The sequence below is a fragment of the Shewanella glacialipiscicola genome (genome assembly GCF_023283485.1).
GTDB classification, from domain to species: domain Bacteria; phylum Pseudomonadota; class Gammaproteobacteria; order Enterobacterales; family Shewanellaceae; genus Shewanella; species Shewanella glacialipiscicola.
The window spans coordinates 1-57,671 of sequence record NZ_JAKILU010000019.1; the positions used below are offsets into that span (position 1 = coordinate 1).

Here is a 57,671-nt window from a genome sequence, read left to right on the forward strand (position 1 = left end):
TCTATCAAGGCGCACTCTCTGTTATATCAAGACTGCCAGTAGAGGCAAAAACCTATAAACAGCAATGGCTTATCAATTTAGTCAGGCGAGTGGGTATAAAACGTGCTTGTGTCGCGTTAATCAATAAAACCGTTCGAACCGCATGGGCATTGCTCAATTACAGAACCGAATATAACAGCCAGGCCATATAGGACATTGTTTTAGAAAGAGTTTTATAAATATTTTTAGGAAATGTTCAGCAAAATGCATTAACAAATAGGTAAGACCAACCTTCTGAAAACCTGTTTATCCCGACAGCGTTGATAACGCTACAATCTCGATAAGGACAGAAGGTGCGAATAGATCATGGGTTAGAAGATAGCTTCTTCAATAAAAAACCGTATATACGTGCGCATCTAATCTTTTTGTCAAAGCAATTGCTAAACAGGTGGAGTCCATATACGGAATAAGCTCTGCGTCTCTACAGGTTATTTTCCCCTTTATCTGCGTTAACTTTGCGACTAATAGCCCGCTATTAGGTACGCAAACTTGCCTTGATAACGGTAAAACTACCTCTGTAGAGTTAATTTTACGAATAAGGTAATAAGATTAATCAGTTACCACAGCCAATATCCCGAGTTCAGGTTAAATAGATTCATTTTTATTGACCCAGCCATGTTTGCTCGATAGCTTTTTACCACTACAACAATAACTTGTTAGCCTTTAAAGTATTATTCAGGATGTGGTGATGTTTACGGACGCGCTTTTTTGGTTAATCGCGATACCCGCCGTATTAATTACGGGTATTTCTAAATCGGGTTTTCGGGTGGAGTCGGCGGGTTAACTGTCCCACTATTGGCGTTAACGATTAGCCCAACTACAGCAGTCGCTATTATGTTGCCGTTACTAATCTATATGGATTTTTTAAGTGTACGTTCATGGTGGGGACAACATAATCCGCATCATTTACGGATATTACTGCCAGCTGCAATTGCGGGTATTCTGATTGGCTATTTACTGTTTGATCGGCTGAATGAAGCCTATTTGCGGGCTATTTTGGGTTGCGTGTCATTGGGGTTTGGTTTGTATGGTTTGATTCTTGGGGATAAAGCTCAAGCGTCACCTTCGCCATTGGTTGGACGGCTTTGTGGTTTAATGGCGGGATTTACCAGCTTTGTTGCCCATGCGGGCGGCCCACCACTTAACGCGTATTTATTGCCATTACGCTTAGCTAAACCTGAGTTTTTAGCTACAGCGATGGTGTTTTTTGCAGTAGTCAATTTAGTTAAACTTATTCCCTACAGCTTACTTGGGCAGATAAACCAAGAGAATATTATCGTCTCATTATTACTGGTGCCGCTTGCGTGGCTAGGTGTAAAACTCGGTTTATTTATCCAGAATAAAATTTCCGATAGGCTATTTAAACGCATTATTTTGATTTTAATGGTATTGGTGGGCGTGCGTTTATTATGGACGGCATTATAGATTTAAGCTTTAGGTTATCTAAATCTGCTAAAGTGCAGTGATATTTGAGTGTAGAGTGCTGCGGTATTAGGTTACTTTAGTGTTTGAGCGACTCTTAAGCTGAATTTTCTGATAGAAACTAAATGACTTTACTGTGAAATCTGCCTGCAATGAGTTAATGCTAATGAAACAATTACTGATAGTTATCTTAGCCTTAGGACTTGGTGCTTGTGCTAGCGCGCCAGAGCCTAAGCCTGTGGTAAAGCAAGTTGAACCTGTCTCGGTTTGGAACGATAACAACATCTCTGCATTGCATTCGGAGTGGCGCGGTGTGCCTTATCGTCTGGGCGGCGGTACTAAAAGGGGCATAGATTGCTCGGCCTTTGTTTCTGTTGCTTATCAAAAAATGTTAGGGCTAACACTGCCACGTACGGTTGAAGAACAACAAGCTCTCGGTAAACCTATATCTCGAAGCCAGTTACGCAAAGGTGATTTAGTATTTTTCAAGACGGGTTGGAGTTCGCACCATGTCGGTATTTATGTCGGTGATGATAGTTTTCTGCATGTGTCCACTAGCCAAGGGGTGAAAATTTCAAGTTTACATAACAGTTATTGGGCATCTAAGTATTGGAATGCACGGCGTATTTAATTCCACTATAGCCTTACGATAAGTAGAGAAGCATGCCACTAGAGCCTACGTTACCCCAGAGTGAGCCTTTACCCACTTCCGTTTTCCTTGCTATTTTTTCGGCGGTTTTTTTGCCTATGTTTCTGGCAGCGGTCGATCAAACCTTACTCGCCACAGCCACACCTGCGATTGTTGAAGATCTTGGCGGCCTGCGCCAAGCCTCGTGGATCACTATTGGTTATATGCTCGCGATGGCGGCTTCGGTGCCTATTTACGGTTGGTTAGGGGATAACTTTGGCCGCGCAAAAATCTTGATGATCGCCATCGTGATTTTTGCCTTGGGCTCTATCGTTTCTGCGAGCGCAGGCACGATGGACAATATGATCGCCGGACGCATCTTGCAGGGTATGGGCGGCGGCGGCTTAATGAGTTTGTCCCAGTCCTTGATTGGTGAGCTAGTACCTATTCGTCAACGGGCCCGTTTTCAAGGCTATTTTGCCGCTATGTTTACCCTCGCGAGTGTGGGCGGCCCTGTGATTGGCGGCTTAGTGGTGCACGCTTATTCATGGCACTGGCTATTTTGGGCGAATATTCCACTGTCCATATTGGCAGTATGGCGGCTCAATGGCTTACATAAACGCAGTATTAAACCCATACGCCAAGGCCAGTTTGACTTAGTGGGCGTGGTGTTATTTCCGCTCATTATCACAGCACTATTATATTGGTTATCGGTGGCGGGGCAGGAGTTTTCTTGGCTTTCAGTGACAAGTTTAGGGTTTGCCGTATTTGTCGTTTTAAGCTCTTTAGGATTGATAGTGTGGGAGCTGCGACGTGCGAGCCCATTTTTGCCGTTAGATTTACTCGCCAATAAGGCGGTATATATGCCGCTGCTGACCGCGGCACTGTTTGCGGCCTGCTTATTTGCGATGATCTTCTTTTTACCGATTTATTTGCAGGTGGGGTTAAATATCAATCCCGCCCAAACTGGTTTACTGCTATTGCCGATGACGTTCGGCATTGTAATAGGCTCGACGATGACCGGCCGCTTGTTAAGTAAAGACGTGGCACCTAAATGGTTACCGACTTTTGGTATGGGGTTAGCCTGTATTGGTTTGTTATTGATAAGTATTGTGCCGCAAAATGCCAATGTGATTGGCGGCTTAGGTGTGTTAGTTGGCATTGGTTTGGGCACAGTAATGCCGAGTGTGCAGCTTGTAGTGCAGAGCGTGTCTGGCAAGGCGCGGCTTAGCCAGATAACCGCTATGGTGTCACTGTGTCGCTCTATGGGCGCCGCCATCGGTACTGCATTGTTTAGTGTGCTGCTGTATGGTTTATTACCGCTAACGGATGCTGAATTTGGCATCGATGCCATAAAAAAATTGCCAATTGAGACAGTGCATCACGCCTTCCAATATGGTTTTATGGCCGCTGCAGGGGTGGCACTTTGTGCTGCGATAGTCGGTTTTTTATCGCCAGCGACCGCATTAAAAGATCACGATAGCGAAACGGCGCATTAAATGCGAGCAAGCTGAAGGTAAGTGCCAATACGTGACGAATGTCGACTTGCCACAGCACATTGAACCGCATATTTATGTTATTTTAGCCTCAGAGAATATAGCAGAAGCCGTTGTTATTTATACAATGGGCAAGTCATACATTGACGTTTGGGGAATGGGATTATGAGCAAAGCAAAAATCGGTATTGTGACGGTAAGTGATCGTGCTAGCGCGGGGATTTATGAAGATATCTCAGGCAAGGCGATTATCGACACGCTCAACGACTACCTCACCAGCGAGTGGGAGCCGATTTATCAAGTGATCCCCGATGAGCAGCATATAATTGAAGCGACGCTGATCAAGATGGCCGACGAGCAAGATTGCTGCTTAATTGTCACCACTGGCGGCACTGGCCCCGCTAAACGCGATGTTACCCCTGAAGCTACTGAAGCGGTATGCGATCGTATGATGCCAGGCTTTGGCGAATTGATGCGCGCTGAGTCATTAAAATTTGTGCCAACAGCAATTTTATCGCGCCAAACCGCGGGATTGCGTGGCGATTCTTTAATTGTGAACTTGCCGGGTAAACCTAAATCGATTCGCGAGTGTTTAGATGCGGTATTCCCCGCAATCCCTTATTGTATCGACTTGATGGAAGGGCCGTATTTAGAGTGTAACGAAGCGGTGATTAAACCCTTTAGACCTAAGGCAAAGTAATGTTAGGTCAATAACAAAAAGCCACTGAATATTCAGTGGCTTTTTGTTTTAATTGTTTTTTAGTCTCTATCGTTGATATGCCTCCTTTAAAGCCCAAAAATTACCTTTTCACTCTTGAGCGACCTTTCCATGCCAAAGGCGAGTAATACTGCAATGGCTAAGGTGCTGAGGGTCGAAACTAATAACTGCAACATGGGCAAGTCCTTACCTTTAATAAAGTCCATTAATGCTTGTTGCTGGCCCGATACGGGCAACCACTGCAGCATATCTGGCGCTATGTTGTAACTGGCGGCCATCGATAAAGCTAAGGGCACAAACAACACTATCGTTAGGTAGGATTGGGCCTCCTTAAAGGACTTTGCCATAAAAGACACAAACAGTTGTAAGCAAGCTGCCATCAACGCCACAGGGATACCCACCACTAACATCAGTGCCATAAATTCACTGGTGATGTTGACGCTAAAACCTAATTCTTGCCAAGGTACAAAGGTATAGGCAATTTTGGATACCAGTAAAATCAGCACTAATCCCAAGAGGGCAAACAGACTCACAGCGATGATTTTCGATAACACTAACTGGCGTGTCGTGAGCGGATGGCTTAGTAATAGCGCCAAAGAGTTACGTTCACGCTCGCCGGCACTGGTATCGATCGCGAGGTTCATGCCCGAGATAAATACCGAGTAAATCATAGTGAAAATCGCGATACCTAAGATCATTCCACCCTTAGAGTCTGTCGTCGCTTGGTCGTGGATATTGACCTTAAGTGGCTGCATTACGCGGGGATCGATACCGCGGGCAATCAAGCGTAGGCTGCCCATTTCTGTGCTGTAGGCTTGCAGTTGTCTTTCGAGTCTACGAATCGAGTTTTGCAGTTTCTCGTCTGAGTTATCGGCAACAATCGTTATCTCAGCACCTTTGCCTTGGTTCATTTGCGCGGCATAGTCGGTGCTAATAATCATTTCAATGGCTTTAAGATCTTGCGTGTCAGAGACTTTTTCCGTCAACGCTTTTGCCGTGCTGTCTTTAACGTCAGCTTCTTTAATATTGCCTTGAGTAATACCTTTATTTGATAAAAAACGCACTAGATCTGGGGCATTATCGGGATTGGTGATGGTGATTTTTAAGTCATCAGGGCTGGTAAGCTGGCCAATCAGTACCATAAATAAGCCACACATAATCAGCGGCGTGCCGATGGCGTAGTAGAGTCCTGCCATCACCGAGCGCTTATCACGGGCCGCATCAATGAGTTCCTTGCGCACCATTGTGATTATTTTATTCATGCTGCAATTCCTTCATCGGTACCGATAAGTTGGATAAAGGCTTCTTCGAGTGAATCTTTGCCCGTTTGGATACAAAGCTCGTTTGGGCTACCAATGGCCACCACTCGACCTTGCGCCATCACAATGACTTGGTCACACAGAGCGGCAACTTCTTGCATCACATGGCTAGAGAAAAGTACGCAATGTCCTTGATTTTTAAGGTCGATAAGAATATCGCGCAGCAGACGAGTGCTCATTACGTCGAGCCCACGGGTCGGCTCATCGAGGATAATATTACTTGGGCGGTGGACAATGGCCTGTGCGAGTGCGGTTTTCATCCTTTGCCCTTGGGAGAAACCTTTGCAGCGGCGATCGCTAATATCTTCAAGGCGCAATTTAGCAATCACTTGGCTGGTGGCCTCTTTAGCGTCTTTAGATGATAAGCCGCTCAGCTCGGCAAAATAGCGGATATATTCCCGTGGTGTTAAGCGCTCATACAAGCCAAAAGGATCGGGAAATAACCCGAGTTGTTGTTTCGCGCCGATAGGGTCGATGGCGACATCGATACCTTCGATTTCAGCTCTGCCGGTATCAGGTTTCAGTAAACCAAAAATAGTGCGTAAACACGTGGTTTTACCTGCGCCGTTGGGGCCGAGTAAACCGGTAATTTGGCCATTTTGTGCCTCGAAGCTTAAGTCATTGAGCGCCTGCACGTCACCGATGCGCTTGGAAAGATGGGATACTTTAATCATGGCTTATTCCTTAGCTCCAGTGCTGGCGTGATCATCTGTTGTCGTGGTTTTTGTGCTGGTCGCATTAAGCGGTTCCACCGAGCTGGCATTTAAATAAAAGCTGCGGCGCACATCTTTTTTTAAACACTCGCCGTCAAGATCGCTAACTGAGCCCGAGCGGACGAGATCGGCGATAAGCGTGTTGGCGCAGGATTGATAAGCGACGCCGTGGGTCGCGTAGGGCGCAATAAAGTGCTTGGCATTACTGAGTTTTTCCATTGCTAAATCGCCCCAACTGGGTGGTGTAGCAGGGTCTATTTCACCAGATAACAACAAGGTTGGGATATTGCTGCTGATAGGTTCGCTAAAGCTGTCATCGACCGCGGGGACTTTCCATACTGCACAAGTGGCTTCTAAGCCTTCGAGCATAGTTTTACCCATAAAGGATTGCTGGGCCTGCTCGCGCATGGCTGGTGTAATACGGTGCATATCTTCACCACAGACGACCGATGCGTGCATGCCCATCGCCATACCGCCATTTTCTAGGGTAAGGGCGTATAGACCGAGAATGGGTTGGAAATTATCTTTAGCGGCTTGGTGAATCGCATGGGGTACTAAGGCGCGCACGTTAGCCTGATACAGCGCCATGCGAATCGAGCCATAGAATTTACCGCGCGTCATCGTCAGCATGGTTTTTTCACCGCTGACAGGATCGTAAACATTTTTCATCACAGGCGCCTTAGCGAGTGATGCGGCTACTTGGTCGAATTCAGTTTTAAGCTCTGGGAATTGCGTATGACAAGCGGCGGTTTCTTGGCAATCTTTAAACAGTAAATCAAAACCACGATCAATTGCCGCGCCGATTTCTAACACACTTTGCTGCATTGGCACTATGCCGTCTAAGGTGACTGTGGCTAAGTGCTCGGGGTACAAACGCATGTAAAGTTGCGCCATACGCGTGCCGTAGGAAATGCCGTAAACATGCAATTTTTTATAGCCTAAATGTTGGCGCACCACTTCAAAGTCTTTAATCGCATTAAGGCTGCCATATTGGGTCACGTCAGCGTCGAGTTGCTCAAGGCATTTTTGTGCCTCAACTAAGGTATCAACATTGTCATCATCGAATGACAGTGGAGATTGCGCTCCTTCATCACAGGTCAGCAGATTCGAGCGGCCAGTGCCCCTTTGATCAATCAGTAAAATGTCCCGCTGTTGGCGTACTTTACTGAGCATGGCATCAAAACCAGCGGCGTTGTCGATAGCCGATTGCCCCGGGCCGCCAGCAATGGCGAGTAAGGCTTCTTCATGGTTGACATTTTTCACCGCGGGCAAGATGACGTAATGCACTTGGATCTGTTTGCCATCGGGTTTGTTAGGATTTTCTGGAACAGTAACAAAGCCGCAATTTAAACGGTCTGATACGCCCTCAACATAACAAGTGTCTGTCTTACTTGCTGTTTTTTTATCTTGGCTGATTACATCACTCGCCCAAGTGGCTGTACTGGCGATAGTCAGCAGAAGGACACTTAATATATCGCTAGGCTTTAACCTCATTGGCGCAAGACGCTGAACGGCTTGGTGGGACTTCCTATATGTCGTGCCGCGTATCATAAGCGCTTTCCTTTTTGCTGTTCAGGAGGAACTTTTGTTTAATTAGAACTATATCAATGCATTAATATAGTGTGTGAAGCTAATGTTAGCGCTTTTAAATGTCAACTTTAGTCGTGGATAATTTACCTACAAACCATTATACGAACAAAATGTACGATTAATGGTGAGTGTCTATCTTTGTTGTTTTTGTGGCGTAATGGTTCACTGAATGGCTGCTTTATATCAGATAGGCTATTGATGTTAATAGGAAGGATTGTGTTGATTTGGGGTAAGAAAAAGCATTGGAAGGAGGGCGTGATACAAACTTAACTGAATGTTTATAGCGTGATTTAGGCTGCATTTGCACAAGATTAGAGCAAAAACTCTTAGGTTTTATTTAGCCTTCAGGTAGAATGCAAAAAAAGCGGTACACTTGTAAGCTAAAAGGTGAGTCACTTATGTCTCTTGAACAATATCATGTTATTCGACTATTACAGCAGCAGAGTCAGTCTTTAAAAGACGCCATTGCGCTGCAAGGTTTCGAAATGGCCGCGCCTTGGTCTTTGGTGAGCTGGCAAGCATTCGATCATATTAGCAGTAAAATTGCACAAGTGTTGATTCAACTCGGCGTACAAGTGCAAGACCGCTGTATTATTTTGGCGCAAAACTGCCCGCAGTGGACCTGTGCCGATATTGGTACACTCAAAAGTCGTGCCGTTGTGGTGCCTATTTATCCCACCAGTACCCTTGAACAGGCGAGCTTTATCGTTAACGATGCTGCCGCTAAAGTCATCTTTGTGGATGATGCTAAGCAATATGCCATGGCCTGTGAACTACAAAAGCTATGTCCTAGTCTAGAGCATGTCATTGTATTCGATGTCAGCGTGGCGCTTGCGGCTAATAAGGTTGAGCAACACTGGCATTTAGACACTTTACTAGCCGCTAACGATGAGCAGAAGGCTGAACAAAAAACCGAACTTAATCAACGTCTACAAGCGGCTAATCTCGACGATTTACTGACCCTAATTTATACTTCTGGCACGACGGGCGACCCGAAGGGCGTGATGCTGGATTACCGCAACATGGCTTCGACTATACGCCAACATGATCAAAAACTGGCTTTTCAGAGTGGCGATGTGTCTTTGGCATTTTTACCCCTAAGCCATGTGTTTGAACGCAGTTGGAGTTTCTACGTTTTATGCCGTGGCGGTCATAACGTCTATTTGCAAAATACCCAAAGAGTAAAAGAGGCGATTAGCGCAGTACGCCCACATACTTTGTGTGTTGTGCCACGTTTCCTCGAAAAAGTTTACAGCGCTGTACAAGATAAAGTCACCAAATCACCAGCTAGCCGTAAAAAGCTGTTTGCTTGGGCAATGCGTGTCGGTCAACGGCAGTTTGAAGTTGCTCAGGGTCGTGCCAAAGGTGGATTGTGGCTATCACTACAAGGGCGTGTGGCGCATAAACTCGTATTTAGCAAGTTGCACACAGTGCTTGGCGGCCGGCTGAAGTTTATGCCCTGCGGCGGTGCGGCCTTAGATATTAATGTGGGTAATTTCTTCCACGCTATCAATATTCCAGTGCTATGTGGTTATGGCATGACAGAAACCAACGCTACAGTGACCTGCAACACTTTAGACAATCGAGTGCCAGGTTCAAATGGCCAACCTTTGCTGGAAACTGAAATCAAACTGGGTAAAGATGACGAGATCCTCGTGCGCGGCGCCGCTGTGATGCGTGGCTATTATAATCGCCCAGAAGATACCGCCGCCGCCTTTGAGGATGGTTGGTTAAAAACCGGTGATGCAGGGCGTTTAGATGCTAACGGTAACCTATTTATTACCGACCGCATTAAAGAGCTGATGAAAACCTCCAACGGTAAATACATTGCGCCACAAAGGATTGAAGGTGCTGTCGGCTGTTGTCCTTTTATCGAACAAGTGGCCATTATTGCCGATGCTCGTAACTATGTGACTGCCTTGATTGTGCCTGCGTTTGAGTCTCTGGAAGCGTGGGCAAAAGACAAGGGCCTCAAGTATGAGTCAACTCTAGAATTGCTGCGCCACAGCCACGTAGTCGCGCATTTTGAGCAACGTCTGAAGCAGTTACAGCATGAGTTAGCAGGTTTTGAGCAGATCAAAAAGTTCACTCTATTGCCCGATGCGTTTTCGATGGAAGCAGGGTTAATCACCCCAACACTTAAGTTACGGCGTAAGATGATTTACCATAAATATGCTCACGAAATTAATGCAATGTACAACAACTGATCCTTAAGCTGTTGTTACTAAAGGCCGCTATGCGGCCTTTTTGTTTTTCATTTTAAGCGCTGAGCTAGGCCTATTTTGGGTTTGTTTGGACGTTTGGGTCTGTTAGGCTATGTATAAATATGACTGTGACTACTTAATTAAAGTCGCCAATAGTTTTCACGATAGATAACATTGATACCAAACCCTGTTCAGCCATCAGGGGTCACCCGTCAAACTTAAATTACCCTGTAGTTGATTTATAAATAACAATAAAAAAGGAAGTGTGCATGTCAGTCATTGAATACAGCCTCGAAATATCTCCAAGATTCACCGAAACCGATGGGCTAGGTCATATCAACAACACTGTGATCCCCGTGTGGTGTGAGGCGGCGCGTAAACCTATCTTTGAGATATTTAATCCAGAGTTGGATTTGCAGCATTGGAATCTTATTGTCGCGGGGTTTACGGTGGCCTTTATTGCACCGACTTATTACGGTAAAGACGTTACGGTGAAAACCTACGTGAGCCGCATCGGTAACAGTAGCTTTGAGCTAACACAAACCTGTTGGCAGGCTGGACATAAGACGGCAGAGGTCAAAACGACGTTGGTGCATTACGACTATAAAATCGAAAAAAGTTGCCCTATTGCAGAGGATATCCGTGCAGTACTAGCGGGCTTACAAGGTGAAATTATTTAATGTTTCGCTAATCTTGGTTAAGCGCAATTGCAATTGCGCTTGTTTAACGTTAATTTGGCGCCCGCAAACTGTGATACAGGTATCTAATCTGTAATGCATTGATAATATTCAGCCCGGATTAACACAATGAGATTCTATTTTACCCGCATGCGCTCTAAAGATATTTGTCCGCCTAGACAACCACTTAAAAAAATAGTGTGGTCGTGGGTTGGCGCATTTTGTGGTATCTACCTGGTGGCTAGTCTTGCTTTTTATTTTAGTGAAAATCCAATCGGTACTATGTTTGTGATTGGCTCATTCGGAGCATCGGCAGTACTGGTGTACGGCGCACCACTGGCAGAGTTTTCACAGCCACGTAATTTAATCGGTGGCAGTGTGTTGTCAGCATTAATCGGGGTTGCGGTTTATCAGCTGTTTACAGATTATATGGTGCTTGCCTGTGCTTTAGCGGTATCACTATCTATCGCGTTAATGTACCTCACTCGCACTCTGCACCCACCGGGCGGTGCAACGGCATTGATTGCCGTGATTGGCGGCGAAAACGTGCATCAACTTGGCTTTCTCTACGCCATAATGCCAGTATTTTTAGGCTCTGTACTATTATTGCTGGTGGCACTGGTAGTTAATAACCTCTCCACCGATCCTAAGCGCCATTACCCTGTGTATTGGATTTAACAACGTTACTGTAAACGGGTTATTTCAAAAACTTCTGTACATACCAGCAGCTGGCTTGGATAGCCAAATCTTGGCCTTTAGCCCACTTTAAGCCGTGGCGAACTAAGCGCTCGGCAAGTCCTTTACCGCGCAGTTCGTTAGGGACAAAAGTACGGCTAAAATCGATATCTTTGCCTGATAATTGGTATTCCAACATCGCCTCATGGCCATCGACAGGGATAATAAAGCGCTGCTTATCTATTTGATGTTCAACGGCTATTTCGATATTTTCGTTATCTGACATACATACTTTCCTCAAGGTATGGCTTAAAGTGTGCTGATAATTTATCTATGGGCGTAGATAGCTTAGCGCTTAAGCAAGTTCATGCTGTTTGAGGATCGACAGCAGTTCTACGGGTAACTCGGCCTTTTTGCCTGTTCTAAAGTTGAACATCACCGCGACGGAAGTCCCTAGGGTTGTCACAGCCTGTTGCTGTTTACTAAAAGCTTGATAATGCATGGTAAATCTATCGCTGTGGATGTCGCTAATACTAACACTCACCAATAAAGTATCGGGAAAGGTTACTGGGCGTTTATAGCGTGCTTGATTTTCGCTAATCACTGGGCCAATACCGGATTGATACAAGCTATCTAACGGAAAGAGGCGATTAAAAAAGTCGATACGCGCCGTCTCAAAATAGCGGAAATACACCACATTATTCACATGTTGCAGAGCATCCATTTCGCCCCATGCCACGGGGATTTGAGTGACGATGGGATTGATTGCGAGAAACTTTTCCTGTGCCTGCTGTTGTGCACCTGCTTGTATCTGTTCCATGGTAAAAATCTCTGGTTAAAACGCTCGTTTAAGGGATCCAGACTAGCAGTATAAAATTACGGCGACAAGTATTGTCCCGTATAGCATCTATTATTAATAATGGTGTATTAAATAAATATTAATAACGTTTTTAAATGGTTATGGTAAGTTACCTGTGTTGAGTAAGTGATGGCGACAATTTTTTTGGCGATAAAAGAAACAAGGTTACTCAGTGTTAAACCTATCTAAACTGACTTGAATAGCGTCATAAAATAGTCTTGTTTATCGTGTCGTATTTGGGGCTAAATGTGAGTCGTTGTTAGCCATTTACTAGAGCCGTTGGGATGACTATTGTCACTGGTCTGGTTTATTTCAGCCGCAATTGCTGTGTGCCTTAATCATTAATGGAAGATAAATTGATAATGAATTTAAGTCCTTACACCAAAGCTGCTCGCGAATATCTGCGGCAAGTGACTTTACCTTCACCTTGTCAGCTCCGATTAGGATTGAGTAAACTATGGTGTTACATCAGCCAAGGTATTGCTCGGTTATCCTTTGCGCAAAAATTATATCTTATCGCCTTGATATTAGCTTTCAGTGGCGATCTGATGGGCGTAGTCGCTGTGATTGCCGTAATCGCTATGGCCATCGAGTTTTGGCCTGTGTTCGAGCGGGTTTGGCACAGTTTGGCGGGCAAAGCTGTGTTGTTGCTGTTTTATGCGATGATTGCCAACTTTGCTTTGGGCTGGTCTGGTGCGATAGTTAACGAAGTGGTTGGGGTCTCAGCAAGCGATCTCAATTACACCCATAACTTAGCGATTCTACTCTATATGCCCGCTTGGTTTTTGATGGTAAGCGCGATCGTGCTACTGGCATTGCAGTTGATTATCCCTGTCTATTTAGTATTGATATTTTTGCTTAAACCTTTAGGTATCAAATCGTTACGGATTACCTCGCATACTTCATTCCGTAAAACGACTTTTTTGATCCGTATCGTGCTAGCGACTGTGGTTTTGTATCACTTGAGCCTGTTAATTGATTTAGAGACTCGTATTGAAACCTCGTTTGGCAACTTTATTACCTCTCCCCAAGAAGCCGCTAAGCATGCTCCTCGCGAGCCTAAATCGGGACGGTTGCCGGATGCGACCGATGTGCTGACGGTACCGCTTGTAGAGCTAACTCAGACTGCTCTTGATTCTGAAAGCGATAAATCGAGCAAGGCTGAGAATAGTAATGATGACGGCGAGCTGGAAGAGGAAGAGCGCAAAAAGGCCTACGCTTCGGTGCGAACTCAATATCAGTACTTAGTGCGGCAATGGCTAGCTACGTTCGCATTTTCACTTGAAGCCAATGGCCGCTCGCGTTGTAAAAAGCCTGCCGAGTCGAATGTGATTGAATTAAATGATTACGAGATTTTGTTGATCACACCCGATAAGAATGCGGATTATGGTTATCGTTTTGAGGTGGAAAAATGTATCTCGGCCGCGTTTCCGCTGGCGGTGAAGGGTAATTGAGTCAATTAATAAAAAAGCGACCACAAGGTCGCTTTAGTTTTATCGGCTAAATCAGCTTGAGCTGACTGAGTCGACTATCGTGTTATTCAACCATCACGTTATTCAATAATCGCATTATTCAATCAGCAGCTCATCGAAGCTGCTGATTTTGCGGAACTCGCCAGTGCGTTGCTTGCTGTCGCGAACCATTTGGCAGGTCATCATGCCCGCAGCGTCGGCAGCCTTTAATTCTTCAATAACATCAGACACAAACAGCACTTGTTTGGGGCTTAAACTGATAGTGTTGAGGATATTGCAGTAAGCCTGCTTATCTAATTTGTTGCCCGTGCGGGTGTCGAAATGGCCGTTAAACATTTCAGTTAAATCGCCGCCGTCACTGTGGCTGAACAACAGTTTTTGCGCGTCGACAGAGCCGGATGAAAAGCTGTAAATACGCAGATTTTGTGCGCTAAAACGTTTCACCGCTTCAATAAAGTCTGGAAAGATATGGCCCTTAAATTCGCCATGGGCATAGCCTTGCTTCCAAATTAACCCTTGTAAGGTTTTAAGTGGCGTAGCTTTACGGTCTTCGTTGACCCACTGTTGCAGGATCTCAGTTACACGCGCTAAGTCAGCCTCCGGCTCTAGGGCGATATCTTTAGTGTCACAAATACAGTTTTCAACCAATACATTGTGTTGGTTCTGTTCTAAAAAGTCTGGCAAGGCTTTGACAGAATAGGGGAATAGTACATCTTGGATAAAGTTTAGGTCTGTCGTGGTGCCTGCTGTGTCTACGACTATGGCTCTGATACCCATAATGTTTTGATACTCCACAATATGTTGGCTAAAAAAGTGCTACGTCGATCCTAAGCGTTATTGGCAATATTGGCTAGTCTATTTCGCCCAAGTAGATGGGCAAATTGTGGTTGATATCACTAAGCGATAAATTTGAAATTTGATTAATCTAATAATTTTAAAAGCTTATCTACTGATCATCTGAGAAAGCCTGCGCTTGATACTGCATTTTATCTATTTTTTCGTGCACTATTCTGTGACGAACATAAGACTATAGTCTTAATAGCTAAGGGAAATTTAGGCTGCTATTGTAGTTTACACCTTGTTTCTACGTTATGTTGCATAGGCAGTCATTTTGGGGTGACGCAGGGGAATTTTATGGCCAATAAGAGAGATGTTAAATGAAATATTTACCCGCTGTTGGTTTTGGTATCTTATTAGCTTTATTGAGTTTTATCAGCTTCTCATTTGTCGCGAGTGCGGGTTATATGTTAGAGATGTTGAGCGGCGCACCTGATATTAACCAGAACAGTGTGGAGTATCTTTTGTTAGCTGCCCACGATGCAGGTTTGCTGATATTGATTGCGGGCCTAGTGCTTTATGCTTACCACAGGATATTTCCTACACTTCCCTTCGATTGGTTTGCCGCTGTGTTTATCCAAATGCCACTTGGTTTAGCAGTGCTGGTACTCGATGGCATTAACTTCAACTTACTGTCATTTAAAGGTTTTGCACTGACGTTGACGACCTTTACTGCCTCTTTTGGGGTGTTAATCATATTTTGGCTATTGCAGCGCAAAGCGAAGCGTTTGCAGACTATATGCCCAACTAAATAGTTGCCGAATTTTAGTTGTTGAATTTACAGGGCATAACGTAGACGCGACGCGGTTTGCTCAATAGATGACAGCGCCAGCCATTGTTCCCGTATTTCTACTATCTCTTTTGAATAATCGGTAATCAGTACATCAGCGCCAAGTGCTGACATGCGTAGCATTTGTCGTGGATTATTCACTGTCCATACACGCACTTGCTATGTGCACTATCGATAAATTTACAGCCTAGAGCTGAACCTCAGAGATAAAAAATCTGTCTTGCGTCACAGCGTTAGATATAAGGCGCGGATTGCAGTGTCATTATCTGAACTTTGGCTGAATTGAGTTATCACAGCATTATCCATGTGATTATTAATCTTCAAATCTACCGAGGAAGCGCTTAATGAAACAAGCCGCGTTGATTGCCTTATTGCTGTGTTCACCACTCGTGTATGCCGACATAGATAATATTGAAAAGATAAATGATATTAGTGCATTGCAGCAGAATGATAGCCAATTGCTGAGTTCTGGTTTACCAAGTGAGTCGCAATTTACTCAACTTAAACAAACCGGTGTTGATGTGGTGATTAATCTGATGCCTGATAACAATAAAGGTGCTCATCAAGATGAGGCTAAGTGGGTGACGCAAGCAGGCATGGAGTATGTATATATTCCGGTCGATTGGCAAAATCCACAACTTACCGATGTGGAAACCTTCTTTAAGGCTATGGATGCGCACGCAGGCCAAGATATTTTAGTGCATTGCTTTGCTAACTATCGCGCCTCAGCATTTGTTTATTTATATCAATTAAAACAAGGTAAGAAGCCCGATATGGTGCAGACTATGGCTCCATGGGGTGACGAGTTAGCCCGTTATCCACAGTGGCAAGTGTTGCTAAATGAAGTTCGCACTAAGTATAAATTTTGATTTATCAATATAGTCGCAGGTATAAAATATCGGTTGATAAATGAATCGGTATTTTTTATTTGAATATAACGCAGCTCTCTTTTCAGATGTTGATTTTTATATGGATGGAGTGAGTGGTTTAATTATATTGCAGTAGGTAGGTGATAATAAATGGTCAACTAGTTTTTTAAAGATCTATTATTTGGTAAAAAGGTTTGGTTTTTATTATTTTTCCTTCTTGAATTAATTCATTAATAATACGTCGATATGAGCGCGTTGTAATGCCGAGTTTTTTAGCGCCTAATGTAGAAGATAGTTTAAACTGTTCTTCATTAGCTAGGTTTCTCGCTTCTAATATTTGGTTGATAATGCTGGCTTTAGTCGGTTGTGTTAGATTACTGATGAGCTCGTGCATATTTCTATTATATCGTTTAGTAATCAAAGAAGTAATATACATAAACATATCTGAGTTTTTTTCTACAACTTTTATAAAATTGGCTTTAGATATCCGATATAATGTGCCTGATTTATTAGATCTCACACTAAATAAAGAGCTATTGTTTTCTTGGAAAAACTCCATCTCACCTAAAAAACCAGTATAGTCATCTTCCACTTTTAGAATAAACTCATTACCACTTGAGTTGATATACGATATTGTTAAACTCGCATTCTCACAAAATAATAGTTCTGACACTTGCTTAGATTGTCTAAGTAAGTAGGTATTCTTACTGTACTTAATCTCTGCAATACCCATAGCCTTAACAATAGTAGTAATGTCTTCCATAAGTATCTGTACTGTAGTCAATAGCATATAATTTAACATTTTATTATACGCTTGCGCTATTGAATAGCAATCTATACTTATATATGCAACATTGAGGCTGTGGATTGATCTTGTGAGTTTGATTTACTGTCTAGTTATAATAAATAAGTGGCTAAAAGGATTAGCCACTTATTAACGTGTAGTCTTTAGGGTGATATTAAGACCGTTATATTTTAAGTGCGGTTTCTAATGCGACTTTAACCATTTCGTGCAGATCGGTTCTGCGTTCATCAGCGGTTAAATATTCATGGCGAGTAATATGGTCTGTTACTGTGCACAGTGCGAGCGCGCGGCATTGATGTTCAGCAGCAAGTGTATAAAGCGCATTCACTTCCATCTCGACACCGAGCACGCCATATTTTGCCATTACAGCATAATCGTTTTCATTAGGACGATAAAATAGATCCGATGAAAATACATTACCGACTTTAAACGTAACTGAGGTTGTTTTTAATACCTCATAACACGCTTGTAATAGCTCAAAGTTTGCAATAGCGGCAAGGTCATGGTCTAAAAATCGAATTCGATTAGTTTTAGAGTCAGTAGAAGCGCCCATAGCCACAATTAAATCTTTTAAGTGGATGTTATCTGATATCGCACCGCAACTACCGACTCTAATAAAGTTTTTCACGCCAAAGGTTGTCATAAGTTCATGAAAGTAGATAGAGGCAGAAGGTGCACCCATACCATGGCCCATAACAGAAATAGCTTTAGACTTGTATTTGCCTGTAAAGCCTAACATTCCGCGAATATTCGTGACTTCTTTAACGTCTTCTAAATAGGTTTCTGCAATGAGTTTTGCTCGCAGTGGATCGCCTGACATGATAATGGTTTCTGCAAAATCACCTGGATTTGCATTGATATGTGGAGTCGACATGTTTCACCTCAAAATTTATATTAAAGACACTAGGCCGCCAGCAATCGTGCCGGACATTAAATTAGCTAAAATCGCTGCCAAAAGAACTTTTGGACCAATTTGAGAGATCACTTCTCTTTTATCTGGGCACATGGCAGCGATACCACCGACGACCATGGCAAGGGAGCCAATATTGGCAAATCCACACAGACTGAACACGACAATTGCCTGTGTTTTATCTGACAGGGTGCTGGAGATTTCTAAAAAATGGATATAAGCAACAAACTCATTAATGGCAATCTTTTGGCCAATGATTGAACCTGCTTGTATTGCCTCAGACCAAGGTACGCCCATCAAAAATGCCAGTGGTGCCAGTAGGTAACCAATGATCATTTCGAGCGTAAGATTATCAATACTGAACAAGTGACCAAAACCACCAATGAGTCCGTTTAATAAGGCGATAAGCGCGACAAACGACACTAATAAGGCGGTAACAGTGATGACTTGGTTCATCCCCATTAACGAACCATCGGTAATGGCTTCGAGTAAACCTTTAGGCTGCTCTGCGGCATCAATTTCGATTTCATTTTTGACTAAATGTTGTTCTGTTTGTGGACACAGTAACTTGGCAAATAACAGACCCGCTGGCGCGGTCATAAAACAGGCTGTGAGAATATATTTAGGATCAATACCTAGGTTGATATAGCCCACCATAGTACCACCGGCAACACTGGCTAATCCGCCTGTCATCACGGCAAATAACTCTGAACGTGTCATGTTCTTTACCAGCGGACGTACCATCGAAGGCGCTTCAATCGGACCGACGAAAATATTGGCCGTTGCAGAGAGTGATTCCGCTTTACTGGTACCTAATACTTTGGCAAGCGCGCCACCAATGATATTGATGACAAACTGCATTACCTTTAAATAGTAGAGAACTGAGATTAACGCAGAGATGAATATCACGACACATAGGACGTTGATCACGAAAACGAAACCCACTTTATAATTGGCTAAGTCGCCAAAAACAAAGCTTAATCCCGCATTTGAGAACGCGATAACGCTGTTGACGCCACTACTCATGGCTTCAATAATAGTGACACCTACCGGTACAAACATTACAAATGCACCCAGTAAAATTTGCAGTGTTAATGCACCTCCAATCGTTTTAAATTTTACATGGCGTTTATTCTCAGAGAATAAGTAACCAATCAAAATCAGAACAGCAACACCGATACAGCTCATTAGTGTAGACATAGGTCAATCCATCATTTTTGTAGTAGATCGTTTTTTGTTGTAGATGAATCATTGAGGATTTTTTCTTTAAAAAAACGGACATTTTTCCGATTTAACGATAAAAGTGTGGTTATTTGCAGCGCATCACAGAGGTTGAGTTCAAGCTTTGCCTTAAATGTTAAGCGGTATTTCATCACCTCGATTCTGTTAAATCACTCGATATAGTTGATATGGTCAATCAAAATCTATATTGTTGACGTTATCAACTATGTCGAGGGTCTTTTATGCCGTCATTGTCACTTAGCGAAACCTTGCACTCATTAGTCCATGCCTATAAAAAGCAATTACGTAACGATATTGCCGCACAAAAGATTGATTTACCTGTCACCCATATCCGTGCGTTAAAGGGTATTTGTCGTAATCCTGAATCTACAGCGCAGTCTATTGCCCTGCGGATGCAGCGGGATAAAGCACAAATTACGCGTGTTCTCAATGAGCTGCAGCACAGTGGCTTTATCACTAAAGTTGATAACCCTAAGGATGGTCGTAGCCAGTTACTGCGGCCAACGGCTGAGGGGGAAAAAATCATGAGGCAGGTCAATATCTCTGAGCGCAAAACAGTCGCACACATGACGCAGGCCCTCTGCCCCGATGAAGTTGCTACTTTTATTCAACTTGCCAATAGAATAAGTAAGAGTGTCGATGAGACATTTAGTGCGAATAGCGTAACGCAAAAAAGATTGTCTACTGAGCGTAAAAGCTCTGTGGAAAAAGTAAGTATTGCACCACAGCTAATGGCAGAACACGCAGCTGTAGAGCCTTCAATTGAGGATGAACACAATGAATAAGCCGCCGCCACGTGAGTTACAAGTTATCCGCCGCACTTATATTACTCCGCATATGCTACGCATCAGCTTAGGCGGCGCCGGATTTGCGGGTTTTCCGGCCTCACAAGAGAGCGCCTATATCAAATTGTTATTCTCGCAAACGGGTGAGCGTCCATTGATGCGCACCTACACTATTCGTCAGCAACGCGATAATGAAATTGATGTAGACTTTGTGCTACACGATACCGACGGACCCGCATCAGGTTGGGCAAAAACAGCGCAAGTGGGCGATATGATTCAAATTGGTGGTCCTGGGCTTAAAAAACTGATCAATTTTGAGGCGGATTGGTTTTTACTCGCCGGTGATATGACTGCGTTGCCCGCCATTAGTGTCAATTTGGCACTCTTGCCAAAAGATGCCGTCGGTTACGCCGTGATTGAAGTGCTAAGTGAAGCCGACATTCAGCCTTTAATACATCCTGAAAATGTTGAGCTGCTTTGGGTAATAAACCCAGAAGCTGATCCCGAAGGTCGCCCTTTGGTTGAGCGGATTGTCCAATTACCTTGGCTTACTGGTGAGCCAGCCGTGTGGATTGCCTGCGAATTTAACAGCATGCGTGCGCTAAGAAGACATTTTAAGCAAGCGCATGTATTGCCTAAGAGTCATTTTTACACTTCAAGCTATTGGAAAATCGGTTGTAATGAGGGTGAGCACAAGTTGGTAAAGCAAGAAGATGAGCAGCAAGAAAGTGCTATGAATTCTTAAGAAAGATAAGGTCGCTATGTTTGATTTAGCAACCTCATCTTACTTGCAGCTTATCCTGTATTTGTGGCGAGTACCTTCATGTTACTGATGTACTAATATGCCGTTTTTCACTACATCTTTGCAGGGGTTTACGCCGTAGCTGTAGGCTAACTGCGCTGGAGTGGCGATATCCCACAGACAGAAATCGGCTTGTTTGCCAACCACTAAACTGCCGACTCTATCTTCAATGCCTAAGGCTTTGGCGGCATTTAAGGTGAGACCTTTTAAGGCTTCTTCTGGGGTTAAGCTGAATAAAGTGCAGCCCATATTCAGCATTAATAGGGTTGAGCAAATAGGCGATGATCCAGGGTTAAAGTCGCTGGCGAGCACTATAGGTACACCGTATTGACGCAGTAAATCTATAGGTGGTTTTTGCGTTTCCCGTAAAAAGTAAAATGCACCCGGTAGTAGCACAGCGCAGGTGCCGCTTTCACTCAAGGCTTTAACGCCTGCTTCATCTAAATATTCAATATGATCTACAGACTTAGCGCCAAGCCGCGCTGCCAATGCTGAGCCACCCATATTGGTTAACTGCTCTGCATGGAGTTTAATCTCTAATCCTGCCGCTTTGGCTGCGCTGAGTACACGCTCAGTTTGTTCGAGATTAAAAGCAATATTTTCGCAGAATACATCTACCGCATCGGCCAGATTCTCGGCGATCACGGCTGGCAGCATCTCGTTGATAATCAAGTCAACATAGCCATCGCTATTGTCTTTATATTCTGGCGGAATAGCATGGGCGCCAAGAAAAGTCGTTTTGACATCCACATGGTGATGTTCACCTAATTCTCTGGCAACGCGGAGGATTTTTAATTCAGTTTCAGTATCTAAGCCATAGCCTGACTTAATTTCAACCGTAGTTACCCCTTCTTTAGCAAGCGCATTTAAACGCTGACGACCGAGCTCAAATAATTCTGCTTCATCGGCTTCACGGCAGGCTTTAACAGTAGAAATAATACCGCCCCCGGCGCGGGCTATGTCCTCATAACTGGCGCCCTGTAAGCGTAATTCAAATTCATTGGCGCGATTACCTGCAAAAATTAAGTGTGTGTGGGCGTCAATCAATCCAGGGGTTATCCAGCCACCTTTACCTCGGTAAACGGGGGTTGCCAATACATCAAAGGCGGGCAGTTCGCTACGCGGGCCAAGCCAAGCAATTTTGCCCTGTTTGACTGCGATAGCTGCATGGGTGATTGCACCATAAGGTGCTGATATGGAAGGGTCCATAGTGGCTAAGTTAACGTCAATCCAAACCTGATCCCAAGACATGTGTTCCCCTCGCTGCGTTGACATTTTGCCCCTGCGCAGTCGTTATCATTGAAAATTATGTGAGCTAGCTTGTATTTACTTGTATATACAAGCTAGGATTGTAGCCGCTATTTTAATCGTTTGAAAGCGTCGTTACATTCGTTAGCGTGAGCTTATTCGCTCGCATTTATTCTCTCAGTTTAAAGGAAATGTCTTGGCTATTCCTAAGTTTGCCGAAATTAAGCAATACATTATCGCGTGTATCGAGTCGGGCGAGTGGGAAGAAAATGCCCGTGTACCGTCTGAGAATCAACTCGCTGAATTGTTTACCTGTAGCCGGATGACGGCGCGACGTGCGCTGACTGAGCTAACCGATAACGGTGTACTTGAGCGCTCGCAAGGGCTTGGCACCTTTGTGGCGGGGCGTAAATCGCAATCGTCCATGCTGGCAATTCGCAATATTGCCGACGAGATCAAAGACCGCGGCCATGGCTACAGCGTGCAGCAACTTTTATTACGGCAAATGAATGCTTCAGCAGCTATCGCTATAGCGCTCGAAGTTGATTTAGATAGCCCTATTTTTCATTCAATATTAGTGCATTGCGAGCAAGGCTTACCGCTGCAAGTTGAAGAACGCTATGTGAATCCCGTATTAGTGCCGGACTATTTATTGCAAGATTTTAGCCTGCAAACACCACACGAATATTTATCACAGGTAGCGCCGCTCACCGAAGCACACCATACGATTGAGGCGGTTATTGCCAATAGCGAATTACAGCAAAGGTTGGCTATTCCAGCGACAGAACCTTGTTTACAGATTTTACGCCGCACTTGGTCACGCCAAGGCGTTGTCAGTTTTGCACGATTAGTTCACCCCGGAAGCCGCTTTAAGCTTGGCGGCCATTTAACCTTTAGCAAGTAGATTTCATATCAATAACACGCTGTACCCTTATTTAAAAATACATAATAAAAACAATACAATTATAAATAGTTCTACCGCGTTGACGGATGAACGCCACAGGTTGAAGAGGATATTTATGGACAAGCGACACGACCCTAGCCGCCGTATTATTGCGCCGCATGGAACAACATTAAGCTGTAAAAGCTGGCTAACTGAAGCGCCAATGCGCATGTTAATGAATAACTTACATCCCGATGTTGCCGAGCGGCCTGAGGACTTAGTCGTCTATGGCGGTATCGGCCGCGCTGCCCGCGATTGGGATTGTTACGATAAGATTATTGAAGTCTTACAACGCCTCGAAGATGACGAAACCTTGTTAGTGCAATCGGGTAAACCGGTAGGCGTGTTTCGCACTCATAGCGATGCGCCGCGGGTGTTAATCGCTAACTCAAACCTAGTGCCACATTGGGCGAATTGGGAGAATTTCAACGAGTTAGATAAGCTAGGTTTGGCAATGTACGGCCAGATGACGGCGGGTTCTTGGATTTACATTGGCACTCAAGGCATAGTTCAAGGCACCTACGAGACCTTTGTGTCGGTGGCAAAACAGCATTTTGACGGCATAGCGAAAGGCAAATGGATCCTCACTGGCGGGTTAGGCGGCATGGGCGGCGCACAAACGCTGGCGGGCACTATGGCTGACTTCTCGGTGTTAGCCTGTGAAGTCGACGAAACCCGCATCGATTTTCGCTTGCGCACTCGCTATGTCGATAAAAAAGCCACTACGCTTGATGAAGCATTAGCCATGATTGATGCGGCGAATGCCGCAGGCAAGCCTGTATCTGTGGGCTTGCTGGCAAACGCCGCCGATGTGTTTGCCGAGTTAGTTAAGCGCGGCGTTACGCCCGATGTCGTGACCGACCAAACCTCTGCCCACGATCCACTCAACGGTTATCTGCCGCAGGGTTGGACTATGGCGCAAGTGGCAGCCATGCGCAAAACCGACGAAGCGGGCGTTGTCAAAGCCGCTAAAGCCTCGATGGCAGTGCAAGTACAAGCGATGCTCGACTTACAAACTGCGGGCGCGGCCACGCTGGATTACGGTAACAATATTCGTCAAATGGCGTTTGAAATGGGCGTTGAAAAGGCCTTTGATTTTCCTGGTTTTGTACCCGCTTATATTCGTCCGCTGTTCTGCGAAGGTATTGGCCCATTCCGCTGGGTAGCGTTATCTGGCGATCCTGAAGATATCTACAAAACCGACGCTAAAGTTAAACAGCTCATTCCTGATAATCCACACCTACACAATTGGTTAGACATGGCGCGTGAGCGGATTGCCTTTCAAGGTTTGCCAGCGCGTATTTGTTGGGTGGGCTTAAAAGATCGTGCTCGCTTGGCATTGGCGTTTAACGAAATGGTCAAAAATGGTGAGTTGTCGGCGCCCATCGTTATTGGCCGTGATCACTTAGATTCTGGCTCTGTTGCCAGCCCTAACCGCGAAACCGAATCTATGCTCGATGGCTCAGATGCGGTATCCGATTGGCCATTACTCAATGCGCTACTTAACACCGCCAGCGGCGCAACTTGGGTGTCTTTGCATCACGGTGGCGGCGTGGGTATGGGCTTTAGCCAACATTCGGGCGTAGTGATTGTGTGTGACGGTACCGATGCGGCGGCAAAACGTGTCGGCCGCGTACTGTGGAATGACCCAGCGACAGGCGTGATGCGCCATGCCGATGCGGGTTATGAGATGGCCAAAAATTGCGCCGTTGATCAGGGCTTAGACTTACCTATGCTCACCGGAAATAATAACTAGAATAAAAACGGGAATACAAAATATGAAATCAGTGAACCACTTAGTGTTAACACCGGGCAGCTTGAGCCTAGCGCAATTACGCGAAATCAGCCGCCATAAGCTGACGCTTGAATTGGCACCAGAGGCCATTACCGACATCAATACCAGCGCGCAAATCGTGCAAAAAGTATTGGATGAAGGCCGTACTGTTTACGGTATCAATACTGGCTTTGGTTTATTAGCCAATACCAAAATTGCACCTGAAGATTTGCAACTATTACAACGCTCTATCGTGTTGTCGCACGCAGCAGGAACGGGGCAATATATGCAAGATGCTACGGTGCGCTTGATGATGGTGTTAAAAATTAACTCATTAAGCCGTGGTTTTTCAGGTATTCGCTTAGAAGTGATTAACTTTTTAATCCGTTTAGTCAACGCACAGGTCTACCCCTGCGTGCCAGAAAAAGGCTCAGTCGGCGCTTCGGGCGACCTAGCGCCACTGGCGCACATGTGTTTGCCTATGCTGGGTGAAGGCGAGATGAGCTATCAGGGCGAGTTAATTTCGGCTGCCGAAGGTTTAGCCATCGCCGGCCTTAAGCCTATCGATTTAGCGGCCAAAGAAGGACTCGCTTTGCTTAACGGCACTCAAGCCTCGACCGCGCTGGCGCTGGAAGGGTTATTCCACGCCGAAGACTTGTTTGCGGCGAGTTCAGTGATCGGTGCCATGAGTGTCGAAGCGGCTATGGGTAGCCGTAGCCCGTTTGATCCTCGCATCCATGCGGCGCGTGGTCAGAAAGGTCAAATCGATTCGGCCATGGTCTTCCGTCATCTACTGGGTGAAGAGTCAGAGATCAGCATCAGTCATGCTAATTGTGAAAAGGTGCAAGATCCCTATTCACTACGCTGCCAACCGCAAGTATTGGGTGCTTGTTTAACACAAATCCGCCACGCGGCCGATGTGTTAGGCACTGAGGCCAATGGTGTCACCGATAATCCATTAGTGTTCCAAGACACGGGCGATATTATTTCGGGCGGTAACTTCCACGCTGAACCTGTTGCTATGGCGGCGGATAACTTAGCGATTGCGATTGCTGAACTAGGCTCCATTGCCGAGCGTCGTATCGCACTATTAATCGATTCGAGCCTGTCGAAACTACCACCATTTTTAGTGAAAAATGGTGGGGTGAACTCAGGTTTTATGATTGCTCAAGTGACGGCCGCGGCATTGGCGTCAGAGAATAAAACCTACGCCCATCCCGCGTCGGTAGATAGTTTACCTACCTCGGCCAACCAAGAAGATCATGTGTCTATGGCGACCTTTGCGGCGCGCCGTTTACGTGATATGAGCGAAAATACCCGCGGCGTATTAGCGATTGAATGGTTAGCGGCAGCGCAGGGGTTGGATTTTCGTGCGCCGTTAGCGCCAAGTTCAGCCGTGGCTAAGGCCAAAGCCGAATTACGTGAAGTGGTCGCCTATTACGATAAAGACAGATACTTTGCCCCCGATATTGAGGCAGCTATTGATTTACTTTATTGCGCCAGCTTTAACCTGTATTTGCCAGCAGGAACACTACCCAGTGTTTAAATAGTTCGATACGGTAAAGTATTAACCTGTAGCAGCGCATAAAAATGCTGAAAGTGTGGGCTCAAGCAATTAGCTTGAGCCTTTTTTTATACTTTTTGTCCATTTTTAAGGATTTTTAACTTTGTACTTTGAGGGCGTTTAACACCGCGGACAGGCAATTTTTTTCACCTTTCTTTACATTGTCAGTTTTTAATTTCACTTCTGTATAAAAAAGAACCGTTGCAAGCATTCTCATATTCAGTATTTGATTGTTTTACATGTTCTTAATAACTAAATGTCACACTAGTGGGACTATTTGTACTTGTCTTGCGCGACAATATGTCCATGTGACTATTTTAGATTTTAATCTCGTATTTATTATTTTTTTTGGTTTTAAATTCTTCTTATTGGTGTTTTTTGTCTTGTTTTCGGTTTTTAGTTTTGTGGTTGGTAATTTGCGATCTAGATCTCGTGTCATTATTTGTCATCCATTTTCTATTTTAGGATAATCTCAAATTAAGTGTGGTCTTTAACGAGGCTCACTCAGTCGGTTGCAAAATTTACTATTGCAATCACCAGACTCATAACGACAAGAGTGTGAGAGGACGCTATGAACAGACGCCAGTTTTTTAAACTGTGTGCTGCCGGAGCTGCCACTTCAGCAATTTCAGCGTTGGGATTGATGTCCGAAAAGGCCTATGCGGCCGTTCGCGAGTTCAAACTCATTAGCGCGAAAGAAACCCGCAATAACTGCTGTTATTGCTCAGTGGGTTGTGGATTGTTGATGTATAGCAAGGGTAGTAATGGCAAGAATGCCGAGCAAACTATTTTCCATATCGAAGGGGATGCAGATCATCCAGTTAACCGTGGGGCATTGTGTCCTAAGGGTGCTGGCTTGGTGGATTATGTTAATAGTCCGAACCGTCTTAAATACCCAGAATATCGTGCACCAGGTAGTAATGAATGGACGCGTATTAGTTGGGATGATGCGTTTCAGCGTATTGCTCGCCTGCTAAAAAATGATCGTGATGCGAATTTAATTGAAAAGAACTCCGCTGGGACGACGGTTAACCGTTGGCTAAGCACCGGGATGATGACCTCGTCGGCGATGCCGAACGAAGGTGGCTATATCACCCAAAAATTTGCACGGGCATTGGGCCTAGTTGCAATCGATACTATTGCGCGTAACTGACACTCTCCAACGGTAGCAAGTCTTGCTCCGACATTTGGACGTGGTGCCATGACCAACCACTGGATCGATATTAAAAACTCTAACGTCATTATTATTATGGGCGGTAACGCTGCAGAAGCTCACCCTGTCGGATTCGGCTGGGTAACGGAAGCAATGCAACATAACAACGCCAAATTAGTGGTGGTTGATCCACGCTTTACCCGTAGCGCTGCGGTTGCGGATTACTACGCACCTTTACGCTCAGGTACCGACATTGCCTTCTTATTAGGGGTGATCCGTTATCTGATTGAAACTAAACAGGTTAACTACGATTACGTAAAAGCGTATACCAACGCAGGTTACATAGTCCGTGAAGACTTCTCCTTTAATGAAGGTCTGTTCAGTGGTTTTAATGAAGAAACCGATAGCTACGATAAAGAGTCTTGGTATTACGAATTAGACGAAGAAGGTCACGCTAAAATCGATCCTGGCTTTGAGAATCCACGTTGTGTGTGGAATTTAATGAAGCAGCATGTGGATCGCTATGATTTTGAAACAGTAAGCAATATTACCGGTACGCCGATTGCGGATTATGAAGTGGTTTGCCAACAAATTGGTAGCACGCATACCCACGACCGAGCGGCGACGTTTATGTATGCCTTAGGCTGGACACACCATACTAAAGGCGCACAAAACATTCGCTCTATGGCGATGGTGCAATTACTGCTGGGTAACATTGGTGTGCTGGGTGGTGGTGTTAACGCACTACGTGGTCACTCTAACGTGCAAGGCGCGACAGACATGGGATTACTGTGTCAAAGCTTACCTGGCTACCTTAAGTTACCAAGTGATAAAGACACCGATCTTAAGACTTATCTTAAACATAATACGCCGATTGCATTGCGTCCCGATCAGACCAACTACTGGCAAAATTATCCTAAATTCTTTATTTCACAAATGAAGAGTTACTGGGGTGATAACGCGACAGCAGCCAATGACTTTGGTTATGACTGGGTACCTAAATGGGATAAACAGTACGACTTTACTAAACACTTAGATATGGCCTATCACGGTGAAGTAAATGGTTACATTATCCAAGGTGTTAACGCCATTAACTCTATGCCAAACCGTAATAAGGTACTCAAAGCATTGAGTAATCTTAAATATATGGTGGTACTTGATGCACTGGCAACGGAAACCGCAACCTTCTGGCAAAACGCCGATGGTTTCAACGAGGTTAATCCTGCTGAAATCATGACTGAAGTGTTCCGTCTACCGACAACCTGTTTTGCCGAAGAAGAGGGTTCGATTGTGAACTCTGGTCGCTGGATGCAGTGGCATTGGAAAGGGGCTAACCCACCGGGTGAAGCTAAACCAGATGCGGAAATCCTCTCTGGTGTGTTGATGGAAATGCGTAAGTTGTACAAGCAAGAAGGCGGTAAATTGCCTGAACCATTAAATGCCATTAGCTGGGATTACCATAATCCGTTAGCGCCACATGCTGAAGAAGTCGCCCGTGAGCTTAACGGTAAAGATCTGCTGACTAACCGTCAAATTAGTAGTTTTGCAGAACTTAAAGATGATGGCAGTACGGCAAGTGCTTGTTGGATTTATGCGGGTTCTTGGACCGAAGAGGGCAACTTAATGGCCCGACGCGATAACCATGATCCGTCAGGTAAAGGGGTAACACCGGGTTGGGCATTTGCATGGCCAGCTAACCGCCGCGTGCTGTACAACCGTGCATCATGTGACCTCAACGGTAAACCTTGGGATCCTAAACGCACAATCGTTGAATGGGTCGATGGCAAGTGGCACGGCATTGATGTGGGCGACTTCAATATGAAGTTAACGCCACAGCAATCAGCGGGTCCTTTCATCATGCAGCCTGAAGGTGTGGGTCGTTTCTTTGCCCTCAAACTGTTGGCAGAAGGTCCGTTCCCTGAGCACTATGAGCCGATGGAGTCACCTATTGGGGTGAACCCACTGCACAAAGTGACCAGTAACCCTGCGGTGCGTATGTTACCGGGCGTAAAAGAAACCTTAGGTTCACATAAAGACTTCCCCTATGTGGCGACGACTTATTGTGTCACTGAGCACTTTAACTTCTGGTCAACCCATGCTCGTTTAGCGGCGATTTCTATGCCTGAAACCTTTGTCGAAATGGATGAAATGTTAGCGGCTGAGAAAGGGATTGCTAACGGTGATTGGGTTACTGTCAGCTCTAAGCGCGGCAGCATACAAACCAAAGCGTTAGTGACTAAACGTCTGCAACCGTTAAAGGTGAATGGCCAGTTAGTTCATACGATTGGGTTACCTCGTCACGGCAGCCATAACGCATTAACTCGTAAAAGTTACTCCTGTAACGTGCTCACCACAGAAGTCGGTGATGCAAATACGCAGGTACCTGAGTTCAAAGCGTTTTTGGTTAACATCGCTAAAGCTGAGGGGATCTGATTATGGCATCACAAGACATTATCCGCCGCTCTGGAACTTCAGGGATGACGCCAGCAGCGAAAGGTCGTAACTCGTCGGAGCAGGTCGCCAAGCTGTTTGACGCCACTAAGTGTAATGGCTGTAAAGCCTGTCAAGTGTCGTGTTCAGAGTGGAATGACCTACGGGAAGAAGTGGGTACGTTCCAGGGTAGTTACCAAAACCCCATGTCACTATCAGGCCAGTGTTGGACCCTGATGGAGTTTCATGAGGTGATGGAAAGTAACAAGCTACGTTGGCAATTTACCCACTCAGCTTGTATGCACTGTGCTGATCCGGCTTGTTTAAAAGCCTGTTCGACTTCAGGAGCGATTATTCAACATGCCAATGGCGTGGTGGACTTTGATTCAGACAAATGTATTGGTTGCGGTTATTGCGCCAGTGCGTGTCCCTTCGATGTGCCAAAAATCGACCCTAAGGACAACAAAGCTTACAAGTGCACTATGTGTTCTGACCGTTTAGCGGTCGGATTAGAACCTTCCTGTGTGAAGTCATGCACCACCGGAGCCCTGCGTTTTGGATCCCGTGAGGACATGTTGTTCTATTCCGAGAAGCGCGTGGCTGAACTAAAAGAAAAAGGCTTTCCAAAAGCCGGACTCTACAACCCAGAAGGCGTGGGCGGCACAGCGATGATGATGATATTACACGATATCACTCAGCCTGATAGCTATAACATGCCTGTTGATCCACAGATCCCATTGTCTGTCACCTTGTGGCAAGACTGGGTGAAACCGCTCGGTGCAGCGGGCCTAATTGCAACGGCTGCCGTGGCTTGTTTACACAAGATTACTGTGGGTCGAAACATAGTGGAAGAGGATCAGCCGGGTTATCAGCCTCCAGAGGAAGAGGTAAAGGACAAAGAGGAGGATGACCAATGAGCAAGCATGATAAGCAAGAAATGATAGTGCGTCATAAGCTGTTTGATCGCATTTGTCATTGGTTCATTGTTGCCGTGGGCTTAGTGACCTTTCTCACTGGCTTCTCTATCTTTTTTCCTTCCTTTCAATGGATGGGAGCGATAGCAGGAACACCCCAATTGGCGCGCTTCATTCACCCCATTGCCGGTTTGATGATGTGTTTACCCTTAATGTTGCTGTTGGTGCGTTATTACCACCACAACAAATGGGAAAAGAACGATCTCAAATGGATGTTGGCGATTAAGGATGTGATGTTCGAGAACGAGGAGGGTATCCCGCCTATCGGCCATTACAACCCGGGTCAAAAGGTATTATTTCGTACCTTTGTGGTGACCTCAATCGTCTTAACCGTAACTGGGATCATGATGTGGCAGCCTTACTTTGCACCGTATTTTTCGGGCGTAGTAGTGGGCTGGGCCATTCTGTTACATGCGATTTGTGCCTTGATCATGATGATATTCGTGATAGTGCACTTTTGGATGGCAACGTGGGTGGAAGGTTCGGTCGCGGGCATGCTTTACGGCAAAGTTTCTAAAGCTTGGTGTCGTAAGCATCACCCTTTGATGTTAGATGAACATTCAGACGTGGAGAAAAAACACTAATGAGTCAAACAGCCGAGATACCTATGGTCCCCGGCAGCGAATCGCCGCTGGAACTGAAACATATTAAAGCGGTGGATCCCCATGCTGTGTATCACAGAAGGGCCCAACGTTTGCTGACGCTAGCCAAGGACTCGCCGCTGGCTGACTACTTTGAGCTATGCCGCCGTGTGGTGTCTATACAAGCCAGACTGGCAAAGGAGGCTGATTTCGGTCAGCTACTCTCTTGGGGGAAAGAAGGGGCCATTCCGCTTTCTCATTTGGGCTCAGAGGTGGATAGCTACTGGCAAGGACTACTACAGCAACTGTTAAGCGATCTGCTACCGCAGGTGGATGAATCCGTTGCACGGGTAGTGCGTTTGCTGATGCAGCAATCTCCTGAGCAGTTAAGTACGTGGGGACGCGCATTACGCGAAGGGCGCATGAGTGATGCTCCCGCGCGTTTTAGCCTGTTTCTATGGGCGGCAATGGGGCTTTATTGGTCCCATTGGGCACCCATGGTGATCAAGCGTATGGATCAACGCAAGCTGAAACAACAAAGCTTGTGTCCCATTTGCGGCAGTCATCCGGTGGCGAGCGTTATTGTCGATGAGCCTCGAGCAGGCTTACGTTATCTGCATTGCAGTTTGTGTGAGAGCGAATGGCATTACATTCGCGCCCATTGCACGAGTTGTGGCCAAGATAAAGAAATGACAATTTGGTCGCTCGACGATGCACAAGCGCAAGTGCGGATTGAAAGCTGCGATGAATGTCATGGCTATACCAAAATGATGTTTATCGAAAAGTCACCCTTAATGGATGTGGCGGCTGACGATCTGGCAACCTTGATACTGGATAAAGAGCTTAATGCCAAAGGGTTTGGGGCGACAACCGTCAATCCACTCCTACTGGCCCATGAAACCGAGTAGTTCAAGTGAATGTGGGAGGGGCTTGTGATAATGCAAGTCCTTCCTTTTTTAGCACACTAAAGATGACACAGATGATGACCCAAGCACCCGACACGCCACAAGCCCTGTATCGCGCTTTACCTTCAATGGACAGCCTATTGGCAAAGCCGAGCTTTGCACAATTGCAGCAGACCTACGGTAAGGCGGCGGTAAAGGCGGCGTTGGATGGGCATTTACATGCTGCGCGCACGTTAATTAGTCAGGAACACCGCTTACCAAATTGGTGTTCTGACCCCGCGCAATTACACGGATGCTTGGTTGATCAACTGTCAAGAGACTATTGCCACAGCCTAAAACCGGTGTGGAACCTTACGGGTACGATTTTGCATACTAATCTTGGCCGTGCCCAGCAGTCGGAGGCCGCCATTAAAGCGGTCAGCTCGGTAATGCGTTACCCAACACCGCTAGAATTTGAATTAGCCGCAGGAGAACGTGGCCATCGCGATAATGCCATTAGTGGTTTGATCCATCGCCTTACTGGAGCAGAGGCCTGCTGTGTGGTTAACAATAATGCTGCCGCTGTATTGTTGATGTTATCTGCGGTAACGGCGGGAAAAGAAGTCATCGTTTCTCGCGGTGAGCTGGTGGAAATTGGCGGAGCATTTCGTATCCCCGACATCATGCGTCAAGCAGGTTGTACCTTAGTGGAAGTAGGCAGTACCAACCGCACTCATCTTAAAGATTACGAGCAAGCCATTACTGAAAATACCGCCGCCATCATGAAGGTTCATACCAGTAACTATCACATCAGTGGTTTTACCGCGGCGGTAGAAGAGGCCAAGCTGGGTGAGTTATGTCGCGAGCGCGGTATTGCATTAATCTCAGATCTGGGCAGTGGCTCACTCACCGATTTACGCCGTTTTGGTCTTAAACAAGAACCTACCCCGCAGGCCATGCTACTGGACGGGGTTGATTTAGTGAGTTTTTCGGGTGACAAATTATTAGGTGGGCCTCAGTCAGGGTTAATTGTCGGCAAACAGTCGTTGATTAATCAATTGCAAAGTCATCCTCTTAAACGCGCATTACGCTGCGACAAGCTGATTTTAGCGGCGTTAGAAGCCACCTTAATCCATTACCTCACGCCAGAAACCTTAGATACTGAATTGCCGATTATGGCGAAATTTGCCCGTAGCCAAGATACGCTCAGGCAAATAGGCCAGCGATTACAGCAGGCACTGGTACCACTGTTTCAGCCTGCTTATGGCATTGAATTACAAGACTGCCAAACCCAGGTGGGTAGTGGCTCGCAACCCGATACTTTTTTGCCATCCGTCGCCTTGTGTTTTACCGCCTTAAAGGGCGGGAGTTTAAGCTTGTTAGAACAGCATTTTAAACAAGCCGAACGACCCGTGATTGGCCGTATGAGTAACGATCAACTCAGATTAGATTTACGTGGAATCGACAATGAGGCAGAGCTGCTTGCTGAGCTAAGTACCCTAGGGGTGCAGTTATGATTATTGTCACGGCAGGCCATGTTGATCACGGTAAAAGTACACTCATTCAAGCATTAACTGGCATGGGCACCGACCGCTTACCAGAAGAAAAGCGCCGCGGTATGACTATTGATTTAGGTTATGCCTTTATGCCATTGAATGACGGTTCACGCCTCGCTTTTATTGATGTCCCCGGCCATGAAAAATTTATCAACAATATGCTGGTGGGCGTCAGTCATGCTCGCCACGCATTATTGGTATTAGCCTGTGATGATGGTGTGATGCCGCAAACCCGCGAACATTTACAGATTCTGGCCCTTTTACCTCTAACTAGCTTGACCTTAGTGTTAACCAAGCGAGATTTAGTCGATAGCGAAAGAGCTGCGCAAGTTGCCGCGCAAGGTCAGGCTCTGTTGGCAGACTATGCGATGAATGCCAGTCGCATTTTTGAGGTCGCGGCCAGTCAATTTGATGAGCAGCAGACTAACGGTATCGCAGCACTGCGCGCTCATATCCTTGATATTGCAGCACAAGAGTTATTACGCAGCGAAGATGTAAGTAGTTTTAGAATGACACTCGATCGCGCCTTTAATGTTAAAGGTGCTGGCTGCGTGGTGACTGGCACCGTCATTAGCGGCAGAGTGTGCATCGGCGATAGTCTCTACAGCTCAGCACAAAAAGGCAAGCTCAGGGTGCGTGGCATTCATTGCCAAGGACAAGAAGCGCAAAGCGCAGTGACGGGTACGCGCGTCGCACTTAATTTAGCCGGAGTTGATAGCCATCGCACTCCAGAACGTGGTGATTGGCTGAGCAGTTTACCCCAAGCTGAGCCCTGTGCTCGTCCCGTGGTGCATATCCGCACGTTTGATTATTCAGGTATCGATGGTCTAGTACATTGGCAAAATGTCAGTTGTCATCACGGCGGCGATCATACCTTAGGCCGCGTCTCGCTACTCAATGATGTGGATGAACAAGGGTTTTGTCTGGCGGAGCTCGTGCTTGAAAAGCCGTTATTGCTCTGTCAAGACGACCGTATTGTGCTGCGTCACATTGGTGGTAAACAAACCTTAGGTGCAGGGCGGGTGCTGGCACTCAAGGTGCCTAATCGTAAAAAACGCACGCCTGAACGAGTCAATGCCCTGCAGCAATTAGCCAACATGAATCAGGCTGTCTCTGCTTTGGCATTATTAGGCCAAAGCCAAGCATTGCCTGAAGCTGAACTCGCTTGGCGTTGGCAACTGACCGATGAAGGCCTTGCCACGTTGCTGGCCCAAGCAGGCTTAGTGCGACTTGGCGGTTATGCTATTGCCGTAAGTTTACTCGAACAAGAAAAACAGCAATTTCTGCATTTACTGGGCGAATACCATCAACAACATCCTGATCAACTTGGGTTAGGCCGTAGTCGTCTACAGCGGATGATCCACAGCGTTTTACCGCCCGAATTAGCTAATAAAGTGCTCGACACTCTATGCCAAGAAGGCCGCATGGTGCTACGCGGCGCTTTGTTGCAGCTTGCTGAACACAAAATAGTATTAGATGCCGATGCGCAGCAATGTTGGCAAAGGTTAGCACCTTGGTTAGCGCAACAAACTACGCCGATATGGGTGACTGAAATGGGTGAATACCTTGAGCTTGACCCAGCTAAGTTGCGCTTATTGTGTTTTCAATTAGTGCAGCAGGGTTTTATTACCGCCGTTGTGAAAGACCGATATTTGCTCAGCGAGCAGCTTTGTCAGTATGCCAATTTAGTGCGTCAGCATGTAGCAGTAGAGGGCAAAATTGAAACGAGTGAATTTAAGGACATGATTGGACTTGGACGTAAGGCGAGTATTCAATTACTGGAGTTTTTTGACCGCAGTGGCTTTACCCGCAGAAAGTATCGCAGTAATAGCCGAGAAATTAGGGATGCTGAGCTGTTTTTTTCTCACGAGGATTGGCGGAAGAACATAGGAGTCGAACCTACCCAGGACTGCTGGCAGCCCTACCCGGATTTGAAATCCGGACGCCTCACCGGAGACGACGTTCTTCCAATGAAGACCTAGGGATAATAGAAAATGCTTTGGGATGATTCAACTCGATTTTTATTTAGTTAATCACTTTGTGATGTAAGTCTTAAATAGTCATCAAACTAATTGTTTTTACTTGTTTTTAATACGTTAAGAGGGGCGCTATGGAATATCATTCACATGCTGTGGTTACTGAAAGAAAAGTGACCCTTTTAGAGCACGGACAAGCGTCAGAATTAACTGACTATTTAGCGAATGAAGTACGGGTTGCACTGGTTTATAACGGCATTTCACACACTGTTATGTTGGCCAGCCCCGAAAATTTAGAAGAATTTGCCGTCGGTTTTACGCTGTCTGAGCGTATCGTTTCGCATATTAATGAGATTAAGGGCGTTGAATTAGAGTTCACACCTGAAGGCATACTCATTCAAGTTGAGATTACGCAGCGCTGTTTCATGGAGTTAAAGCAACAAAGACGCAATATGGCGGGTCGTACCGGCTGCGGTTTGTGTGGCGTAGCACAACTCGAAGAAGCGGTAAAACCCGTTATGCGCGTCGACTCCGATATTCGGTTTGATATTCAACATCTGCAGAACGCACTCGAACACATTAAAAGTAATCAACATCACTTCAAGCTCACCGGAGCAACCCATGCTGCGATGGGACTAAACCTTGAAGGACAGATCACTGCGGCCTATGAAGATATTGGCCGCCATATCGCACTTGATAAATTGATTGGTGCTTTTTCGTTGCGCCAGGCTGAACGGCCTGTCGCCGTACTGCTGACGAGCCGAGCCAGTTTTGAAATGGTTCAGAAAGCGGCAAGCGCCAATATCCAAATTCTGTTTGCTATGTCCGCTGTGACCTCACTGGCGTTGGAATTAGCAGAGAAAAGCAACATCACGCTCATCGGTTTTTGTCGTAATGGCAGGGCAACGCTTTATACCCACGGTTATCGACTGCTGGGACAAAATACTGCTCGTTTAGCCAAAGCCATTTAAGCGTGAAGCGACTGTCACACTGAAATATCAATCGTGTATTGGGTTTGAGTGCAGCAGTGGCATAACGGTTATAAGCGCATTGCGCTTATTTTTTTACAGTCTCGTTCATTAGGATAATGACATGACATGGCAACAATTTAAGCAAGCCTATTTAATTCGATTTTGGGCGCCAATGCCTGCGGTGATCGCTGCGGGTATCCTTTCTACTTACTATTTTGGTTTAACAGGCACTTTCTGGGCTGTAACGGGGGAGTTCACTCGTTGGGGTGGGCATTTGCTACAGTTTTTAGGCGCAAACCCTGAATCTTGGGGGTATTTTAAAGTAATCGGTTTAGAAGGGTCTCCCTTAGATCGCGTCGATGGCATGATGATTATCGGTATGTTTGGTGGCTGTATTGCCGCTGCGCTTTGGGCCAATAACGTCAAACTGCGTATGCCGCAGAGCCGTATTCGTATCGCACAGGCACTGATTGGCGGCATTATTGCCGGCTTTGGTGCTCGTTTGGCGATGGGATGTAACTTAGCTGCTTTTTTTACTGGTATTCCTCAGTTCTCTTTGCATGCTTGGTTTTTTGCCTTAGCAACGGCAGCGGGTTCCTATTTCGGTGCAAGGTTTACTTTACTGCCGATGTTCCGCATTCCGGTCACATTAAAAAAAGTCAGTAAAGCCACCTCAATCAAGCAGGACGAAAATCAGGCTAGACGGCGTTTTCGTATCGGAATGTTGGTGTTTGTCGGTATTGTCGGTTGGGGTTTATTGACGATGTTCGATGCGCCAAAACTGGGTATGGCGATGTTATTTGGTGTCGGTTTTGGGCTACTTATCGAGCGAGCTCAAATCTGTTTCACCTCGGCTTTTCGCGATATGTGGATCACGGGCCGAACCCACATGGCGAAGGCGATTATTTTAGGTATGGCCGTCAGTGCTATTGGTATTTACAGCTATGTGCAATTAGGTGTGTCGCCAAAAATTATGTGGGCGGGCCCTAATGCGGTGATCGGTGGCTTACTATTTGGTTTTGGTATTGTGTTAGCGGGCGGCTGTGAAACGGGTTGGATGTACCGCGCGGTTGAGGGGCAAGTGCATTTCTGGTGGGTCGGTTTAGGTAACGTATTAGGGTCGACTTTGCTGGCCTATTATTGGGATGATATCGCTCAACCATTAGCGACTAATTGGGACAAAGTGAATCTGCTCACTAGCCTAGGTAATGAGGGCGGTTTATTAGTGACTTATGCGCTGCTCGCGCTGTCTTTTGGTTCAATGTTTCTGTGGGAAAAACGTTTCTTTGCCCGTAAAGCGAAGCGCGATGAACAACTGCTTGCGGAGGCCGTGTAATGACACAATATATTCCAGATTATCAACTTGATATGGTCGGCGAACCTTGTCCATATCCGGCAGTGGCGACCCTAGAGGCAATGCCAAAATTAAAAAAAGGCGAAATTTTAGAGGTTATTAGTGATTGTCCACAATCGATTAATAATATTCCCCTCGATGCCAAAAATCATGGTTATACCGTACTCGAAATTGATCAAAATGGTCCGACGATCCGCTATCTAATTCAGCGCTGAGGCTAACGAGTATTGAATCAAAAAAGCACAAACTGTTGAGTTTGTGCTTTTTTATTTAAGCAATTGCAGAAGGATTATTTGGCGAGCACTTTGTGCTGTGGACTTAACATTAATCTTGTAACGGCAATATTGCTGCTTGATACCAGCTGAGATAGTTATCACCTAATACAATTCTGAGAATTAAGTGAAATCCGTATTATACAAAACAAGTTGATAGGGCTACGAAACGCCAGAAATGGACGGTAAACTGCTATCCAATAGTTGTTGAGGCAGAATTAGAATGAAACAAGCACTGGTGCATATTGCGTTAGTCGTAAAAGATTACGACGAGGCAATTGATTTTTATGTGAATAAATTAAAATTCGAATTAGTGGAGGACACCTATCAAGCCGAACAAGATAAGCGTTGGGTGGTGGTTGCTCCGCCTGGTTCTAAGGGCGCTGCTATTTTGTTGGCGCGGGCTTCTAAGCCTGAGCAGTTCGATTTTATTGGTAATCAGGCGGGTGGTCGGGTGTTCTTATTTTTAAATACCGATGATTTTTGGCGTGATTACCGCCGTATGGTCGCCGATGGTGTCGAGTTTGCGCGCGAGCCGCAAGAACAAGACTATGGCACAGTTGCCGTGTTTGAAGACTTATACGGTAATTTGTGGGATTTGCTGCAATTGAATGATAAACACCCTATGGCGCAAAGATTGGCATATCGTGATTGAGTTATAGCCAATTACAGTAGATTGGTACGCGGCAATAAGGCTTTAATCAGATAATGAGCGGTGAAAATATCTCACTGCTAATGTCCAAGAGTTTAGCAGCAAGATACCCTTAGGACTGAATGTCAGATAAGACGCCTTGCTGCTTAATATAAAACTTAGCCATCCCTTTATATCGGCTAAGTTAGCGAGAGTTGATCTCAGTGATCTTGAGGTTGATTAACTGCTTCTGCCATTGTGCTTTATCTATACCTTCGACCCAAATCACGCTGCTGTTACGCTGCTCGCCTTTGCGTAAATAGGTTTCAGGCATGCGGAATATCGCTTCCCACACTGCCAGTTTTTCAGTCTTGAGTAACGTGCCATTATCGGAAAAAAAGCTGGCTTCAACTTCCACTAACGTGACATGTTTATTACTCGTACTCGCCAGTTCGAAGTTAAGCCCAAGTTTATCATCTTTCCATTGCGCTTCAGCAAAGCTGACTTTAATACCGTCTTTAGCGGTTGAGCCTAATAATTCGGGCTGAGCAATGGCGGTGGCTGTTAGTGTGGTGACGGGCGTCGCGGCAGCCTGACTCGCTACGGCAGCACTAGGAAGACTAGCTACACTGCTGGAGCTGTCAATCACGGCGTCAGTGGCTAAGGCGTTAGGTGCCGCCTGGGTCTGCGTGAGCACATATTCCCAAGTAAAGTCGTCTTTTAATCTGACTTGAGCGCCATTATCGAGGGTGATATTCGCTACGTCGGCAGCCATAACCGATGATGATAGCCACAATAACGAGCTAAGTGCGCTAAGGCGTAATGAGGTTTGCATTTATTTTTGGGCTCCAGTATCTGTCTAAGTCAACATTCTGCCTTAACCTAAACTATTTAGCGCATGTTAATCACTGCCTAAGTGCTGTTTAAATGAATAAAGTGATTTTTAAGAGAAGATTCTAACGTGAATACAGATTGAACTAACAGACTGTGTCACTATATTGATAGCGTGGTGTCATTACATAACCACGTAGCGTTATTGTCAGTAAAGAGCGTGGGAGGAGATTTATATGCAGATGAAACACGGTATGTATGGCTTGGTCCTTGGCTTAGTCTTTAGCGCTACCACTTGGGCTGAAGAAGCGCCTAAAGTCGGTTGTGCGGCAAAGTTAGACGCAATTAGTGCACAACTTGCGCAGGCGAAAGCTGCGGGTAATAAGCATAAGGTTGCGGGGCTTGAAAAGGCCTACAACGAAGTATCAACCCACTGTGACGACGACAGTTTATACGCCGAGCGATTAGCTAAAGTTGAGGAATCAGAAGAAAAGCTGACTGAGCGCCAAAATGAACTGGCTGAAGCCATAGAAGAAGGTAAATCTATGGATAAGATTAGTAAAAAACGTGCAAAGGTTGCAGAAGCTGAGGCGGAGCTTGCTGAAGCTCGAGCAGAATTAACCCATTAATACTGGTTACTCGCTTAGCTTGCGCTAGATCATCCATTCCGTTACATGGCTGGCGTGACAACTCGCGCTTAGTCTTAACGGCTTTGTGATTGATAAGCCCAATAGTCGCCGTTACTGATTGCATTTGGTGGCCATATTTAATGCTTTCAGCGGCGAGAATTGATCGAGTGGTAAAGCTAAGCGAGTTAATGCATCACTTAGGGGATAAGTGGTTTCTTGGTATCCGTTTAAAGATGTTCATTTGCCTTGTTGTTCGGTATATTCAAAATACCAATAGCTATTTAAATGTAAGCTATTGTAATTAATATGCATTATGTATGGTGATATGTAACCGAGGTTCACTCGACTGTTACCTTTGTATGAAATGGTTGCGCTAGCGGCTAAAAGTTGGAGTGGAATTGTGGAACAGGAAATAAAGCTCAAAATTTCGGCATGGTTAACGAGCTTTGGGATTGATAGCCAACCGTCGGACGGCATATCGACCAGCATTATGATTATTGCTTTTATATTGTTAGCGGGCATAGCCTATTTTATTGTTTTACGTGTGGTTGTCCGCGCGGTAAATATGGTGATCTTACGTTCTAAAGCAACGTGGGACGATGTGTTTATGCGTTACAAGGTACTCGAAAAGCTGGCTATGCTAGTCCCTGCCATAGTGCTTAATTTATTAGTTCCCATCGCACTCACTGAGTATCCAATCATAAATAATTTAGTCGACCGCTTACTGAGCATTTGGCTAGTGGTACTGATGATTGGGGCTATTTATGCCAGTTTAGATGCGGTCGATGAAATTTCAGATGTTAACTTGGTCAGTCGGCGTTTACCGGTTAAAAGTTTTGTACAGTTAACCAAATTATTTTTATTTTTTGTTGGGATTATCGTTTCTATCTCAATCTTGGCCGATCAATCGCCGGTATATTTCCTCAGCGGCTTAGGTGTGGCGACCGGTTTTGTGATGTTAGTGTTCCGCGACACTATTTTAGGTTTTGTCGCGGGTATTCAGTTAGCGGCGAACCGTATGGTGAGTAAAGGCGACTGGATCCAGATGGATAAATACGGTGCCGATGGCGCGGTAGAAGAGGTGTCTCTGACTACGGTGAAAGTGCGTAACTGGGATAAAACCATCACCATGATCCCAGCCTATGCTCTTGTATCGGATGCCTTTCGTAATTGGCGCGGTATGTCTGAATCGGGAGGCCGTAGGATCAAGCGCGCCATCAATATTGATATCAACAGTATTAAATTTTTAACAGAGGAAGAGCGTGAGCGCCTGAGTAAAGTTAACTGTTTAAAAGAATATTTTCCTGCAAAAATTAATGAAATTCGAGAGTCTAATGCGAAGGTGTCTGATCTTGATATAAAAGTGAATGGTCGTCATTTGACGAATGTCGGTACCTTCCGTGCTTACCTGCAAGAATACTTACAGCGTCACGATAAAATCCATAAAGAAATGACCTTAATGGTACGGCAATTAGCGCCAACCACAGAGGGATTACCCATTGAGATTTATGTTTTCACCAATGATACTCGCTGGGCTTTTTATGAAGCAATACAGGCGGATATCTTCGATCATGTTTTTGCGATATTACCTGAGTTTGGTTTAGTGTCATTTCAAGCACCTACAGGCAATGATATTCGTAGCTTAAAGTCGGTTAAGGCTGATTAATCTCTCGACACTAGAATCGCGGCTAACGTCAAAAAGACACCGCCGCTGACTCTATCAAACCAATGTAACTTGTTACTGGTTTTTAGACTGGGTGCAAGTACATTGGCCATGCAAGCGTAGAACATGACAAAGCCAAAATCGACTACCGCCCAAGTGAGTGCCAAAATAGTAAGTTGTGGTAATTGCGGGGCAGATAAGTCGATAAATTGCGGAAATAAAGCCGCAAAAAACAGTAAATCCTTCGGATTACTTATTCCTACTAAAAAAGCCTGCTTAGCAAGTTGTTGAGGCGTACCTTTACCTTTACCTTGTAAGTGGCCCATTTCAATTGTTTGCCCGTGGTTTTTTGTCAGTAATAGCTTAATACCTAAAAAAACTAAATACGCGGCGCCACCCCATTTAAGTAAAGTAAAACCATACTCAGAGGCACTAATCAGTGCCCCAAGACCCGCAGCAGAAGCCATCATTAATATTAAGGCTGCACTGACACTGCCTAATGCCGTGGCTAAGCTGCGCATTTTGCCAAAATGTATACCGTGGGACATGGATAAAACGGCGATGGGCCCAGGAGATATTCCAATTAACATAATGGCAATAAGATAAAGTAACCAAGTATCAGTTTGCATGGGTGAGGCTCTACATCGGTTTAATAAAAAATGAATTATATCATCTACTTTTTTTATATTTTGTGCTGACTTTAACGAGCGAGTCTGTGTTGAGTTCGCTATAGTGTAGTTTAGCCTGATTGTGAGGGAGAACAACACAGTGTTGAAGAATGGATGGTTGAATAAAGGTGTGTGGCAGAAAGTATTGGCAGCACTATTACTGTGGGTCACTTGTCATGTGAGTGCAGTACCAACGGATGAAATAACCCAAATGCTTAAGGGGCAACAGGACGCGTGGAATCGCGGCGATCTTGATGCTTACATGCAAGGTTATTGGAAGAGTGATCGATTACGTTTTGCTTCTAATGGTAAGTTTCATTTCGGATGGGATGAAGCTCTTGCTACCTATAAAAAGAATTACCCTAATAAAGAAGCCTTCGGTGAGCTAAAACTCACTATCAAAGAAATCAAAATGCTGAGTAATTATGCGGCTATGGTGGTTGGCCGCTGGGAATTACGGCGCCCAAAAGATGCACCAACAGGCGTGTTTACCCTGTTAGTTGAGAAAATTGATGATCGTTGGGTGATCACTATGGATCACAGTTCGGACTCATCACGCGACAAAAATTAAGACAGAATTAAACATTCTGGCGTTGCTGGTGGCTCGGATGGCAGGGTTATATGGAAATCCTGTTGCCCGAGTTGTCGGCCTTTGCCATCGTATCTCACCTCGGTGAAATGCATTCTACCTTGCGCATCTTCAAGCAAAATACTGGTGGAGCGTGTGCCGTAGTCGGGATGGTTAATATAAATTGCCGCTAAGCGACGTTCCCATTCAATTCCCACGCCCGTATTGGGCAACTCATGATCTTGTGGCTGAGAGTCATCTTTCATTAGTTGGATCAGTGCTTGCACATCAATATGACTAGATTGATTAATCAGGGCTTCTAACGCTTGTTGTCCTTTGGCCATTTTTGGCCAAACATCATCAAGATCGCCATTACTTATCGCATGGAATCCATTAGCTAGTTTTACGGTATTTTTATTAATACTGTTAAAACAATATAAGTCAGTGCCTTGACCAAAAATAAGATTGAATGGCTGATAGTTATCACTATGTTCAACAAGCCAATTTGGGCACACCAGTGAGCCAGAACTAAGTGTATTCGTGACTAACTCACCACGAGTACGCATCGCAGCAGAACTCTTTTGGGCCATTCGCAAATTAGTGACGGCTGCTATTTGTCCTTGTTTATTCACACCAAACCAAGTGCCGCCCGCTTGCAGATCTTTTCCCGCGAGTATGTTTTCTTCAGGTAGCCAAAAGTGTGCCGGCGCGGTAGGTCTATGATGAAACTCATCGCGGTTGGCACAGATGATTAATGGGTACTTAGGATGGGCATTAATAGCGATAAAGAGTATGCACATAACTGGCCAAATTAATCCAAAGATAGATTAATTTAGCCTGTCTGCTCATAAATGAACAGTGTTAGTGATGTGAATGTTTATCTGTTTTCGTATGCTCGTGTGCATGCTTGTCGGAATGTGGATTAGCTGGGTTGGGCATGTCCGCATGACTGTGAGCGTGATTATGTGTATGACTCACAGGTTTGCTGAGCATCAAACGACGTAAAAATTTACGTGGGCCTAAGCGCAGTAGGCTGGCAGCAAATAATCCCGATAGCGCTAATAGTGCGACTAAGTTCAGTGTTTCTGGTAACGAAATTAACGAGAACCACAGGGGTAAAACTAATGTAGCCATTAACCCTAATGCAATAATACTCAGTAATATGCCCCTTTGTAGCCAGGTCATTAATCTCAGTTGCGCTAGGTTGAGTACCGGTGCAGCAATTAGCGGCATCATCACAGCAACAGAACTCCATCCGCTGTAAGCCAGTGCTAGCGCAAGTACTGCAGCCCCTAAGTTACAGAAACGCATAGGTAAAAAGACCAATAACAACACTATCACTTGTAATAATGGATTACTTAATGGCACTGAAGGATGACCAATCAGATTCACGAGTACTAAGCTAAGCAAAATCCAAGGTGCACTGCGATCGACTAAATGCGCAAAGCCAAAACGCAAAGAGCTAGTGGGCAATGTTGTGTGTGGATCGGTAATGTTGACCTTGGCATAGCTTAAATAAGCACTCAAGATAAACACGACAAATAGTTGAAATAACGCTAACCACGGCCCCAGTAGCAAAGCGGTGATAACTAGCGCTTCTGGCCCCACTAAGCGTTGGAACCAACGACTAGCTAAACTGCTATCTTGCGGTGTCAGGCCACATTTAAATCGCAGCGCTGCCGCCCCGTAGCTCAATAACAATACGGGCGCGAGTGTCAGTAACCAAGTGACTAATTGTTCGGTACTATGATCGTGGTGAGCATGCTCGTGGCCACCAGAATCAATCATCAGTAGCATCACCAGTAGACCTATACCCAATAAACTACCGATTCCAGCTTGGTATTCGTATTTACCCTGTACCTTAGTGTCGTGTTGTCCATGGGGTTGATGTAGCACAACATGTAAAATAGAGCCCGTAACAAATGCTTGTAAATAAACGGTATTATCTAAACTTAGTTGAGATATTAACTGTTCCCCTGCGAAGTAACCGACAGCGGTAAGCACCATCATAGCGACCAGTACTAGACTGGCCCAGCGCGTGCCGACCTGTGGTTTAAGTAGCCACCAAATAGCGAGTCCGACAGGGAGTCTATGCATAATGACCCCGAGCGCAAGTAAGACTGAACTGCCTTCTTGTTGTGCTAATACCATAGCTCCACCATCGGTGATGGTATGCAATAGTAAGCCGCCGATACCTAAAGAGAGGGTGAGATTATGGGTTATTTCTGAATAGCGATGAAATAGCCGTTCACTGGCGGTTGGCCCCCAGATACCGAGCAATACAAACACAATCGCCAGCACTCCACCATGTTCTAATAGCTCAGGCAAAATATGGATCAGCACTAATCCGCCCAATGAGACGAATATAAAACCGTCGAGCGCTTTTTGTAATCCGCTTCCCGATGAGAAATAACGGTAAAAAAGTGGCCCGATTAATAGTGCGATACAACTAGCAAGAAGATAGAGCATGGATTCCACGGACAATTGGCTGAAAAAACGCTGTAGTATATCAGCTACAAGGCAAAGTGAGCATAGACTTGCTGGCAATTTACTTAACAGTTGACATTTTTCAGCGTATTTTTAGGTAGATGCTTTTATTCACTTTGGGTATTTTTATATAAATTTTCAGATCTAAGCTGCGAAAAGTTATACAATAGCGATCTATGTTGGCTTGGATGTTGATAAGTTAAATGGATATATTTTCTGCTGCAGTAATGTTGTTTCTTATTATGGATCCCCTAGGTAATTTGCCGATTTTTGCATCGATTCTTCGGCATATCGATCCTAAAAAACGTCGCAAGGTATTGATTCGCGAGTTGCTCTTTGCGTTAGTCATTATGCTGTCTTTTCTTTATGCGGGCGAAGCTATCTTAAGTTTCTTAAATCTCCGTTCTGAATCGGTCAGTATTGCGGGCGGGATTATTCTGTTTCTTATCGCAATTAAAATGATTTTCCCTCAGCCTGGTGGTGTGGTTGGTTTAGCAGCGGGAGAAGAACCCTTTATCGTGCCTATGGCGATTCCTTTGATGGCTGGCCCGTCGATTCTTGCTGCCTTGATTTTACTGGCGCATACCGATAGTTCGCGGATGGGTGATTGGACGATTGCGCTTGTTTCTGCTTGGGCCGCCAGTGCGGTAATTTTGATGTTCTATAAGCTCTTTACTCGAATATTAGGGGAGAAAGGGTTGACCGCCGTTGAGCGTTTAATGGGCATGGTATTGGTGATGATTTCGGTACAAATGTTCCTCGATGGTATTTCAAATTATATGAAAACGGCTATGTAAGTTGACCAAAGCCCCTACAGAAAAACCGTATTCGCGCCGTGAATACGGTTTTTTTATGCCTTAGATACCGTCTAGAGTAAGGTTTACGCTGGGGTTTGCTGAATTAATGCTGACAAAATGGTAAATCCTGCCTTTTAACCAATGTATCAAGTTGTTACCACGCTATAGTGCTGCTAACGTCCACAACCTGTCTCTTAATTTGAGAGATAGACCCCTGAATAAATTGCCTCACGGGCAGAGTTATTTTAATACGAAGAGACATTCGCCTTATAAAAACACTCTTCAAGGCGGTGTTAGCAGTTACCTAAAGGATTAAAAATGCGAAGTACAAAAAGCGTCATAGCGCTTGGACTCTTGTTGGCATTGATTAGTGGCGCGTGTATGGCAGCTCCAAATCATACCCCTGCAGATGCGGGCGTGATTAACAAAGATCGAATTTTATATTGGCTTATTAAACGGGGCGAAGTGGCAACGGATGCCAGTGATAGCGTAAAGCAGGCTGCGATTGAGGCTTATATCTACCGCGCGACATTGGCTCAACCTAAAACACCGCGCATTGAAGTTGAAGCCGAGCATGCGCGCGTACAAAGAGCCCAATCATCGCACATGATGCGCTCACCAGCACAGCGCCTACAAGCCGATGCTGATATAAAAAAAACCGTGAAAGTGTTGACCGTATTAATTGATTTCCCTAATTTAAAACACGATAACAATGGTTTAAACGCCGATGATACCGCCATGTATTATCCCAGTTATCCACTATCGCATTATCAAAATTTACTCTTTTCTAAGACTGGATTTAACGGTCCACAGGGACAGAACCTCACATCAGGGTATCAGTATTATCAAGCGGTTTCTGGGCAAACCTTTTCTTTTACAGGCGAGGTTAAGGGGTGGTATACCGCTAATCAAAATGCGGAATACTATGGCGCTAACGATCCTCAATCTGGCAGCGATGCACAGGTAAGCCAATTGGTTAAAGAGGCGGTGTCCCAAGCTGTCACGAGTATGTCCGTTGCAGAGTTAGCCAGTTATGATGTTGAAGATCCTTATGATATTAATAATAACGGTAACTATAACGAACCCGATGGCATCATCGACCACGTGATGATATTTCACTCCAGCATAGGTGAAGAAACCGGTGGCGGAGCATTAGGAACGAGCGCTATTTGGTCCCATCGCTATTTTGTTGAGCAAGGCACGCAAGGTTATGCACTTCCCGGTACGGTGAAAAAAGTATTCGGTTATACCATTCAGCCTATCGACGCGGCAACGGGGGTTTGTACCCACGAGTTTGGTCATGATCTCGGCCTACCCGATGAATACGATACGAGTGATAATACGAATAAAGATGGCTCACCAGTAGGCGCATGGTCATTGATGTCTGGTGGGAGTTGGACCGGTGACATTGCGGGTGCACAACCGAGTGGTTTTAGCCCTTATGCTCGCTCTTATCTGCAGGAAAGATATAAGGGTAAATGGTTAAATGAGCGTGAAATTAGCTTGGATAGTATTCCTAAGTCAGGCGTCAATATAACCTTGAATGAGGCGGTTAATCATCAGGCGGTAAACCAAATTTCTATCCCTCTTCCTCCTGCGCTAATTCCTTTTAAAACGCCATATCAGGGCAGTTACCAATACTATTCTGGCCAAGGCAATATGCTGAATAACAGCATGAGTTTTAATCTTGATTTACCTAAGGTAACCACGGAAAAACTTATTCTGAGTATGCAGGCCAGTTGGAGCATCGAGACCGACTATGACTATATGCAAGTTAACGTGAATGGTGTGGCGATTGCAGGTAATCACACTTTGTCCGATAACGCGATAAATAGTGCGCACCATATTATTACCGGTGAGTCGTCTGCCAACTCTCAGGCAGAAGGAAGCGATGCTTGGGTGGCTCTGGAATACGATTTAGCCGCATTTGCTGGCAATGCAGTGACGATTGAAATCAACTATGTCACCGATGAGGCGACAACTAAGGCGGGGATCACGCTGGACAACATCAGCGTTAAACAAAATACCACAGAGTTATATAGTGATAACGCCGAAGTGGCGGATAAAGTGAAGCTCAACGGTTATAGCCGTATTCAGGATTCTCGTCCGGGCGCTGCATCTCGCTATCTTATTCAGTTACGTAGTCATAATGGCGTTGATGTCGGTTTAAAATCTGTCGGTTTTGATCCCGGAGTATTACTCTGGTTAGAAGATGCGGGTTATACCGACAACAACGTATCAGATCATGCTGGCCATAGTTTAATTGGCGTGATTGATGCCGACCAAAATATGCTTGGCTTAGGCCTGACGTCTACCGATGAACAGATCCGTGACGCAGCCTTTAGCACGGTGAAACAAAGCTTTTATTTGGGTGATAATCATCTCGATGCAGTGAGTCTATTTGATGACAGCTTAGACTACAGCGCACCGCTGCAGCCGCAATCCGGTATGGTTTTACAACCGCTCGGATTAACGATGCAGGTATTGTCTCAATCCCGTAATAACAGTGCTGCGGTTATTCGTTTGGCGAATGCGAATGCCGTTACACCATTAACGGTCAGTTTTACTAAACAAGTGACTCAATTAGCAGTGAATTTTACCAGTAATGTTGATGGTGGTATGGGGCAATTAACCTATGCATGGCGTTTTGGCGATGGCGCGACAAGCACTGCTGAGGCGCCGACCCATACTTATGCTGCGGCTGGCACTTATAGCGTAGAGCTCACAGTAACCGATATGGCAAATACTCAGGTAACGAGCAATGCGACTGTCACGGTTGCAGCGGCAACTGAGAGTTCAGGCGGTGGTAGTTTAGCTTGGCTAAACCTTGCCATCCTCGGGGTATTTGCGTGGCGTCGTCAGTTAAAATAGCTTTAAATTCTTAGTGTTACTCAATAAAAATGCCTCTCAATTAGAGGCATTTTTTTATTGACTCTCAAACTGAAAATCGCATTACATCTTATTAATAGCTTGTTCGGCCGCGGGCAAAAAAAACTCACTGACGATCATTTCGTGCTCACCGTGATGAAAGTAACGGCGGCGGCCCCAAAGATCATGTTCGACAGTTTGCTGTAAACTTTCAGCTAAGTGGGCAAGGCGACTACAGGTTTCAAAGCTAGCGACTTCTATTCTACCGGGGATAAAGTTATCTTGGCTAAATAGCAATTCGCCTAAGGGGCGAGAGCCAAGGCTAAGAAAATCGCCTTGTCGTTCAGACATTAAACTTTCAGGGATTAAGGTTCTAGCAAATACCCAAGGTACAGTGTCGAGGCAGAGTAATACTTCGCGGATCCAGACTGATCCCTGTTGAGGATATTCACCATTTAATGGTGCATAGTGCCCTTCACCTAAGACTTTGACCTCAAATTGAGTGCAGCAGGTTTTGAGCTTTTGCGTTAGGCTACCAGTGGCGAACAACCATTCTTTTAAGGGGGAAAGAGGGAGCTTGTTGGCGCTATCGGCACAAAACCATTGAATAGATTCACCATAAGGGAAGCTTAAGCTAGTCACATCCATTAAATACTCGTTACAATATAAGCAAACGTCGGCAGTTTAGCATGTCATGGCGCGAGCAGATAGATTGGGAAGTTTCATCCATTACCATTATTGTTTTAGGGGCCATAAGTCGCTATGAAAAAATTACTCTCAACTTGTCTGATTTTATTCACGGGTATTTTTAGTGTTTACGCCGCCGATGAGAAAGAAGTGGCGCCTGCAGATACCGCTGCCGCGACCGCACCTGAGTACGCTTATTATGCTTTTGATCCAGAAATCGTCACCAATTACATTTCAACCCGTAAAAAACTAGGGTTTGTCAAAATCAGTATTGAACTGATGGTTAAAAGCCCCGACGATCTCATTACTATTGAGCGACATGATCCGTTATTGCGCGCCGCCATTGTTGAAGTGTTAGGCAACCAATCGGAAGACAAAGTTAAATCGCTGATAGGACGTGAAGAGATTCGCCGTGAATGCTTCGACATCGTCAATAATTTGATCACTCAAGAGGCGGGTAAGCCATTGATAGTCAACTTACTGTTTACCTCTTATTTGTACGATTAATTTACTGCCCCACTTTAAGGGCTGATGCATGTCGGCCCACTGCATTACACCCACTGCGCTACAAGAGTGACTATGTCAAAACCTGCCGTAAAACTGACTGCTTCAGCACCGCTCAAAATAGCCGCTAGCCCAATAAATACCAAAACCAACCGGGCAAAGAAGGCTGGCGCCAAGGCAAAGGTGAGCAAGGCGCCAGTTAAAAACCGCCCCAGTACCCAAATCAAAAAAACTCTACATCCGCGTAATGCCCATTTGCACGGTTATGATTTTCCGGCGCTGATAAACGCCTTGCCTAAACTAAAAACCTTTGTTCGGCCCACCGCCTATGGCGCTTTATCAATAGATTTTGCCGACCCTCAGGCGGTTAAAATGCTCAATACCGCCTTGCTTAAACACCACTATGGGATTGAATTTTGGGATATTCCTGCGGGAGCTTTATGCCCCCCTATTCCTGGTCGAGTTGATTATTTACATTATGTAGCCGATCTCTTAGCCGAAGGCGATAAATCATGCGCGATGGATAACGTGCGGGTGTTAGATATTGGCACTGGTGCAAATGGTATTTATCCGATACTCGGTAGCCAAGTATACGGCTGGCAATTTGTCGCCACGGATATCAATGTTGATTCCCTTAGCAATGTGCAACGTATTATCGAGCTTAATCCGCCATTGCAGGGGTGTTTACACTTAAGGCTACAGTCGAATGAAAAGGCCGTTTTTAAGGGCATTATTCAAACCGAAGAACGTTTTGAGTTAACGCTGTGTAATCCACCTTTTCATGCCTCTATGGCCGAGGCCAATGAGGGGACAAAACGTAAGGTGAACAATCTACAGCTTAATCGTCGTAGTGCGGTAAAGACTGAACCTAGGTTGAATTTCGGTGGTCAAGCGGCAGAGCTTTGGTGCCAAGGCGGTGAACGGCAGTTCTTGGCGACGATGATCAGTGAAAGCCAATCGTTTGCCGAACAATGCTTGTGGTTCACTAGCCTAGTATCGAAGAAGGAAAACTTAAAACCTTGCTATCAAGCTTTGGCGCAGTTAAAAGTGGACACAGTAAAGACTATCGAGATGCAGCAGGGTAATAAAATTACCCGAGTTTTAGCATGGAGTTTTCAGTCGGTGGATAAGCGCAAAATCTGGCGCAGTGAACGGTTATCACATTAAGCTTTTGATTTTAAGTAAAAAAATAGGTGCTAAGCGCCTGTTATGTCATCAAATTAAAAATACTCTTTATTGTGGTTTTTCTGCCTTGTGATCGCGGCGAAATAACGCCCATTCTTCAATGGTTTCACCATTGGGCAAGGTACAGATGCCATGTTCACCCTCAGCAGTCATCTCAATTGTTAAGCTGCCATTGAGGGAGATGCAATACTCTGAAGCGGGATTGGCTATGCTCACTTGTGCAGCAGGCTGTTTGGCTTCACCACAACCCGCTAATGCCACACCCAATAGCAGGGTGGTCACAAACGTTAAACTGAACTTCATAAACAGCCTTTGACTCATTGTCTTGCTTACTTGCGGCCTAAAATTCGCAAGATCCGTAGAAATAAGTTGATGATATCCATGTATAAAGCGGCTGCGCTATCAATAGCATTGTCTATAGTTTTAGGGATTTGATTCGCCCGTCCCCAGTCGTAACCAATATAACCGCAAAAAATAAGCACCACTATCCAATCTAAAATGCCGTGATGAGTATTAAACACAAACACTTCAATCAGTTCGACAACAATAACGAGCAACAAGGCGATAGTCAGTGCGCCCACAATTTTCTGGAAAAACGCAGGAAAAAGCGTACCTAAACACATCATGGCAATAGTCACTAAGCCTGTAATGCGAATGGCTTCAGTTACTAATTCAGGGTCGTATTGACTGACCACCATATTGATAATCAAACCGAAGGGCACGACCACAAAGTTATAACCAATAAAACTGACGAGTGGATTACTCGATTTTTGAAACAGATAAATTCCCAGAAAACAACAGGCAAAATAGCCGATAAAGAACACCCACGAATTAATGCTGGCAATCGCTTCTGGGTCGATATTGGTGACCATCCAATAGTTAACGGCAAATCCCCAAATCAGCGTAAGGCCAATAACGAGATTATAAATACCCGCGCCAACGAGAGTGCCGTCAGTGGTTACGCGATCAAATACACTATTTTCAGAGTCCATAGGTTTCCTTGTCATTCCTTTATGTTAACTATTCGTTCAGTCTCTACAATGTCGCGTTAAGTTAAGGTAAATAAACTTGTTCATCAAGTATTAGCATCCTGTGTACTACAGACGCTACAACGGGTTTGTTTGGGTAATTTCATCTCGCGAAACTCCATCGTCATCGCATCGATCATCAAAATACGCCCCGCTAAGGTTTTACCCATGCCAGTGATCACTTTGATAGCTTCAATCGCTTGCAAGCAACCGATCATACCCACTACTGGTGCGAGAATGCCCGATTCGACACAACTGAGTTGTTGCTCACCAAATAAAGCGCTAAAACAATGATAACAAGGCGTTTCATTGTGGTAGTCAAATACGGTGATCATGCCTTCCATGCGAATAGCGGCGGCGGATACCAAAGGAATTTTGTGCTTAAAACAGCTGAGATTGAGCTGTTCGCGCACACTGACATTATCGGTGCAGTCCAGTACCAAATGGTGCTCGGCAACGAGTGCATCAATCTCATGGTCATCTAACACGGCATCAATAGTATTGATTTTGATATAGGGGTTCAGCTGACTAAGACTTTGCTTAGCCGATTCAACCTTCGGCTGACCGATATTGCTATCTTGATGCAGCACTTGGCGTTGTAAATTCGACAATTCGACCCGATCAAAATCCACTAAGGTCAGTTCGCCAATACCTGCAACGGTTAGGTACTGGCTGGCGGCGCAGCCTAAACCGCCTGCGCCTATCATCAACACTTTTGCTGTTTTTAAGCATTCTTGACCGTCGATATCCATGGCTTTAATGGAAATCTGGCGGCTGTACCGCAATAGCTCGCTGTCGCTAAGAATATCTTCTGAAACATTCATCAAGATTTTCCTAGCACAGTACGCTGTTAAAGGGTTCAACCGTCACTTGAGTGCCGACCGCGGTATCACCTTGAAATTGCTCTAATAACACAAAACAGTTTGCTAGGCTCATTGAGGTCAACATGCCTGAACCTTGGCTACCAGTAATGGCAACTTCGAGCTCACCTTGTGCATTGCGGCTTAAAATACCGCGTTGATATTCGACGCGGCCTGGGCTTTTACGTATTGGCGTACTGAGTGTGGCATTTAACATTAAAGGTGCGACAGGGGTTAAGCCTTGCATCTTTTGAAGTATTGGCCAAACAAGTTTATAAAACGTCACCATAGAAGATACGGGGTTGCCGGGTAAACCACAGAACACCGCCTTACCTATTTTTCCCATGGCAAAGGGTTTACCCGGTTTAATCGCTAATTTCCAGAAGGTAATTTGGCCTTCTTCATCGAGAACTTGCTTAGTAAAGTCCGCTTCGCCGACTGAAACGCCGCCTGAGGTTAATACCATATCTGCTTGGCTGGCAGCATGGCGAAATGCCTGCCGTATCGCTTCAGGATCGTCGGCGATGACGCCTAAATCTAACCATTCGACATTGGCACGCTTGAGTAAGCCTTGGATTGAATAGCGGTTTGAATCGTAAATTTGCCCCGGAGCTAATTCACTGCCAACGGGGCGCAGTTCATCACCGGTAGAGAAAAAAGCCACTTTAAGCTGACGGTACACACGTACTTGGCTAGCGCCAATGGTCGCAAGTACGCCCAGTTCAGCGGCGCCGATTTGAATGCCCGCATTGAGCACCTTAGTGCCTTGGGTCAGTTCTTCACCGCGACAACGTACATTAGCGCCTTGTGCTTTAGGGTGACGAATATGCACAATTTCACCGTCTACTTCGGCTTCTTCTTGCATTTGCACTGTGTCATAACCAACAGGTAATGGTGCGCCCGTCATGATCCGCACGCAGGTATTGGGTTTAGCTTCGCCTTGAAAACCATGACCGGCAAATGAACTGCCGGTGAGTCGCAATGAGGTTTGATTCGTTTGCGTATTTAAGTCGGCAAAGCGTAGGGCGTAACCGTCCATAGACGAATTGTCAAACGGCGGCAGATCGATGCAAGAAGCTAAATCTTCGGCGAGTACGCGGCCAAGGGCATGGGGAAGTAACACAACTTCAGTGTCTGAAACAGGGCTCACTTGTTCGAGCAACAGGGGAATAGCTTGATCTGGATGCATTAAGCTAGGTTGCGAACAAGGATCGGCTTTTACGGACATAGGGTCTACCTTATATGCAATGGGTCATGATGACGCGAAATGAATTTTTACCTGACCTTGGGGTGATACCCAAGTGACATCAACATACTGATGCCGAATTTTAAGGTTATTGCGTAACATTATGCCATGGTGATTAAGGATGGCTATGATCTGCATGCGAGTTTATGTGATATGCCAGCCAGTTTTTGCCCTTGCTTTGACTCGGGGCTCGATTCTAATTTTTTAGTGCGACACATTTTTCAGTAGCAAAAATGATGGAATGAACGTGTGTACGCTGCCTTTGTCGCTAAAACAAAAAGGACGTTTGCCGCAGCTAAACGTCCTTTTTTGTTAGTTAACATCCTCAAGCGAGGATGCTGTCATCTCACTTAACCTACATTCGCCAGTAACGACTTACGATAAACCACGATATCTTCAATCGTTAACACGGGCATATTGTGCAGTGCACCAAAGGCAATAATTTCAGGTAATCGCGCCATAGTGCCATCGGGATTAGTGACTTCACACAATACGCCAGCGGGTTTTAAGCCAGCGAGTTGCACTAAATCAATAGTGCCTTCGGTGTGGCCGCGGCGGGTTAACACGCCGCCCGGTTGGGCGCGAAGTGGATACACATGGCCAGGGCGAGCGAGATCGCTTGGTTTAGCGTTGTCGTTAATTGCCGCTTTAATGGTAGTGACGCGATCAGCGGCTGAAACCCCTGTTGTTACACCAACAGTTGCTTCGATACTGACCGTAAATGCGGTGCCGTATTGGCTCGAGTTGTGCTCGACCATCGCTGGCAGTTCGAGGGCTTTGATTTTTTCATCGGGTAAACATAGGCAAACAATACCGCTACATTCACGAATGAGCATGGCCATTTGAGCGTTAGTGAGAGTCTCGGCTGCGAAAATTAAATCGCCTTCGTTTTCTCTATCTTCGTCATCGACCACTAACACACCTTGGCCTTGGCGCAGGGCATTAAGACCCGCTTCAACGCGTTCGATAGCAGTACCAAAAGGAGCAAGTAAAGACTGATTCATGGTTAATATCCTTAAATAAACGACATTGGAATATCCAGAATCAGGGCGTGCAGAAATACAACGTAATCCAACCCTGTGGTTCGATTTTGTTGTAGCAATAACATTCACTTTTGAGTGACGTTATTGCAAAACATGAGGCTAACACTGCGATACACAAGCGCGTTGCATTGAGATACCACAATGTTGTCTTACATTCTCTTCCATCCGGACTCAGCACTGTCGCCATTAAAGCAAACAGTCCATTACCGTCGGCTCTGGAATCGTCAGGTTTGCACTTGGCAAAGCCTAAATCACCAGATCTGCTGACCCCGAAAATATATTCGGGCGCTCGCGGGCTTTGATGACGTTAAGTAGAATAATTACTCACCGTTACCATTTACCGCCGGTGGGGAGTTTCACCCCGCCCTGAGAATTTGCTTTTGAGCCATTAACACTCAAAAACGCGGTTATGTTGCCCTTATTTACCCCGAATGGCAACTTCTCGCGCGCAATGTTTGCGCTAGTGCACACCTGACTACTATCATACTGAAAATGTTTAGCCTTTGAGTTATTCGAAGGTTGGTATCAACGTCACAAGGACGTATAAATGCGATCTCTGCTGCTAACTTTAGGTATTGCCATGCTGTTATCCGGTTGTTCGACCTCAAAAGGGCAAGTACCCGCCCCAATTGCTGAAAAAATTCCCCATGTGATGACTTTGCATGGCGTTACCCGCACCGATGATTACTATTGGCTGCGCGATGATGAGCGCAAAGATCCTAAGGTGATTGCCTATCTCGAAGCTGAGAATCGCTACACAGCAGCCTATTTCAAACCCTTAAAGCCGCTGCAAGACCGTTTATTTACAGAGTTAACCGAACGTTTAGTCGCCGATGAGTCGAGCGTGCCGTACCAATGGCACCAGCATAGTTATTACAGTCGTTACCAAGAGGGCGGCGAATATCCGCTGATCAGCCGTAAGGGTGGTGATGGCGTTGAGCAAGTGATGCTTGATGTGAACGAGCGAGCTAAGGGCCATGAGTTTTATGGTTTAGGCGGCGCGAGTGTCAGTCCTGATGAAACCATGTTGGCCTTTGGCGAAGATGTATTAAGCCGCCGCGTGTATCACATCTATTTTAAAGATTTAGCCTCCGGTGACATGATTGTCGATGTGCTCGAAAACACCGAAGGTCGAGTGGTATGGGCGAACGATAATAGGCATGTATTTTATATCGCTAAAGATCTTAAAACCTTACTGGGCTACCAAGTGTATCGCCACGAGTTGGGCACTAAGCAATCGAGCGATGTTTTAGTGTATGAAGAACAAGACGATTCTTTTTATATCTCGCTGGGTAAAACCTTAGATGAATCACAAATTGTGCTGTTCCAAGAAAACACCACAACCAGCGAAGTCTCTGTGCTTGATGCCAAGGATCCACTGGGTTTATTTAAGCCAGTATTAGCGCGGGAAGAAGGCCATGAGTACAGCGTGTCTAAACTGGGCG

52 protein-coding genes, 1 tRNA gene, 3 pseudogenes and 1 riboswitch (1 of these 57 running past the window's edge) are annotated in these 57,671 nt (G+C 45.3%); of the genes and pseudogenes, 34 read left to right on the top strand and 22 right to left on the bottom strand.

Annotated features, from left to right (window positions below; genetic code table 11):
• From L2717_RS13595 to mog, 5 genes and pseudogenes are all read left to right on the top strand, one after another.
• Positions 1–191: pseudogene (locus tag L2717_RS13595) on the top strand (IS110 family RNA-guided transposase); the annotation flags it as partial.
• 536 nt (positions 192–727) lie between these two features.
• Positions 728–1,464: pseudogene (locus L2717_RS13600) on the top strand (sulfite exporter TauE/SafE family protein).
• A gap of 163 nt (positions 1,465–1,627) precedes the next feature.
• Positions 1,628–2,092, top strand: a complete 465-nt coding sequence (locus L2717_RS13605) for an NlpC/P60 family protein (RefSeq protein WP_220774029.1) — start codon at positions 1,628–1,630, stop codon at positions 2,090–2,092.
• A 32-nt stretch (positions 2,093–2,124) separates the two neighbouring features.
• Entirely contained in the window at positions 2,125–3,588 is a 1,464-nt protein-coding gene (locus tag L2717_RS13610) for an MFS transporter (protein ID WP_220774030.1), read from the top strand.
• Between the two features lie 162 nt (positions 3,589–3,750).
• Complete coding sequence (mog, locus tag L2717_RS13615; protein WP_220774031.1) at positions 3,751–4,284, top strand: molybdopterin adenylyltransferase; 534 nt, start codon at positions 3,751–3,753, stop codon at positions 4,282–4,284.
• A gap of 86 nt (positions 4,285–4,370) precedes the next feature.
• On the opposite strand, the gene L2717_RS13620 is transcribed toward mog, so the two are convergent.
• The 3 genes from L2717_RS13620 to L2717_RS13630 are packed head-to-tail and all read right to left on the bottom strand — an operon-like array spanning position 4,371 to position 7,828.
• Entirely contained in the window at positions 4,371–5,564 is a 1,194-nt protein-coding gene (locus L2717_RS13620) for an ABC transporter permease (protein ID WP_220774032.1), read from the bottom strand.
• Positions 5,561–6,295: an ABC transporter ATP-binding protein gene (locus L2717_RS13625; RefSeq protein ID WP_220774033.1), complete on the bottom strand. Its 735-nt coding sequence runs from the start codon at positions 6,293–6,295 to the stop codon at positions 5,561–5,563. Before L2717_RS13625 ends, L2717_RS13620 begins: the two co-directional genes overlap by 4 nt.
• Before the next feature lie 3 nt (positions 6,296–6,298).
• On the bottom strand, positions 6,299–7,828 hold the full coding sequence (locus tag L2717_RS13630) for an alpha/beta hydrolase (RefSeq protein ID WP_373316156.1): 1,530 nt from the start codon (positions 7,826–7,828) through the stop codon (positions 6,299–6,301).
• Between the two features lie 494 nt (positions 7,829–8,322).
• On the opposite strand from L2717_RS13630, the gene L2717_RS13635 reads away from it, so the two are divergent.
• The 3 genes from L2717_RS13635 (at position 8,323) to L2717_RS13645 (ending at position 11,483) form a co-directional block, all read left to right on the top strand.
• Complete coding sequence (locus L2717_RS13635; protein WP_220774035.1) at positions 8,323–10,131, top strand: AMP-dependent synthetase/ligase; 1,809 nt, start codon at positions 8,323–8,325, stop codon at positions 10,129–10,131.
• A gap of 266 nt (positions 10,132–10,397) precedes the next feature.
• Positions 10,398–10,808 carry an acyl-CoA thioesterase gene (locus L2717_RS13640; protein WP_220774036.1) on the top strand — a complete coding sequence of 137 codons (411 nt, stop codon included), beginning with the start codon at positions 10,398–10,400 and terminating at the stop codon, positions 10,806–10,808.
• A 126-nt stretch (positions 10,809–10,934) separates the two neighbouring features.
• The gene (locus L2717_RS13645) at positions 10,935–11,483 is read left to right on the top strand and encodes an HPP family protein (protein WP_220774037.1); all 549 of its coding nucleotides are present in this window, start codon (positions 10,935–10,937) and stop codon (positions 11,481–11,483) included.
• A 19-nt stretch (positions 11,484–11,502) separates the two neighbouring features.
• Here L2717_RS13645 and L2717_RS13650 read toward each other — a convergent pair whose 3' ends face one another.
• Positions 11,503–11,766 carry a GNAT family N-acetyltransferase gene (locus L2717_RS13650; protein WP_220774038.1) on the bottom strand — a complete coding sequence of 88 codons (264 nt, stop codon included), beginning with the start codon at positions 11,764–11,766 and terminating at the stop codon, positions 11,503–11,505.
• A gap of 69 nt (positions 11,767–11,835) precedes the next feature.
• Positions 11,836–12,300, bottom strand: coding sequence for an acyl-CoA thioesterase (locus L2717_RS13655; RefSeq protein ID WP_220774039.1), 465 nt, complete (start codon positions 12,298–12,300; stop codon positions 11,836–11,838).
• A 401-nt stretch (positions 12,301–12,701) separates the two neighbouring features.
• On the opposite strand from L2717_RS13655, the gene L2717_RS13660 reads away from it, so the two are divergent.
• Positions 12,702–13,793 (top strand): hypothetical protein, encoded by a 1,092-nt coding sequence (locus L2717_RS13660; protein WP_220774040.1) that lies wholly within the window; start codon positions 12,702–12,704, stop codon positions 13,791–13,793.
• Between the two features lie 114 nt (positions 13,794–13,907).
• Here L2717_RS13660 and mtnC read toward each other — a convergent pair whose 3' ends face one another.
• Positions 13,908–14,588, bottom strand: a complete 681-nt coding sequence (mtnC, locus tag L2717_RS13665) for an acireductone synthase (protein ID WP_220774041.1) — start codon at positions 14,586–14,588, stop codon at positions 13,908–13,910.
• A 380-nt stretch (positions 14,589–14,968) separates the two neighbouring features.
• On the opposite strand from mtnC, the gene L2717_RS13670 reads away from it, so the two are divergent.
• Complete coding sequence (locus L2717_RS13670) at positions 14,969–15,403, top strand: hypothetical protein (protein ID WP_220774042.1); 435 nt, start codon at positions 14,969–14,971, stop codon at positions 15,401–15,403.
• A gap of 23 nt (positions 15,404–15,426) precedes the next feature.
• Here the strand turns inward: L2717_RS13670 and L2717_RS13675 are convergent, their stop codons facing one another.
• The gene (locus L2717_RS13675; RefSeq protein ID WP_220774043.1) at positions 15,427–15,594 is read right to left on the bottom strand and encodes a hypothetical protein; all 168 of its coding nucleotides are present in this window, start codon (positions 15,592–15,594) and stop codon (positions 15,427–15,429) included.
• Positions 15,595–15,782: 188 nt separating this feature from the next.
• Between L2717_RS13675 and L2717_RS13680 the strand changes: the two genes are divergently transcribed.
• Positions 15,783–16,307 carry a protein tyrosine phosphatase family protein gene (locus L2717_RS13680; protein WP_220774044.1) on the top strand — a complete coding sequence of 175 codons (525 nt, stop codon included), beginning with the start codon at positions 15,783–15,785 and terminating at the stop codon, positions 16,305–16,307.
• Between the two features lie 166 nt (positions 16,308–16,473).
• Here L2717_RS13680 and L2717_RS13685 read toward each other — a convergent pair whose 3' ends face one another.
• From L2717_RS13685 to L2717_RS13695, 3 genes are all read right to left on the bottom strand, one after another.
• Positions 16,474–17,070, bottom strand: coding sequence for a Crp/Fnr family transcriptional regulator (locus L2717_RS13685; RefSeq protein WP_248938075.1), 597 nt, complete (start codon positions 17,068–17,070; stop codon positions 16,474–16,476).
• Positions 17,071–17,275: 205 nt separating this feature from the next.
• On the bottom strand, positions 17,276–17,986 hold the full coding sequence (deoD, locus tag L2717_RS13690) for a purine-nucleoside phosphorylase (RefSeq protein WP_220774595.1): 711 nt from the start codon (positions 17,984–17,986) through the stop codon (positions 17,276–17,278).
• A 15-nt stretch (positions 17,987–18,001) separates the two neighbouring features.
• The gene (locus tag L2717_RS13695) at positions 18,002–19,222 is read right to left on the bottom strand and encodes a NupC/NupG family nucleoside CNT transporter (RefSeq protein ID WP_220774594.1); all 1,221 of its coding nucleotides are present in this window, start codon (positions 19,220–19,222) and stop codon (positions 18,002–18,004) included.
• A gap of 263 nt (positions 19,223–19,485) precedes the next feature.
• On the opposite strand from L2717_RS13695, the gene L2717_RS13700 reads away from it, so the two are divergent.
• Both L2717_RS13700 and L2717_RS13705 read left to right on the top strand, forming a co-directional pair.
• Positions 19,486–20,049 (top strand): MarR family winged helix-turn-helix transcriptional regulator, encoded by a 564-nt coding sequence (locus L2717_RS13700; protein WP_220774593.1) that lies wholly within the window; start codon positions 19,486–19,488, stop codon positions 20,047–20,049.
• A complete protein-coding gene (locus tag L2717_RS13705) occupies positions 20,042–20,794 on the top strand; it encodes a siderophore-interacting protein (RefSeq protein ID WP_220774592.1) in 753 nt (250 codons plus the stop codon). Before L2717_RS13700 ends, L2717_RS13705 begins: the two co-directional genes overlap by 8 nt.
• 81 nt (positions 20,795–20,875) lie before the next feature.
• Here L2717_RS13705 and hutI read toward each other — a convergent pair whose 3' ends face one another.
• Complete coding sequence (gene hutI, locus L2717_RS13710) at positions 20,876–22,102, bottom strand: imidazolonepropionase (protein WP_220774591.1); 1,227 nt, start codon at positions 22,100–22,102, stop codon at positions 20,876–20,878.
• A gap of 193 nt (positions 22,103–22,295) precedes the next feature.
• Between hutI and hutC the strand changes: the two genes are divergently transcribed.
• The 9 genes and pseudogenes from hutC to selB all read left to right on the top strand — a co-directional run.
• Positions 22,296–23,003: a histidine utilization transcriptional repressor HutC gene (hutC, locus tag L2717_RS13715; protein ID WP_220774590.1), complete on the top strand. Its 708-nt coding sequence runs from the start codon at positions 22,296–22,298 to the stop codon at positions 23,001–23,003.
• A 115-nt stretch (positions 23,004–23,118) separates the two neighbouring features.
• Positions 23,119–24,798, top strand: a complete 1,680-nt coding sequence (gene hutU, locus L2717_RS13720) for a urocanate hydratase (RefSeq protein ID WP_220774589.1) — start codon at positions 23,119–23,121, stop codon at positions 24,796–24,798.
• A gap of 22 nt (positions 24,799–24,820) precedes the next feature.
• Positions 24,821–26,362 carry a histidine ammonia-lyase gene (gene hutH, locus L2717_RS13725; protein WP_220774588.1) on the top strand — a complete coding sequence of 514 codons (1,542 nt, stop codon included), beginning with the start codon at positions 24,821–24,823 and terminating at the stop codon, positions 26,360–26,362.
• Positions 26,363–26,951: 589 nt separating this feature from the next.
• A complete protein-coding gene (gene fdnG / locus L2717_RS13730; RefSeq protein ID WP_220772803.1) occupies positions 26,952–29,966 on the top strand; it encodes a formate dehydrogenase-N subunit alpha in 3,015 nt (1,004 codons plus the stop codon).
• A gap of 2 nt (positions 29,967–29,968) precedes the next feature.
• Positions 29,969–30,880, top strand: a complete 912-nt coding sequence (gene fdxH / locus L2717_RS13735) for a formate dehydrogenase subunit beta (protein ID WP_076497410.1) — start codon at positions 29,969–29,971, stop codon at positions 30,878–30,880.
• On the top strand, positions 30,877–31,521 hold the full coding sequence (locus tag L2717_RS13740; protein ID WP_220772804.1) for a formate dehydrogenase subunit gamma: 645 nt from the start codon (positions 30,877–30,879) through the stop codon (positions 31,519–31,521). The genes fdxH and L2717_RS13740 overlap by 4 nt, the downstream gene beginning before the upstream one ends.
• The gene (gene fdhE, locus L2717_RS13745; protein ID WP_076497406.1) at positions 31,521–32,426 is read left to right on the top strand and encodes a formate dehydrogenase accessory protein FdhE; all 906 of its coding nucleotides are present in this window, start codon (positions 31,521–31,523) and stop codon (positions 32,424–32,426) included. Before L2717_RS13740 ends, fdhE begins: the two co-directional genes overlap by 1 nt.
• A gap of 71 nt (positions 32,427–32,497) precedes the next feature.
• Positions 32,498–33,919, top strand: coding sequence for an L-seryl-tRNA(Sec) selenium transferase (gene selA, locus L2717_RS13750; protein WP_220772825.1), 1,422 nt, complete (start codon positions 32,498–32,500; stop codon positions 33,917–33,919).
• A pseudogene (gene selB, locus L2717_RS18250) lies at positions 33,916–35,739 on the top strand (selenocysteine-specific translation elongation factor); the annotation flags it as partial. The gene selA and the pseudogene selB, both read left to right, overlap by 4 nt.
• A 93-nt stretch (positions 35,740–35,832) precedes the next feature.
• Here selB and L2717_RS13755 read toward each other — a convergent pair.
• Positions 35,833–35,927 (bottom strand) — tRNA-Sec (locus L2717_RS13755).
• A gap of 141 nt (positions 35,928–36,068) precedes the next feature.
• Between L2717_RS13755 and fdhD the strand changes: the two genes are divergently transcribed.
• The 4 genes from fdhD (at position 36,069) to L2717_RS13775 (ending at position 39,186) form a co-directional block, all read left to right on the top strand.
• Positions 36,069–36,905 (top strand): formate dehydrogenase accessory sulfurtransferase FdhD, encoded by an 837-nt coding sequence (gene fdhD / locus L2717_RS13760; protein ID WP_220772805.1) that lies wholly within the window; start codon positions 36,069–36,071, stop codon positions 36,903–36,905.
• 121 nt (positions 36,906–37,026) lie between these two features.
• On the top strand, positions 37,027–38,241 hold the full coding sequence (gene yedE / locus L2717_RS13765; RefSeq protein ID WP_220772806.1) for a selenium metabolism membrane protein YedE/FdhT: 1,215 nt from the start codon (positions 37,027–37,029) through the stop codon (positions 38,239–38,241).
• Positions 38,241–38,474, top strand: coding sequence for a sulfurtransferase-like selenium metabolism protein YedF (gene yedF / locus L2717_RS13770; protein WP_220772807.1), 234 nt, complete (start codon positions 38,241–38,243; stop codon positions 38,472–38,474). The genes yedE and yedF overlap by 1 nt, the downstream gene beginning before the upstream one ends.
• Before the next feature lie 280 nt (positions 38,475–38,754).
• Complete coding sequence (locus L2717_RS13775; protein ID WP_220772808.1) at positions 38,755–39,186, top strand: VOC family protein; 432 nt, start codon at positions 38,755–38,757, stop codon at positions 39,184–39,186.
• Positions 39,187–39,367: 181 nt separating this feature from the next.
• Here L2717_RS13775 and L2717_RS13780 read toward each other — a convergent pair whose 3' ends face one another.
• Positions 39,368–39,997: a DUF3157 family protein gene (locus L2717_RS13780; protein ID WP_220732931.1), complete on the bottom strand. Its 630-nt coding sequence runs from the start codon at positions 39,995–39,997 to the stop codon at positions 39,368–39,370.
• A gap of 232 nt (positions 39,998–40,229) precedes the next feature.
• Between L2717_RS13780 and L2717_RS13785 the strand changes: the two genes are divergently transcribed.
• Complete coding sequence (locus L2717_RS13785) at positions 40,230–40,622, top strand: DUF1090 domain-containing protein (protein WP_220772809.1); 393 nt, start codon at positions 40,230–40,232, stop codon at positions 40,620–40,622.
• 400 nt (positions 40,623–41,022) lie between these two features.
• Complete coding sequence (locus L2717_RS13790; RefSeq protein WP_220732929.1) at positions 41,023–42,288, top strand: mechanosensitive ion channel family protein; 1,266 nt, start codon at positions 41,023–41,025, stop codon at positions 42,286–42,288.
• Here L2717_RS13790 and L2717_RS13795 read toward each other — a convergent pair.
• Positions 42,285–42,914 (bottom strand): LysE family translocator, encoded by a 630-nt coding sequence (locus tag L2717_RS13795; protein WP_220772810.1) that lies wholly within the window; start codon positions 42,912–42,914, stop codon positions 42,285–42,287. The two genes, L2717_RS13790 and L2717_RS13795, sit on opposite strands and share 4 nt — an antisense overlap.
• 139 nt (positions 42,915–43,053) lie before the next feature.
• On the opposite strand from L2717_RS13795, the gene L2717_RS13800 reads away from it, so the two are divergent.
• Entirely contained in the window at positions 43,054–43,524 is a 471-nt protein-coding gene (locus tag L2717_RS13800; protein ID WP_220732927.1) for a YybH family protein, read from the top strand.
• On the opposite strand, the gene L2717_RS13805 is transcribed toward L2717_RS13800, so the two are convergent.
• Positions 43,521–44,321: an NRDE family protein gene (locus L2717_RS13805; protein ID WP_220732926.1), complete on the bottom strand. Its 801-nt coding sequence runs from the start codon at positions 44,319–44,321 to the stop codon at positions 43,521–43,523. The genes L2717_RS13800 and L2717_RS13805 overlap by 4 nt on opposite strands.
• 61 nt (positions 44,322–44,382) lie before the next feature.
• Complete coding sequence (locus L2717_RS13810; RefSeq protein ID WP_220772826.1) at positions 44,383–45,990, bottom strand: ZIP family metal transporter; 1,608 nt, start codon at positions 45,988–45,990, stop codon at positions 44,383–44,385.
• Between the two features lie 221 nt (positions 45,991–46,211).
• Here L2717_RS13810 and L2717_RS13815 point away from each other — a divergent pair, with 221 nt between their 5' ends.
• Positions 46,212–46,805, top strand: a complete 594-nt coding sequence (locus tag L2717_RS13815) for a YhgN family NAAT transporter (RefSeq protein WP_220772811.1) — start codon at positions 46,212–46,214, stop codon at positions 46,803–46,805.
• Positions 46,806–47,123: 318 nt separating this feature from the next.
• Complete coding sequence (locus L2717_RS13820; RefSeq protein ID WP_220772812.1) at positions 47,124–49,676, top strand: immune inhibitor A domain-containing protein; 2,553 nt, start codon at positions 47,124–47,126, stop codon at positions 49,674–49,676.
• Positions 49,677–49,757: 81 nt separating this feature from the next.
• On the opposite strand, the gene L2717_RS13825 is transcribed toward L2717_RS13820, so the two are convergent.
• Positions 49,758–50,321, bottom strand: coding sequence for a chorismate--pyruvate lyase family protein (locus tag L2717_RS13825; protein ID WP_220732923.1), 564 nt, complete (start codon positions 50,319–50,321; stop codon positions 49,758–49,760).
• Positions 50,322–50,435: 114 nt separating this feature from the next.
• On the opposite strand from L2717_RS13825, the gene L2717_RS13830 reads away from it, so the two are divergent.
• A complete protein-coding gene (locus tag L2717_RS13830; RefSeq protein WP_076497380.1) occupies positions 50,436–50,867 on the top strand; it encodes a flagellar basal body-associated protein FliL in 432 nt (143 codons plus the stop codon).
• A 72-nt stretch (positions 50,868–50,939) separates the two neighbouring features.
• The gene (rlmF, locus tag L2717_RS13835; protein WP_220772813.1) at positions 50,940–52,031 is read left to right on the top strand and encodes a 23S rRNA (adenine(1618)-N(6))-methyltransferase RlmF; all 1,092 of its coding nucleotides are present in this window, start codon (positions 50,940–50,942) and stop codon (positions 52,029–52,031) included.
• Positions 52,032–52,097: 66 nt separating this feature from the next.
• On the opposite strand, the gene L2717_RS13840 is transcribed toward rlmF, so the two are convergent.
• The 5 genes from L2717_RS13840 to ribB all read right to left on the bottom strand — a co-directional run bounded on the left by L2717_RS13840 (position 52,098) and on the right by ribB (position 56,187).
• A complete protein-coding gene (locus L2717_RS13840; RefSeq protein WP_220772814.1) occupies positions 52,098–52,352 on the bottom strand; it encodes a putative hemolysin in 255 nt (84 codons plus the stop codon).
• 26 nt (positions 52,353–52,378) lie between these two features.
• Entirely contained in the window at positions 52,379–53,041 is a 663-nt protein-coding gene (locus L2717_RS13845) for a Bax inhibitor-1 family protein (RefSeq protein WP_076497378.1), read from the bottom strand.
• An 83-nt stretch (positions 53,042–53,124) separates the two neighbouring features.
• Positions 53,125–53,901 carry a molybdopterin-synthase adenylyltransferase MoeB gene (gene moeB, locus L2717_RS13850; protein ID WP_220772815.1) on the bottom strand — a complete coding sequence of 259 codons (777 nt, stop codon included), beginning with the start codon at positions 53,899–53,901 and terminating at the stop codon, positions 53,125–53,127.
• A gap of 10 nt (positions 53,902–53,911) precedes the next feature.
• Entirely contained in the window at positions 53,912–55,165 is a 1,254-nt protein-coding gene (gene moeA / locus L2717_RS13855) for a molybdopterin molybdotransferase MoeA (protein ID WP_220772816.1), read from the bottom strand.
• A 368-nt stretch (positions 55,166–55,533) separates the two neighbouring features.
• On the bottom strand, positions 55,534–56,187 hold the full coding sequence (gene ribB / locus L2717_RS13860) for a 3,4-dihydroxy-2-butanone-4-phosphate synthase (RefSeq protein ID WP_220772817.1): 654 nt from the start codon (positions 56,185–56,187) through the stop codon (positions 55,534–55,536).
• Between the two features lie 188 nt (positions 56,188–56,375).
• Positions 56,376–56,604: riboswitch (FMN riboswitch) on the bottom strand.
• A 169-nt stretch (positions 56,605–56,773) separates the two neighbouring features.
• Here ribB and L2717_RS13865 point away from each other — a divergent pair.
• A protein-coding gene (locus L2717_RS13865) for a S9 family peptidase (protein ID WP_220772818.1) crosses the window boundary here: on the top strand, positions 56,774–57,671 show its 5' end (the start). It continues 1,238 nt past the right edge of the window; 898 of the gene's 2,136 nt are visible here — the first part of the coding sequence; its start codon is at positions 56,774–56,776; its stop codon lies off the right edge, out of view.

What these genes read in the sequence shown, in the direction of transcription:
- L2717_RS13605 (WP_220774029.1), top strand. Translation starts at nt 1,628, where the DNA reads ATGAAACAATTACTGATAGTTATCTTAGCCTTAGGACTTGGTGCTTGT.
- L2717_RS13610 (WP_220774030.1), top strand. Translation starts at nt 2,125, where the DNA reads ATGCCACTAGAGCCTACGTTACCCCAGAGTGAGCCTTTACCCACTTCC.
- mog (WP_220774031.1), top strand. Translation starts at nt 3,751, where the DNA reads ATGAGCAAAGCAAAAATCGGTATTGTGACGGTAAGTGATCGTGCTAGC.
- L2717_RS13620 (WP_220774032.1), bottom strand. Translation starts at nt 5,564, where the DNA reads ATGAATAAAATAATCACAATGGTGCGCAAGGAACTCATTGATGCGGCC.
- L2717_RS13625 (WP_220774033.1), bottom strand. Translation starts at nt 6,295, where the DNA reads ATGATTAAAGTATCCCATCTTTCCAAGCGCATCGGTGACGTGCAGGCG.
- L2717_RS13630 (WP_373316156.1), bottom strand. Translation starts at nt 7,828, where the DNA reads ATGAGGTTAAAGCCTAGCGATATATTAAGTGTCCTTCTGCTGACTATC.
- L2717_RS13635 (WP_220774035.1), top strand. Translation starts at nt 8,323, where the DNA reads ATGTCTCTTGAACAATATCATGTTATTCGACTATTACAGCAGCAGAGT.
- L2717_RS13640 (WP_220774036.1), top strand. Translation starts at nt 10,398, where the DNA reads ATGTCAGTCATTGAATACAGCCTCGAAATATCTCCAAGATTCACCGAA.
- L2717_RS13645 (WP_220774037.1), top strand. Translation starts at nt 10,935, where the DNA reads ATGAGATTCTATTTTACCCGCATGCGCTCTAAAGATATTTGTCCGCCT.
- L2717_RS13650 (WP_220774038.1), bottom strand. Translation starts at nt 11,766, where the DNA reads ATGTCAGATAACGAAAATATCGAAATAGCCGTTGAACATCAAATAGAT.
- L2717_RS13655 (WP_220774039.1), bottom strand. Translation starts at nt 12,300, where the DNA reads ATGGAACAGATACAAGCAGGTGCACAACAGCAGGCACAGGAAAAGTTT.
- L2717_RS13660 (WP_220774040.1), top strand. Translation starts at nt 12,702, where the DNA reads ATGAATTTAAGTCCTTACACCAAAGCTGCTCGCGAATATCTGCGGCAA.
- mtnC (WP_220774041.1), bottom strand. Translation starts at nt 14,588, where the DNA reads ATGGGTATCAGAGCCATAGTCGTAGACACAGCAGGCACCACGACAGAC.
- L2717_RS13670 (WP_220774042.1), top strand. Translation starts at nt 14,969, where the DNA reads ATGAAATATTTACCCGCTGTTGGTTTTGGTATCTTATTAGCTTTATTG.
- L2717_RS13680 (WP_220774044.1), top strand. Translation starts at nt 15,783, where the DNA reads ATGAAACAAGCCGCGTTGATTGCCTTATTGCTGTGTTCACCACTCGTG.
- L2717_RS13685 (WP_248938075.1), bottom strand. Translation starts at nt 17,070, where the DNA reads ATGGAAGACATTACTACTATTGTTAAGGCTATGGGTATTGCAGAGATT.
- deoD (WP_220774595.1), bottom strand. Translation starts at nt 17,986, where the DNA reads ATGTCGACTCCACATATCAATGCAAATCCAGGTGATTTTGCAGAAACC.
- L2717_RS13695 (WP_220774594.1), bottom strand. Translation starts at nt 19,222, where the DNA reads ATGTCTACACTAATGAGCTGTATCGGTGTTGCTGTTCTGATTTTGATT.
- L2717_RS13700 (WP_220774593.1), top strand. Translation starts at nt 19,486, where the DNA reads ATGCCGTCATTGTCACTTAGCGAAACCTTGCACTCATTAGTCCATGCC.
- L2717_RS13705 (WP_220774592.1), top strand. Translation starts at nt 20,042, where the DNA reads ATGAATAAGCCGCCGCCACGTGAGTTACAAGTTATCCGCCGCACTTAT.
- hutI (WP_220774591.1), bottom strand. Translation starts at nt 22,102, where the DNA reads ATGTCTTGGGATCAGGTTTGGATTGACGTTAACTTAGCCACTATGGAC.
- hutU (WP_220774589.1), top strand. Translation starts at nt 23,119, where the DNA reads ATGGACAAGCGACACGACCCTAGCCGCCGTATTATTGCGCCGCATGGA.
- hutH (WP_220774588.1), top strand. Translation starts at nt 24,821, where the DNA reads ATGAAATCAGTGAACCACTTAGTGTTAACACCGGGCAGCTTGAGCCTA.
- fdxH (WP_076497410.1), top strand. Translation starts at nt 29,969, where the DNA reads ATGGCATCACAAGACATTATCCGCCGCTCTGGAACTTCAGGGATGACG.
- L2717_RS13740 (WP_220772804.1), top strand. Translation starts at nt 30,877, where the DNA reads ATGAGCAAGCATGATAAGCAAGAAATGATAGTGCGTCATAAGCTGTTT.
- fdhE (WP_076497406.1), top strand. Translation starts at nt 31,521, where the DNA reads ATGAGTCAAACAGCCGAGATACCTATGGTCCCCGGCAGCGAATCGCCG.
- selA (WP_220772825.1), top strand. Translation starts at nt 32,498, where the DNA reads ATGATGACCCAAGCACCCGACACGCCACAAGCCCTGTATCGCGCTTTA.
- fdhD (WP_220772805.1), top strand. Translation starts at nt 36,069, where the DNA reads ATGGAATATCATTCACATGCTGTGGTTACTGAAAGAAAAGTGACCCTT.
- yedE (WP_220772806.1), top strand. Translation starts at nt 37,027, where the DNA reads ATGACATGGCAACAATTTAAGCAAGCCTATTTAATTCGATTTTGGGCG.
- yedF (WP_220772807.1), top strand. Translation starts at nt 38,241, where the DNA reads ATGACACAATATATTCCAGATTATCAACTTGATATGGTCGGCGAACCT.
- L2717_RS13775 (WP_220772808.1), top strand. Translation starts at nt 38,755, where the DNA reads ATGAAACAAGCACTGGTGCATATTGCGTTAGTCGTAAAAGATTACGAC.
- L2717_RS13780 (WP_220732931.1), bottom strand. Translation starts at nt 39,997, where the DNA reads ATGCAAACCTCATTACGCCTTAGCGCACTTAGCTCGTTATTGTGGCTA.
- L2717_RS13785 (WP_220772809.1), top strand. Translation starts at nt 40,230, where the DNA reads ATGCAGATGAAACACGGTATGTATGGCTTGGTCCTTGGCTTAGTCTTT.
- L2717_RS13795 (WP_220772810.1), bottom strand. Translation starts at nt 42,914, where the DNA reads ATGCAAACTGATACTTGGTTACTTTATCTTATTGCCATTATGTTAATT.
- L2717_RS13805 (WP_220732926.1), bottom strand. Translation starts at nt 44,321, where the DNA reads ATGTGCATACTCTTTATCGCTATTAATGCCCATCCTAAGTACCCATTA.
- L2717_RS13810 (WP_220772826.1), bottom strand. Translation starts at nt 45,990, where the DNA reads ATGCTCTATCTTCTTGCTAGTTGTATCGCACTATTAATCGGGCCACTT.
- L2717_RS13815 (WP_220772811.1), top strand. Translation starts at nt 46,212, where the DNA reads ATGGATATATTTTCTGCTGCAGTAATGTTGTTTCTTATTATGGATCCC.
- L2717_RS13820 (WP_220772812.1), top strand. Translation starts at nt 47,124, where the DNA reads ATGCGAAGTACAAAAAGCGTCATAGCGCTTGGACTCTTGTTGGCATTG.
- L2717_RS13825 (WP_220732923.1), bottom strand. Translation starts at nt 50,321, where the DNA reads ATGGATGTGACTAGCTTAAGCTTCCCTTATGGTGAATCTATTCAATGG.
- L2717_RS13830 (WP_076497380.1), top strand. Translation starts at nt 50,436, where the DNA reads ATGAAAAAATTACTCTCAACTTGTCTGATTTTATTCACGGGTATTTTT.
- rlmF (WP_220772813.1), top strand. Translation starts at nt 50,940, where the DNA reads ATGTCAAAACCTGCCGTAAAACTGACTGCTTCAGCACCGCTCAAAATA.
- L2717_RS13840 (WP_220772814.1), bottom strand. Translation starts at nt 52,352, where the DNA reads ATGAAGTTCAGTTTAACGTTTGTGACCACCCTGCTATTGGGTGTGGCA.
- L2717_RS13845 (WP_076497378.1), bottom strand. Translation starts at nt 53,041, where the DNA reads ATGGACTCTGAAAATAGTGTATTTGATCGCGTAACCACTGACGGCACT.
- moeB (WP_220772815.1), bottom strand. Translation starts at nt 53,901, where the DNA reads ATGAATGTTTCAGAAGATATTCTTAGCGACAGCGAGCTATTGCGGTAC.
- moeA (WP_220772816.1), bottom strand. Translation starts at nt 55,165, where the DNA reads ATGTCCGTAAAAGCCGATCCTTGTTCGCAACCTAGCTTAATGCATCCA.
- ribB (WP_220772817.1), bottom strand. Translation starts at nt 56,187, where the DNA reads ATGAATCAGTCTTTACTTGCTCCTTTTGGTACTGCTATCGAACGCGTT.